Source organism: Pseudonocardia sp. DSM 110487, assembly GCF_019468565.1.
In the GTDB taxonomy this organism is placed as follows: Bacteria; Actinomycetota; Actinomycetes; order Mycobacteriales; family Pseudonocardiaceae; genus Pseudonocardia.
Map to the genome: position 1 here is coordinate 8,793,447 of NZ_CP080521.1, position 56,521 is coordinate 8,849,967.

General features: G+C 71.9%; 55 protein-coding genes and 1 pseudogene (2 of these 56 only partly in view). 29 read left to right on the plus strand and 27 right to left on the minus strand.

The features are described from left to right. Positions 1–580 carry the 5' portion of an NAD(P)-dependent oxidoreductase gene (locus K1T35_RS41185; RefSeq protein WP_220257094.1) on the minus strand. It extends 332 nt beyond the left edge of the window, so the window shows 580 of its 912 coding nt (coding positions 1–580); the start codon lies at positions 578–580; its stop codon lies off the left edge, out of view. A gap of 175 nt (positions 581–755) precedes the next feature. On the opposite strand from K1T35_RS41185, the gene K1T35_RS41190 reads away from it, so the two are divergent. Beyond that, on the plus strand, positions 756–1,361 hold the full coding sequence (locus K1T35_RS41190) for a dihydrofolate reductase family protein (protein WP_220257095.1): 606 nt from the start codon (positions 756–758) through the stop codon (positions 1,359–1,361). Continuing rightward, positions 1,358–1,759, plus strand: coding sequence for a VOC family protein (locus K1T35_RS41195; protein WP_220257096.1), 402 nt, complete (start codon positions 1,358–1,360; stop codon positions 1,757–1,759). The genes K1T35_RS41190 and K1T35_RS41195 overlap by 4 nt, the downstream gene beginning before the upstream one ends. On the opposite strand, the gene K1T35_RS41200 is transcribed toward K1T35_RS41195, so the two are convergent. Next, the gene (locus K1T35_RS41200; protein ID WP_220257097.1) at positions 1,748–2,377 is read right to left on the minus strand and encodes a GTP cyclohydrolase II; all 630 of its coding nucleotides are present in this window, start codon (positions 2,375–2,377) and stop codon (positions 1,748–1,750) included. The two genes, K1T35_RS41195 and K1T35_RS41200, sit on opposite strands and share 12 nt — an antisense overlap. Positions 2,378–2,426: 49 nt before the next feature. Here K1T35_RS41200 and K1T35_RS41205 point away from each other — a divergent pair, with 49 nt between their 5' ends. Beyond that, a complete protein-coding gene (locus tag K1T35_RS41205) occupies positions 2,427–3,119 on the plus strand; it encodes a creatininase family protein (protein WP_220257098.1) in 693 nt (230 codons plus the stop codon). Positions 3,120–3,192: 73 nt separating this feature from the next. Here K1T35_RS41205 and K1T35_RS41210 read toward each other — a convergent pair. From K1T35_RS41210 to K1T35_RS41225, 4 genes and pseudogenes are all read right to left on the minus strand, one after another. Beyond that, positions 3,193–4,008: pseudogene (locus tag K1T35_RS41210) on the minus strand (YbhN family protein); the annotation flags it as partial. Beyond that, on the minus strand, positions 4,005–4,826 hold the full coding sequence (locus tag K1T35_RS41215; RefSeq protein WP_220257099.1) for a class I SAM-dependent methyltransferase: 822 nt from the start codon (positions 4,824–4,826) through the stop codon (positions 4,005–4,007). The pseudogene K1T35_RS41210 and the gene K1T35_RS41215, both read right to left, overlap by 4 nt. After that, on the minus strand, positions 4,823–5,977 hold the full coding sequence (locus K1T35_RS41220; protein WP_255621264.1) for a glycosyltransferase family 4 protein: 1,155 nt from the start codon (positions 5,975–5,977) through the stop codon (positions 4,823–4,825). Before K1T35_RS41220 ends, K1T35_RS41215 begins: the two co-directional genes overlap by 4 nt. Continuing rightward, the gene (locus K1T35_RS41225; protein WP_220257100.1) at positions 5,974–6,372 is read right to left on the minus strand and encodes a 6-carboxytetrahydropterin synthase; all 399 of its coding nucleotides are present in this window, start codon (positions 6,370–6,372) and stop codon (positions 5,974–5,976) included. The genes K1T35_RS41220 and K1T35_RS41225 overlap by 4 nt, the downstream gene beginning before the upstream one ends. Positions 6,373–6,501: 129 nt before the next feature. Here K1T35_RS41225 and K1T35_RS41230 point away from each other — a divergent pair, with 129 nt between their 5' ends. Beyond that, positions 6,502–7,287, plus strand: a complete 786-nt coding sequence (locus tag K1T35_RS41230) for a sporulation protein (RefSeq protein WP_220257101.1) — start codon at positions 6,502–6,504, stop codon at positions 7,285–7,287. A gap of 35 nt (positions 7,288–7,322) precedes the next feature. Here K1T35_RS41230 and K1T35_RS41235 read toward each other — a convergent pair whose 3' ends face one another. Beyond that, positions 7,323–8,294: a zinc-binding alcohol dehydrogenase gene (locus tag K1T35_RS41235; protein ID WP_220257102.1), complete on the minus strand. Its 972-nt coding sequence runs from the start codon at positions 8,292–8,294 to the stop codon at positions 7,323–7,325. A gap of 90 nt (positions 8,295–8,384) precedes the next feature. On the opposite strand from K1T35_RS41235, the gene K1T35_RS41240 reads away from it, so the two are divergent. Then, positions 8,385–9,086, plus strand: a complete 702-nt coding sequence (locus tag K1T35_RS41240; RefSeq protein WP_220257103.1) for a CDP-alcohol phosphatidyltransferase family protein — start codon at positions 8,385–8,387, stop codon at positions 9,084–9,086. A gap of 7 nt (positions 9,087–9,093) precedes the next feature. Here K1T35_RS41240 and K1T35_RS41245 read toward each other — a convergent pair whose 3' ends face one another. Then, the gene (locus K1T35_RS41245) at positions 9,094–9,417 is read right to left on the minus strand and encodes a helix-turn-helix domain-containing protein (RefSeq protein WP_220257104.1); all 324 of its coding nucleotides are present in this window, start codon (positions 9,415–9,417) and stop codon (positions 9,094–9,096) included. An 86-nt stretch (positions 9,418–9,503) separates the two neighbouring features. Here K1T35_RS41245 and K1T35_RS41250 point away from each other — a divergent pair, with 86 nt between their 5' ends. Next, entirely contained in the window at positions 9,504–10,367 is an 864-nt protein-coding gene (locus K1T35_RS41250) for an NAD(P)-dependent oxidoreductase (protein ID WP_255621266.1), read from the plus strand. A 78-nt stretch (positions 10,368–10,445) separates the two neighbouring features. Next, the gene (locus tag K1T35_RS41255) at positions 10,446–11,900 is read left to right on the plus strand and encodes a DHA2 family efflux MFS transporter permease subunit (protein WP_220257105.1); all 1,455 of its coding nucleotides are present in this window, start codon (positions 10,446–10,448) and stop codon (positions 11,898–11,900) included. 10 nt (positions 11,901–11,910) lie between these two features. Here the strand turns inward: K1T35_RS41255 and K1T35_RS41260 are convergent, their stop codons facing one another. The 4 genes from K1T35_RS41260 to K1T35_RS41275 all read right to left on the minus strand — a co-directional run bounded on the left by K1T35_RS41260 (position 11,911) and on the right by K1T35_RS41275 (position 15,476). Beyond that, positions 11,911–12,771, minus strand: a complete 861-nt coding sequence (locus K1T35_RS41260) for a spermidine synthase (protein WP_255621267.1) — start codon at positions 12,769–12,771, stop codon at positions 11,911–11,913. Between the two features lie 63 nt (positions 12,772–12,834). Then, complete coding sequence (locus K1T35_RS41265; RefSeq protein WP_220257106.1) at positions 12,835–13,863, minus strand: methyltransferase domain-containing protein; 1,029 nt, start codon at positions 13,861–13,863, stop codon at positions 12,835–12,837. 252 nt (positions 13,864–14,115) lie between these two features. After that, positions 14,116–14,595: a DUF1772 domain-containing protein gene (locus K1T35_RS41270; RefSeq protein WP_220257107.1), complete on the minus strand. Its 480-nt coding sequence runs from the start codon at positions 14,593–14,595 to the stop codon at positions 14,116–14,118. Continuing rightward, positions 14,592–15,476 (minus strand): NAD(P)H-binding protein, encoded by an 885-nt coding sequence (locus K1T35_RS41275; protein ID WP_220257108.1) that lies wholly within the window; start codon positions 15,474–15,476, stop codon positions 14,592–14,594. Before K1T35_RS41275 ends, K1T35_RS41270 begins: the two co-directional genes overlap by 4 nt. Before the next feature lie 131 nt (positions 15,477–15,607). On the opposite strand from K1T35_RS41275, the gene K1T35_RS41280 reads away from it, so the two are divergent. The 4 genes from K1T35_RS41280 to K1T35_RS41295 all read left to right on the plus strand — a co-directional run bounded on the left by K1T35_RS41280 (position 15,608) and on the right by K1T35_RS41295 (position 19,478). Beyond that, on the plus strand, positions 15,608–16,546 hold the full coding sequence (locus tag K1T35_RS41280; RefSeq protein ID WP_220257109.1) for an AraC family transcriptional regulator: 939 nt from the start codon (positions 15,608–15,610) through the stop codon (positions 16,544–16,546). Between the two features lie 79 nt (positions 16,547–16,625). Further along, positions 16,626–17,378: a carbonic anhydrase family protein gene (locus K1T35_RS41285; RefSeq protein ID WP_220257110.1), complete on the plus strand. Its 753-nt coding sequence runs from the start codon at positions 16,626–16,628 to the stop codon at positions 17,376–17,378. A 435-nt stretch (positions 17,379–17,813) separates the two neighbouring features. Continuing rightward, positions 17,814–18,566: a hypothetical protein gene (locus K1T35_RS41290; RefSeq protein ID WP_220257111.1), complete on the plus strand. Its 753-nt coding sequence runs from the start codon at positions 17,814–17,816 to the stop codon at positions 18,564–18,566. A 135-nt stretch (positions 18,567–18,701) separates the two neighbouring features. Further along, positions 18,702–19,478, plus strand: a complete 777-nt coding sequence (locus tag K1T35_RS41295) for a hypothetical protein (protein ID WP_220257112.1) — start codon at positions 18,702–18,704, stop codon at positions 19,476–19,478. Positions 19,479–19,537: 59 nt separating this feature from the next. On the opposite strand, the gene K1T35_RS41300 is transcribed toward K1T35_RS41295, so the two are convergent. Beyond that, the gene (locus K1T35_RS41300) at positions 19,538–21,634 is read right to left on the minus strand and encodes a PhoX family phosphatase (RefSeq protein ID WP_220257113.1); all 2,097 of its coding nucleotides are present in this window, start codon (positions 21,632–21,634) and stop codon (positions 19,538–19,540) included. Between the two features lie 344 nt (positions 21,635–21,978). On the opposite strand from K1T35_RS41300, the gene K1T35_RS41305 reads away from it, so the two are divergent. Further along, positions 21,979–22,536 (plus strand): ATP-dependent Clp protease proteolytic subunit, encoded by a 558-nt coding sequence (locus tag K1T35_RS41305; protein WP_370645537.1) that lies wholly within the window; start codon positions 21,979–21,981, stop codon positions 22,534–22,536. A gap of 27 nt (positions 22,537–22,563) precedes the next feature. On the opposite strand, the gene K1T35_RS41310 is transcribed toward K1T35_RS41305, so the two are convergent. Continuing rightward, the gene (locus tag K1T35_RS41310) at positions 22,564–24,735 is read right to left on the minus strand and encodes a GAF domain-containing sensor histidine kinase (protein WP_220257115.1); all 2,172 of its coding nucleotides are present in this window, start codon (positions 24,733–24,735) and stop codon (positions 22,564–22,566) included. Between the two features lies 1 nt (position 24,736). Further along, a complete protein-coding gene (locus K1T35_RS41315; RefSeq protein WP_220257116.1) occupies positions 24,737–25,897 on the minus strand; it encodes an FIST signal transduction protein in 1,161 nt (386 codons plus the stop codon). 176 nt (positions 25,898–26,073) lie between these two features. On the opposite strand from K1T35_RS41315, the gene K1T35_RS41320 reads away from it, so the two are divergent. Beyond that, positions 26,074–27,099 (plus strand): 6-phosphofructokinase, encoded by a 1,026-nt coding sequence (locus K1T35_RS41320; RefSeq protein ID WP_220263176.1) that lies wholly within the window; start codon positions 26,074–26,076, stop codon positions 27,097–27,099. A gap of 6 nt (positions 27,100–27,105) precedes the next feature. Here the strand turns inward: K1T35_RS41320 and K1T35_RS41325 are convergent, their stop codons facing one another. Together K1T35_RS41325 and K1T35_RS41330 are read right to left on the minus strand one after the other, a co-directional pair. Continuing rightward, complete coding sequence (locus tag K1T35_RS41325) at positions 27,106–27,795, minus strand: DedA family protein (RefSeq protein ID WP_220257117.1); 690 nt, start codon at positions 27,793–27,795, stop codon at positions 27,106–27,108. An 82-nt stretch (positions 27,796–27,877) separates the two neighbouring features. Then, positions 27,878–28,609: a response regulator transcription factor gene (locus tag K1T35_RS41330; RefSeq protein ID WP_220257118.1), complete on the minus strand. Its 732-nt coding sequence runs from the start codon at positions 28,607–28,609 to the stop codon at positions 27,878–27,880. Positions 28,610–28,754: 145 nt separating this feature from the next. On the opposite strand from K1T35_RS41330, the gene K1T35_RS41335 reads away from it, so the two are divergent. Further along, a complete protein-coding gene (locus K1T35_RS41335; RefSeq protein ID WP_220257119.1) occupies positions 28,755–30,227 on the plus strand; it encodes a GAF domain-containing protein in 1,473 nt (490 codons plus the stop codon). 765 nt (positions 30,228–30,992) lie between these two features. Here K1T35_RS41335 and K1T35_RS41340 read toward each other — a convergent pair. Further along, positions 30,993–32,252: an erythromycin esterase family protein gene (locus K1T35_RS41340; RefSeq protein ID WP_220257120.1), complete on the minus strand. Its 1,260-nt coding sequence runs from the start codon at positions 32,250–32,252 to the stop codon at positions 30,993–30,995. Positions 32,253–32,306: 54 nt separating this feature from the next. Between K1T35_RS41340 and K1T35_RS41345 the strand changes: the two genes are divergently transcribed. Further along, positions 32,307–32,837 carry a helix-turn-helix domain-containing protein gene (locus K1T35_RS41345; protein WP_220257121.1) on the plus strand — a complete coding sequence of 177 codons (531 nt, stop codon included), beginning with the start codon at positions 32,307–32,309 and terminating at the stop codon, positions 32,835–32,837. On the opposite strand, the gene glmS is transcribed toward K1T35_RS41345, so the two are convergent. The 3 genes from glmS to K1T35_RS41360 all read right to left on the minus strand — a co-directional run bounded on the left by glmS (position 32,824) and on the right by K1T35_RS41360 (position 38,734). Continuing rightward, positions 32,824–34,650: a glutamine--fructose-6-phosphate transaminase (isomerizing) gene (gene glmS / locus K1T35_RS41350; RefSeq protein WP_220257122.1), complete on the minus strand. Its 1,827-nt coding sequence runs from the start codon at positions 34,648–34,650 to the stop codon at positions 32,824–32,826. The two genes, K1T35_RS41345 and glmS, sit on opposite strands and share 14 nt — an antisense overlap. A 16-nt stretch (positions 34,651–34,666) precedes the next feature. After that, the gene (locus K1T35_RS41355) at positions 34,667–34,936 is read right to left on the minus strand and encodes a hypothetical protein (protein ID WP_220257123.1); all 270 of its coding nucleotides are present in this window, start codon (positions 34,934–34,936) and stop codon (positions 34,667–34,669) included. A gap of 72 nt (positions 34,937–35,008) precedes the next feature. Then, positions 35,009–38,734 carry an ABC transporter ATP-binding protein gene (locus K1T35_RS41360; RefSeq protein WP_220257124.1) on the minus strand — a complete coding sequence of 1,242 codons (3,726 nt, stop codon included), beginning with the start codon at positions 38,732–38,734 and terminating at the stop codon, positions 35,009–35,011. 153 nt (positions 38,735–38,887) lie between these two features. Here K1T35_RS41360 and K1T35_RS41365 point away from each other — a divergent pair, with 153 nt between their 5' ends. The 3 genes from K1T35_RS41365 to K1T35_RS41375 are packed head-to-tail and all read left to right on the plus strand — an operon-like array spanning position 38,888 to position 41,065. Next, entirely contained in the window at positions 38,888–39,643 is a 756-nt protein-coding gene (locus K1T35_RS41365) for an amino acid ABC transporter substrate-binding protein (RefSeq protein WP_255621268.1), read from the plus strand. 4 nt (positions 39,644–39,647) lie between these two features. Continuing rightward, positions 39,648–40,316, plus strand: a complete 669-nt coding sequence (locus K1T35_RS41370; RefSeq protein ID WP_255621269.1) for an amino acid ABC transporter permease — start codon at positions 39,648–39,650, stop codon at positions 40,314–40,316. Further along, on the plus strand, positions 40,313–41,065 hold the full coding sequence (locus tag K1T35_RS41375) for an amino acid ABC transporter ATP-binding protein (protein WP_304940837.1): 753 nt from the start codon (positions 40,313–40,315) through the stop codon (positions 41,063–41,065). Before K1T35_RS41370 ends, K1T35_RS41375 begins: the two co-directional genes overlap by 4 nt. Positions 41,066–41,674: 609 nt before the next feature. Here K1T35_RS41375 and K1T35_RS41380 read toward each other — a convergent pair. The 4 genes from K1T35_RS41380 to K1T35_RS41395 all read right to left on the minus strand — a co-directional run bounded on the left by K1T35_RS41380 (position 41,675) and on the right by K1T35_RS41395 (position 44,830). Then, positions 41,675–42,517 (minus strand): hypothetical protein, encoded by an 843-nt coding sequence (locus K1T35_RS41380; protein ID WP_220257126.1) that lies wholly within the window; start codon positions 42,515–42,517, stop codon positions 41,675–41,677. Then, complete coding sequence (locus tag K1T35_RS41385) at positions 42,502–43,419, minus strand: ABC transporter ATP-binding protein (protein WP_220257127.1); 918 nt, start codon at positions 43,417–43,419, stop codon at positions 42,502–42,504. The genes K1T35_RS41380 and K1T35_RS41385 overlap by 16 nt, the downstream gene beginning before the upstream one ends. A gap of 19 nt (positions 43,420–43,438) precedes the next feature. After that, positions 43,439–44,260, minus strand: a complete 822-nt coding sequence (locus K1T35_RS41390; protein WP_220257128.1) for an SGNH/GDSL hydrolase family protein — start codon at positions 44,258–44,260, stop codon at positions 43,439–43,441. Between the two features lie 108 nt (positions 44,261–44,368). Continuing rightward, positions 44,369–44,830 (minus strand): NUDIX domain-containing protein, encoded by a 462-nt coding sequence (locus K1T35_RS41395; protein WP_220257129.1) that lies wholly within the window; start codon positions 44,828–44,830, stop codon positions 44,369–44,371. A 22-nt stretch (positions 44,831–44,852) separates the two neighbouring features. Between K1T35_RS41395 and K1T35_RS41400 the strand changes: the two genes are divergently transcribed. The 5 genes from K1T35_RS41400 to K1T35_RS41420 all read left to right on the plus strand — a co-directional run bounded on the left by K1T35_RS41400 (position 44,853) and on the right by K1T35_RS41420 (position 51,812). After that, on the plus strand, positions 44,853–45,563 hold the full coding sequence (locus K1T35_RS41400) for a dienelactone hydrolase family protein (protein ID WP_220257130.1): 711 nt from the start codon (positions 44,853–44,855) through the stop codon (positions 45,561–45,563). Positions 45,564–45,764: 201 nt separating this feature from the next. Next, entirely contained in the window at positions 45,765–46,796 is a 1,032-nt protein-coding gene (locus K1T35_RS41405; protein WP_220257131.1) for an LLM class F420-dependent oxidoreductase, read from the plus strand. A 71-nt stretch (positions 46,797–46,867) separates the two neighbouring features. Beyond that, positions 46,868–47,668 (plus strand): hypothetical protein, encoded by an 801-nt coding sequence (locus tag K1T35_RS41410; RefSeq protein WP_220257132.1) that lies wholly within the window; start codon positions 46,868–46,870, stop codon positions 47,666–47,668. Between the two features lie 211 nt (positions 47,669–47,879). Beyond that, positions 47,880–51,626, plus strand: coding sequence for a multifunctional oxoglutarate decarboxylase/oxoglutarate dehydrogenase thiamine pyrophosphate-binding subunit/dihydrolipoyllysine-residue succinyltransferase subunit (locus tag K1T35_RS41415; RefSeq protein ID WP_370645237.1), 3,747 nt, complete (start codon positions 47,880–47,882; stop codon positions 51,624–51,626). A 3-nt stretch (positions 51,627–51,629) separates the two neighbouring features. Next, entirely contained in the window at positions 51,630–51,812 is a 183-nt protein-coding gene (locus tag K1T35_RS41420; protein WP_220257134.1) for a DUF6104 family protein, read from the plus strand. Positions 51,813–51,816: 4 nt separating this feature from the next. On the opposite strand, the gene K1T35_RS41425 is transcribed toward K1T35_RS41420, so the two are convergent. Next, positions 51,817–52,215 (minus strand): nuclear transport factor 2 family protein, encoded by a 399-nt coding sequence (locus tag K1T35_RS41425; protein WP_220257135.1) that lies wholly within the window; start codon positions 52,213–52,215, stop codon positions 51,817–51,819. Between the two features lie 60 nt (positions 52,216–52,275). Here K1T35_RS41425 and K1T35_RS41430 point away from each other — a divergent pair, with 60 nt between their 5' ends. From K1T35_RS41430 to K1T35_RS41450, 5 genes are all read left to right on the plus strand, one after another. Beyond that, the gene (locus K1T35_RS41430) at positions 52,276–52,731 is read left to right on the plus strand and encodes a MarR family winged helix-turn-helix transcriptional regulator (protein WP_220257136.1); all 456 of its coding nucleotides are present in this window, start codon (positions 52,276–52,278) and stop codon (positions 52,729–52,731) included. A gap of 257 nt (positions 52,732–52,988) precedes the next feature. Further along, positions 52,989–54,011: a right-handed parallel beta-helix repeat-containing protein gene (locus K1T35_RS41435; protein ID WP_220257137.1), complete on the plus strand. Its 1,023-nt coding sequence runs from the start codon at positions 52,989–52,991 to the stop codon at positions 54,009–54,011. A gap of 104 nt (positions 54,012–54,115) precedes the next feature. Next, positions 54,116–54,664: a universal stress protein gene (locus tag K1T35_RS41440; RefSeq protein WP_220257138.1), complete on the plus strand. Its 549-nt coding sequence runs from the start codon at positions 54,116–54,118 to the stop codon at positions 54,662–54,664. 25 nt (positions 54,665–54,689) lie between these two features. Then, positions 54,690–54,947, plus strand: coding sequence for a hypothetical protein (locus K1T35_RS41445; RefSeq protein ID WP_220257139.1), 258 nt, complete (start codon positions 54,690–54,692; stop codon positions 54,945–54,947). A 104-nt stretch (positions 54,948–55,051) separates the two neighbouring features. Next, positions 55,052–55,321 carry a PASTA domain-containing protein gene (locus K1T35_RS41450; protein ID WP_220257140.1) on the plus strand — a complete coding sequence of 90 codons (270 nt, stop codon included), beginning with the start codon at positions 55,052–55,054 and terminating at the stop codon, positions 55,319–55,321. A gap of 107 nt (positions 55,322–55,428) precedes the next feature. Here K1T35_RS41450 and K1T35_RS41455 read toward each other — a convergent pair whose 3' ends face one another. Continuing rightward, positions 55,429–56,091 (minus strand): phosphoribosyltransferase, encoded by a 663-nt coding sequence (locus tag K1T35_RS41455; protein WP_220257141.1) that lies wholly within the window; start codon positions 56,089–56,091, stop codon positions 55,429–55,431. Positions 56,092–56,230: 139 nt separating this feature from the next. Between K1T35_RS41455 and K1T35_RS41460 the strand changes: the two genes are divergently transcribed. Then, positions 56,231–56,521, plus strand: the 5' end (the start) of a protein-coding gene (locus K1T35_RS41460) for an aconitate hydratase (protein WP_370645238.1). Its footprint extends 1,701 nt past the window's final position; only the first 291 of its 1,992 coding nucleotides appear in the window; it begins with the start codon at positions 56,231–56,233; the stop codon falls past the right edge of the window.

A 56,521-nucleotide genomic window follows, 5' to 3' on the forward strand; every position in this document is an offset into this window, starting at 1 on the left:
CCAGCACCAGCGGGAACCCGAGGCGCGCCTGGCGGAGCATCTCCTCGGTCTGGGTGGAACCGGGACCGTAGAACCAGCCGAAACGCAGCACGGTGCCGGTCCCGCCTGCCGTGGTGAACCGCCGAGCACTCGCCTCGGCCGCGAGGTTGGCCCGGTTGCGCGGGAGATCCTCGGGCGGCACGTCCTCGTCGATCCAGGCCGCGCCCCGGTCCGGGTAGATCATCACGACCGACTCCTGCACGAGCCGTCCGACCCCCGCGGCGAGCACGGCGTCGACGACGGCGGCGGAGCCCTCAGTCCGGATCCGGTCGTTCTCCCGCCACCCGCTGCTCCAGAGCGCGCGCATGGTCGACGGGATCGCCGTGGCCAGGTTGACCACCGCGCCGTGATCGGCGAAGGCCGCCGTCAGCGCCGCCCGGTCGAAGAGCGAGACGGCGACCGGGCGCGCCCCGAGCTCCTCCAGCAGCGCGGCCCGCTCGGCACTTCGCGCGAGCGCGGAAACCTCATGGCCCGCTGCCGCCAGCTCGGCAACCGCGAGACGGCCGACGGCACCGGTGCCGCCCGTGACGAACACACGCATGATGCGAGCGTGGCAGAACAGGCGGGCCCCTCTTCGTGGAGGCGTCGGCGTCGGCGTTCGCGCACCCTGACAGCCGGCTCGCGTGCTGATCACGTGACGGCCAGGTGGTCACCACGGATGCCCCGGAGTGCCCTGCGGACACATGCTGTTCCACACGAACTCAGGGAGGGACGCCATGGGCAAGGTCGTCGTGCAGGCCACGATGTCGCTGGACGGATTCATCGCCGACCCGTCCGGTCGGGTCGGGCCGCTGTTCGACTGGTACGGCAACGGCGATGTCGAGGTCAGAGGCAACGACCCGGATCGGGTCTTCAAGGTCTCCGCAGCGAGCGCCGAGTACCTGCGGACGGCGTGGAGTGACGTGGGGCCGGGCGTGATCGGGCGGCGCCTGTTCGACATCACCGACGGCTGGGGTGGCGTTCCCCCGGTCGGCGACGCCGTGTTCGTCGTGACGCATCGCGTGCCGACCGAATGGATCGAGGCCCACACGGACGCCCCGTACACGTTCGTCACCGACGGGGTCGCGAGCGCGATCGCCGAGGCGCAGGAGGTGGCTGGTGACCGCGTCGTGTCGGTCACCGCGGGCGACATGGCCGGCCAGGCCCTCGCGGCAGGGCTGGTCGACGAGCTCCGCGTGGACCTGGTGCCGGTGCTGCTGGGCACGGGCGTGCGCTACTTCGGCGACTTCACGGGCGCCGAACAGCTGCTGGACGATCCCGCCGTCATCCAGGGCGACCGCGTGACCCACCTGCACTACCGCGTGCGCAAGGAGGCGCCATGAAGATGCTGCTCGAGCTCGTGCCCGTGCCGGTCACCGACGTCGAACGCGCCAAGGAGTTCTACGTCGGGGCGGGGTTCGTCGTGGACGTCGACGTGCAGCCGGCCGATGGCGTGCGGATATGCCAGCTCACCCCGCCCGGCTCGGCCTGCTCGATCGTGCTGTCCAGCGGCCTGCCCGCACTGGCCGACGCGGCGGCAGGTTCGGTGCGGGGGCTGCACCTCGTCGTCGCCGACGCCGCGGCCGCGCGCGACGAGCTCGCCCGCCGCGGCGTTCCGGTCGGGGAGATCGACGAGCACGACCAGGGCGTCAGGTACGTCCCGTTCAGCGATCCGGACGGCAACACGTGGGTGCTGCAGGAGATGCCGTGGCGGGCCGGCGACTTCGCGTCAGCCGAGTGACCCCAGGTGAGGGAGGTCGTGGCCGAGGCGGTCGCGCTTCGCCATGAGGTAGCGGACGTTGTACTCGTCCACGGGCTCCAACAGCGGGACCCGCCCGGTGACCTTGATCCCGTGGTCGGTGAGCGCGAGCACCTTGTCCTCGTTGTTCGACAGCAGCCGGACCGACTCCACACCGAGGTAGTGCAGCACCCGTGCGGCCGGGCCGAAGTCGCGCACGTCAACCGGCAGGCCGAGCGCGGTGGCCGAGTCGACCGTGTCGAGCCCCTGCTCGTCCTGCAACACGTGGGTGCGGACCTTCGCGACGAGGCCGATCCCGCGGCCCTCGTGCCCGCGCAGGTACACGAGCACGCCGCACCCCTCGTCGGCGATCGCATCGACCGCCGACCGGAGCTGCGCACCGCACTCGCACCGCAGCGCGCCGAAGACGTCACCGGTGAGGCACTCCGAGTGCACCCGGACCAGCACGTCCTTCTGACCGCGCGGCTCGCCGCGCACGAGGGCGAGGTGCTCGTTCCCGTCGTAGGGGTCCCGGAACGCGACGGCGCGGAACCGGCCGCCACGCGTCACGAGGTCCGATTCCGCGACCTCGGCCAGTTCACCGTCTCGCGTCTCCTGCATGAGCTGCCCCTCTCGTCCCCTCTCGCGAACCGTGAGAAGGTCCATCACGATGGATCTCCTCCCGGCCGATACCACGCTCGACGCGCACGACCGCTCCACGGCGGTCGCGCTGCTGCCGATCGGCAGCTTCGAGCAGCACGGCCCCTTCCTGCCGCTCACGACGGACACCCTCGTCGCCAGCACGATCGCGGCCGAGCTCGCGACCGTGTACCCCGTTTTCAGGCTGCCACCGATCACCATCTCCTGCTCCCACGAGCACGCCGCATGGGCGGGCACCGTCAGCATCTCCGCCACGACGCTCGCCGCGATCGTGCGCGACGTGGCCGCGTCGGTCCAGCACGCGGGCGCGAGCACGCTCGTGCTCGTGAACGGGCACGGCGGCAACTACGTGCTCGGCAACGTGGTGCAGGAGGCGAGCATCAGCCAGCAGCGGATGGTCCTCTTCCCCACCGAGCTGGACTGGGAGGACGCGCGCGCCGACGCCGGCCTGACCACCACGGGCCCGTCCGACATGCACGCCGGTGAGCTGGAGACCTCGATCCTCCTGCATGCGCTTCCGGATCTCGTCAGGCCGGGGTACGAACGGGCCGACCACCTGGCAGACGACCGCCGGTACCTGCTGGCTCGAGGAATGCAGGCGTACACGGAATCTGGAGTGGTGGGCCGTCCGTCAGCGGCATCCGCTGAGAAGGGACGCGCGGTGCTCGCGAGCCTCGTGCGGTCGTTCGCCGGGCACCTGTGAGGCGGGTGTTCATCAGGCGCAGCAGGAGCACTGCCCCGCCGGGCAGGCAGGCCACCATGCAGAGCACCCCATAGGCGACGGCGGCCGCGAAGCCCTGAGCCGCTCCGAGCCCCACCGCACCGAACCCGACGGCGGCGACGGCCTCGCGCGGGCCCCAGCCACCGACGTTGAACGGCAGCGCCATGACCAGCAGCGCGAGGATGAGCAGCGGGAGCAGCTCGGTGACGGGGGCGGTCGCACCGACGGCGCGGGCGGCCACCACGAACGTGGCGAGGTAGCCGGCGAGCGCCACCACGGAGAGGCCGATGATCCCCGGACCTCCGCCGGAGCGCAGCACCGTCCGCACGTCGTCCGCCATCGGACGCAGGCGCTCGCGCAGCAGCCAGCCGAGCACCGGCAGCGCCACGAGGCCGACGACAACCCCGATCCACCAGCCACCGTGCACGAGCTCACCGAGCACACCGAGCAGAGCGGGCTCCGCCGCAAGCACGACCGCGGCCACGCCGACCAGCACCACGAGGCCCACCAACCGTTCGAGCACGAACGCCCGCACGCCACCCGCGATGTCCCCGGCCCGCCTGCCGTGCCCGACAGCCCGGTGCAGGTCGCCGAGCATCCCGGCGGGCAGCACGGCGTTGAGGAAGAGGGCCTGGTAGCAGTCGGCGACGGCCCTCGGGAGCGAGAGGCGCATGCCGAAGCCGCGCGCCAGTAGGCACCAGCGCCACGCGCTGCACACCGTGGTGACGACGCCGAGCCCGAGCGCGGCGAGCACCGGCCCCGCGTCCAGCGCGGCGAGCGCGTCGACGATGGCCTGCGGTCCCGACCACCACACGAGCGCGCCGACGATCGCGGCGACGGCCAGCGGCCGCGCCACCTGCGCGGGCCTCACGACGGGTTCCCCGGCAGAGCGAGCAGGTCGGCGTGCCCGACAACGACCCGCAGGTCACCGCGGTTCGCCGCCGCCAGCCTGCGACGCAGGTAGGCCTCCGCCTCCGCGACGAGCGCAGGCCGGTGCTCGCACGCCGCGGCGAGCCAGCCGCGCAGCCACTGCTCGATCAGCGGGCCGTCGGCCGGACCGAGGCGCCACGGGCTCGGTGCCCGCACCACCGACACACCGTGCCGGCCGAACGCCGCCGCGACCGCGGGCGCGGCATCCGGACCGAGCAGCCTGCGGCCGTCCACCGTGCGGCGCTGGTGGGCGTCGAACGCGGCGGCGAAGAGGGCGTCGAGCGGGTCGCCGGGTGTGAGCAGCACGCTGCCGGTGACCGAGAGGGCCAGCAGCGTGGCGCAGCCCGCGGTTGCGCACGCCGCGGCGAGGCGCTCCACCTCGTCGGCGGTGAGCAGGTCCAGCAGCGCCGACGCCGTGACCACCGAGGTGCCGGCGAGCTGCGCGGCGTCAAGGGAGGTGAGGTCGCCGGGCCGCGGCTCGGCCGTGACGCCGGCCGGCATGTCGACAACGGCCTGCACGAGTAGCCCGGGGTCACGATCATGCAGGATCCAGTGTTGGGGGCCGGGCAGCCGGCGCGCGAGCCAACGCGCCATCGAACCGGTTCCGCAACCGAGGTCGCGCACAACCAGGGGGCCGCCGTACCGGTCCTCCAGCCACTTGTAGAGCCGGTCGACCAGGTCCGTCGCCCGAGCCGCCGCGTCGGCGGACTCGCGCAGCGCCAGCCACTCCGGCGTGACCTGAGCTCCAGGGGCGCTCATCGCTCGCCCTCGCTGCGCTCGGGCGGCGCTTCGCGCAGGCGCTGTGACATTGATTCGCTCGCAAGCTCGCTCATGTTCAAGGCGTCGGCCAAGCACCGCGCGGTCACCTCCCATCCGGTGAGAGCATCGCGGCGCTGCCGAGCCGCCTCGCGCACCTCACGTCGCAGCTGTGGTTCGTCGAGCCAGCGGTGCAGGGCTTCTGCCAGCGCGGCCACGTCACCCGGCGGCACGAGGATGCCGGGGACCGCGCCGTCCGGCGCGCGACCAAGGGTCTCCGGCACACCGTCGACGGCCATCCCGAGCACCGGGATCCCCCTGGCGAGCGCCTCCGTCACGACCATGCCGTACGACTCGGCGCGCGAGGACAACACGAGCACGTCGGTGGCGGCGTACACCGCGTCGAGCGCCGATCCGGTCACCGGCCCGGCGAGAGCCACCCGGTCGCCCAGCCCGTACCGCTGCACCAGCTCCCGGACGAGCGTGACATAGCCGGGAGCGCGGGTGACCGGGCCGACGAGGAGGCAGCCCCAGTCACGGTCGGGGATCCGGGCGAGGGCCTTCACGAGAAGGTCCTGGCCCTTCGTCGGCGTGATCGAGCCGACGCACAGCAGCCGCGTACCCGCTTCCTCGGCGCCGCCGAGCGGAGCCGGCTCGACACCGGGCGGCACGACGCGCACCCGATCGGCAGGCAACCCGTGCACCGTGACGAGCCGGCGAGCCGCCCACGCGCTGGTGGCCACGACGACAGCCGCGGCGTGCAGGGTCATGCGTTCGCGGGCCGTGCGGTCGGCCGCCACCTGGGGTGGCAGCCCGGCCTCGTCACCGAGCGGGAGGTGGACCAGCACGACGAGGCGCAGCCTGCGGGCGTGCGGGGCGAGCACGTCGGGCACCGCGCACGCGACGAGCCCGTCGAGGAGCACGTCAGCGCCGTCCGGCACGGCTGCAAGGCGCCGACCCAGCTCAGCGCGCGCCATCGCGTCGGGCTCCGGCCACGCGCCGCGCACGGCGATCTCGCACACGGCCCGGCCCGCGGCGGGCAGGGCCTGGCAGACCCGCCGGTCGTAGGCGTTCCCACCGCTGGGGCGCGCCGGGTCGTCGATGTCGCCAGGCACGACGACGTACACCGTCCGGGCGATCACGGGGATCGTCACAGGGACCGCTCGTAGCTCGCCCACGCGACGTGCGACTCGTGCAGGGTCACGACGATCGCGGAGATCCCGCGGGCGTTCTCGCCGAGCGCTCCCTCGTACAGCCGTTCGGCGAGGCGGTCGGCGATCAACCGGGCCAGGAACTCGGTGGAGGTGTTGACGCCTTCGAACGCGGGCTCGTCGTCGAGGTTGCGGTAGTTGAGCTCGCCGAGTACCTCGCCGAGCTGCTGGGTGGCCAGCCCGATGTCGACCACGATGCCGTCGTCGTCGAGCACGGGACGGCGGAACGTCGCGTCCACCACGAAGGTGGCGCCGTGCAGGCGCTGAGCCGGACCGAACACGGCGCCCCGGAAGCTGTGGGCGACCATCATGTGGTCCCGGACGGTAATGCTGAACACTCTCGCTCCCTCGCCACGCGGCTCGATCCCGTTCCTACCCCCACACGTCCCGGTGCCCCGGGAAGTTCACCGCCATCCGTGAAACGCCGCTGAAGCCGGGGCGAAAGGTCCACACCGGAGGGTGACGCCATGGTGTTCAAGAGGCTGATGCAGGCGATGGGGGTCGGTGGCCCCGAGGTCGAGACCGTGTTGCACGATCCCAACACGGTGCCCGGCGGCATGATCACCGGGGAGGTCTCCCTCCGCGGAGGCACGCACGATTCCTACCTCAGTGGCGTGTACCTCGCGCTGCGGACCCGCGTCGAGGTCGAGTCCCGCGACCACGAGTACAACAGCGATCTCGAGTACGCGAAGCTGCCCATCACCAGCGCCTTCGCGCTGGACAGCGGCACGCGGCGCTCGTTCCCGTTCCGCTTCCGCATCCCGTGGGAGGCGCCGCTCACCCACTTCTACGGACAGCGGCTGTACGGCACGACCGTGGGGCTCGCCACCGAGGTGGAGGTCACAGGGGCCGTCGACGCCACCGACCTGGACCCCCTAGCTGTGCACCCGTTGCCCGCGCAGGACCGCATACTGGCCGCACTCGCCGGACTGGGATTCAGGTTCCGCAACGCGGACTGTGAGAAGGGCCGCATCCGCGGCATGTACCAGGAGCTGCCGTTCTACCAGGAGATCGAGTTCCTGCCGCCGCCGCGATTCGCGCAGGGCATCACGCAGCTCGAGGTGACGTTCGTGTCGTCCCCGCGGTCGATGGAGGTCGTGTTCGAACTGGACCGGCGCGGCGGCTTCCTCACCGAGGGCCACGACTCGTTCAGCCGGTTCACGGTCGACTACGCCACGGCGGATCGAACGGACTGGCAGCGGGAGCTCGAGGGCTACCTGCAGCACGCCTGCAGGCGCCGCGGCTTCTTCTGAGCAGGAACGGTCGCCGACCAGCGGGGATGCGCTGCTCACGGGTACCACAGGCGCACGCAGAGCGCGGGCAGCGTGCCGTCGGCGAGGCGGGGCATCAGGGCGGGTAGCTCCTCGAACGGGTGCTCCTCCGTGACCAGCGCGTCGAAGCGCGGGTCGGCGAGCAGGCGAAGCGCGGTCGCCATGCGCCCTGCGTAGCCGCGGCGGGCCCGGCGCGGCGAGACGGTGCCGACCTGGCTGCTGCGGATCGTCAGGCGCTTGGCGTGGAACGCCTCGCCGAGCGGCAGCCGGACCGGTCGGTCGCCGTACCAGGACAGCTCGACGACCTCCCCCTCCGCGGCCAGCAGCTCCAGCGAGCGACCGAGGCCCGCTTCGGTGGCGCTGGCATGCACGACGAGGTCGCAGTCGCCCGCTGCGTCCTCCGGCGTCGCGAATCCCACGCCCAGCGCGTCGGCGATCACGGCGCGGGCCGGGTCGGCGTCGACCAGCTCGACCCGCGCTCCCGGGATACCCGCGAGCAGGGCGGCGACACCGCACCCCACCATGCCGCCGCCGACGACGGCGATCCGGTCGCCGACGAGCGGCGCGGCGTCCCACAGCGCGTTCACCGCCGTCTCGACGGTGCCGGCGAGCACGGCGCGGGCCGGGGGCACGTCGTCGGGCACCGGCGTCACGGCCGTGGCCGGCACGACGAAGCGCGTCTGGTGCGGGTACAGGCAGAAGACCGTCCGGCCGATGAGATCGGGGGACCCGTGTTCGACCACCCCCACCGCGAGGTACCCGTACTTCACGGGCGCGGGGAACTCGCCCTCCTGGAACGGCGCACGCATCGCCGCGTGCTGGCTCTGCGGCACGCCGCCGCGGAAGACGAGGGTCTCGGTGCCGCGACTCACCCCGGAGTACAAGGTGCGGACGACGACGTCGGCAGGGCCGGGTTCGGGCAGCTCGACGGCCCGGATCTCACCCTCGCCGGGGGAACGGAGCCAGAACGCCCGGGCTGTGTGACCCATCTCATTCCTTCCCGAGGTGAACCCACCCGCCCGCGTGGACGTGATGCAGAGGTGGAACGCGGAGTGGTCACCAGCACCTGCACATTAGTGATGGTGGGACCGGGACAGGCGGCAGCAGCCAGCGGGCAGCTGCTCCTCCTGGCCGGGCTCGTCGCCGCGTTCGGGCTCGGACCGCTCGGCGTGCTGGTCGCAGTGGTGTACGCGGTGGGCCTGCTGGGGCTGCTGTCCGCCGCGCTGCACCGAGCCGGGCGGTCCGTGCTCGGGCCCGCCGACGTCGTCACGCTCGCCAGGGCGCTGCTCGTCGGCGGTGTCACCGCGATCGTTGCCGAGAGTCTGCTCACCGGGTGGACGGCGCAGGCCGCGCTGATCACCCTCGCCTCGGTGGCGCTGGCGCTCGACGCCGTCGACGGGAAGGTGGCGCGACGCACCGGCACCGTGTCGCCGGTGGGCGCCCGGTTCGACATGGAGGTCGACGCGTTCCTCGTCCTCGTCCTCAGCGTGCACGTCGCCGGGATCGTCGGGCCGTGGGCGCTCGCGATCGGCGGGATGCGGTACGCGTTCGTCGTCGCCGGCTGGCTGCTGCCGTGGCTGCGCGGGCCGGTGCCGCCGAGCTACGTCGCGAAGACGGTGGCTGCCGTGCAGGGCGTGGTGCTGGTGGTGGCGGCCTCCCAGCTGCTCCCGCACGCGATCACCGTCGTGCTGGTGGCCGTCGCGCTCGCGCTGCTGGTCTGGTCGTTCGGGCGCTCGGTACACCTGCTGTGGCGGGCCGAGCGAGCGCCATCCGTCGGCTGACCAGGCCTCAGGGGAGCGCCTCGAGCCGCTCCATGTGCTCCTCGCCCCACTCGCCGAGCGGTGCCATCGCCGTGTTGAGCGAGTGGCCGAAGTCGGTGAGCGAGTACTCCACCTTCGGCGGAACCTGGTGGTAGACCTCGCGGTGCACGAGGCCGCTCGCCTCCATCTCGCGCAGCTGCAGGATCAGCATCCGTTCGCTGATGCCGGGCACGGCGCGACGCAGCTCCCCGAAGCGCACCGGCCCGTCCTGCAGCGCGAACAGGATCAGCCCCTTCCACTTCCCGCCCATCACGGCGATGGCGGCGTCGAACCCGCACGTGTACTTCCCCATCGGCCACCCCATACGAACAAGAATGTCGGTACCCAACAGAATTGTAGGTACTTGATCGAATGTAAGTGAAGGCCCAGCATGGGTTCGTGATCGAAGACGTGACCGTGATCGGGCTGGGCTCGATGGGCAATGCACTCGCCGGGGCGTTCCTGCGCGCCGGGCACCGCACCACCGTCTGGAACCGCACCCCGGAGAAGGCGGCCCCGTTGCTGGCCGATGGCGCGACGCTCGCGCCGACCGTGCAGGCCGCCGTGGCCGCGAGCCCACTGGTGATCACCTGCCTCACCGGCTTCGACGAGACCCGCCATGCACTCGACCCGGCCACCGGCGACCTGGCGGGACGCACGCTCGTGACGCTCAACAGCGGAGCGCCGGCGCAGGCCCGCGAGACGGCGGAGTGGGCAACCGCGCACGGCGCCCGGTTCCTCGGTGGCGCGATCAAGAACGTTCCGTCGGCCGTGGGGGCACCGGACACGCTCCTGTACTACGGCGGCGACCGCGCCGCGTTCGACGAGCACGAGGCCGCGCTGCGGGTGCTGGGCGGCGACACCGTCCACCTCGGCGTCGAGCCCGATCTGGCCGCGCTCTACGAGATGGCCGTCGGCTCCACGCTGCTGCCCGCGCTCGTCGGTTTCTTCCAGGGCGCGGCGGCCGTCCAGGCCCGCGGGCTCGCGGCGAGCACGCTCGTGCCGTTCACCGTCAAGTGGCTGGAGATGATCGGTTCGCTCCTGCCGACGTTCGCCCGCGAGATCGACACCCGCGACTACACCGACGGCCAGTCCTCTGTTGGCCTCTTCCTCGCCTCGGAACCGTGGGACCTCGAGTTCGGCCGGGAAGCGGGCGTCGACGTCTCGTGGGCGGCCCCGCTGTACGAGCTGGTGCGGCGGGCCGCCGACGCCGGGCACGCCGACCACAGCATCTCCGCGCTCACCGAGGTGCTCCGCCGTTAGCTTCCCCAGAGCGAACCGCGTGGCCATCGGAGAGGTCCGATCGGTAGCGTCGAGGGCCCGAACGACAGGAGTTCCTCGATGACCGGCCCCGCCACCGGCCACTCCGAATCCGAATCGACCGCACCGCAGACCACCCCGCCGGCGGGCGCATCCCTGGTGATCTGGCTGCTGGTCGGCTCCGCGTTCGTCATGATCCTCAACGAGACGATCATGAGCGTCGCGCTGCCGGCGCTGATCGCCGACCTGGGCATCACCGTCAGCACCGCCCAGTGGCTGACCAGCGGATTCCTGCTCACGATGGCCGTGGTCATCCCGATCACCGGGTTCCTGCTCCAGCGGTTCCCGCCGCGGCGGGTCTACCTCACGTCGATGCTGCTGTTCAGTACCGGCACGCTCGTCAGCGCGCTCGCGCCCGGCTTCCCGATGCTGCTCGCCGGCCGGATCGTGCAGGCCGCGGGCACGGCGGTGATGGTCCCGCTGCTCATGACCACCGTGATGCGCCTGGTACCCGCCGAGCGCAGGGGCGCCACGATGGGCACGATCACGATCGTGATCGCCGTCGCGCCCGCCGTCGGGCCGACGCTCTCCGGGATCATCCTCAGCGCGCTCGACTGGCGGTGGATGTTCTGGATCGTGCTGCCGATCGCCCTGATCGCGTTCGCGGCCGGAGCCCGGTGGCTCCAGGTGGCGGCCGAGGTGCGCCCGGTCCCCCTCGACCTCGGCTCGGTGGCGCTCTCGGCACTCGGGTTCGGCGGCCTCGTGTTCGGACTCAGCAGCGTCGGCGATGCCGCCCGCGGGCACGCGCTGGTCACGCCGTGGGCCCCCACCGTGGTCGGGCTGGTGGCACTCGCGTTGTTCGTGGCCCGCCAGCTGCGGCTGCAGGGCGACGGAAACGCGCTGCTGGACCTGCGACCGTTCGCGCACCGGCCGTTCGTCCTCGCGATGGTGCTCGTCGTGCTGAGCATGATGTCGCTCTTCGGCGTGCTGATCCTGCTGCCTCTGTACCTGCAGGACGTGCTGCACGTCAGCGCGTTCGTCACCGGCCTCGCGGTGCTGCCCGGCGGGCTGGCGATGGGCCTGCTGGGTCCGGTGGTCGGCCGCCTCTACGACCGGCTCGGCCCGCGCAGGCTCGTCATCCCGGGAGCGGTGGTGCTCACCGTCGCCCTCTGGGCGTTCACCACGCTCGGTGCGGGCTCCCCACTGTGGATGATCATCGCGTTCCACGTCGTGCTGGTGCTCGGGATCTCGCTGATGCTCACCCCGCTCATGACCGACGCCCTCGGCCGGCTGCCCCGGCACCTCGACTCGCACGGCAGCGCGATCATGGCGACGCTCCAGCAGGTGGCGGGCGCCGCAGGCACGGCGCTGTTCATCACCGTGATGGCGGTGGCTTCCACGGAGATCACCATGGGCACGGACGTGGCAGGCGCGCGGGCCGCGTTCATGGTGGCGGCGATCATCGCGACGGTCGCACTCCCGCTCACCTTCCTCATCGGGGCCCGCAAGGAGGCGGCGGCCTCGGGCGGGTCCTGAACTAGTGTCGCTACTCCCCGGCGAACGTTCCGTCCGGTGGCAGCGGCGAGGCGGCCGCGCCGGCGTCGTGAACGGGACGAGCCCCGGCCCGGAAGCGCTCGAGATCGGGCCCGTGCAGCAGGCGGCCCGATGACCGGTCGGCCGCGGCCCGCGCTGTCAGGAGATCAACCGGCAGCGGGTGACGGCTCCCGACGAGGAGCAGGTTCCCGAACCGCCGTCCACGCAGCACAGCCGGGTCGGCGACGACGCACGAGTGCGGGAACACCTCTTGCAGCGTGGCGACCTGGCCGTGAGCGAAGGCCAGCGCACCGCCGTCGGTGACGTTGGCCGCGTACGTCGCCGCCGGGGCCATCACGTCCGCGACCTCCGCCAGGAACTCGGTGGAGGCGAGGTGCGCAGGCGTGCGTGCGCCTGCGAACACGTCCAGGACGACGAGGTCGAACGCGCCGTCGCGGAGCCGGCCCACGACCTCCCGCGCGTCGCCGGTGCGCACCCGCACCCGCCAGGTGCGGTCGAGGGGCAGCTCCCGGCGCACGAGCTCCACCAGTGCCGCGTCCAGTTCCACGACCTGCTGGCTCGACCGCGGACGGGTCGCGGCCACGTAGCGGGCGAGCGTGAACGCCCCGCCGCCGAGGTGCAGCACGCGCATCGGCCTGCGGGGCGGGGCGGCGAGGTCGACGACGTGGCCCAGCCTGCGGACGTAGTCGAACTCCAGGTGCGTCGGGTCGTCCAGGTCCACGTGCGACTGCGGCGTGCCGTCCACGAGCAACGTCCACGCGCGCCTGCGATCGCGGTCCGGGCGGAGCTCGGCGGTGCCGGACGCGACCTGCGCGTTGATCCCGTCCCGCCCGCTCCCCCGCCGCCCCGCCACGGGTCCAGTATCGGCCGCCCTCACCGCGACTCATGTACACGGAAACCCCGACTCGCGGAAGCGCTACCCGGGCCTCAGCACCGTGATCACCGGGTGCGAGCCGAAGAGGCTGACCGGAATCGTGCGCTCGGCCAGCAGTCCCGCAGGCGGATGCCGATCCGGCAGCAACGCCACGATCCGGCCGCTCGGTGCCAGCACCCGGCTCACCTCCCGCCAGAGCCGGTGCGGGTGTGCCGCGAGCCGCCCTCGTGGGACCACTTGCCGCGCCCATGGCGGGTTCACCACGACCCTGTCGACCGTGTCGTCCCGCAGCGGTAGCGCACCGGCGTCGGCCACGGACCATGTCACGGGGAGATCCGCGCCGTTCGCGACCGCCGCCGCGACCGCGGCTGGGTCGACGTCCGAGCCGACCACCCGCGCCCCAGTGCCCGCGGCCTCGATCGGGAGGGTGCCCGCGCCGCAGCACGGGTCGAGCACCACGTGCCCCGCGCCGATCTCCGCGACTCGCAGAATCGCAGCGGCCAGCGGCGGGTGCAGCGTTCCCGGCACCGACGCGGCCTTGTACGACCTGCGGTGCAACGGCCGACCCGGGATGCGCAGCGCCACCGTCACACGGTCGTCCACCACGGTGAGCCGCCAGCTCAGGCCGCCTGCGGGCGGTCGCGCATCCGCTCGCCGCGAGCGGTACGGCAGGCCGAGCCTGCGGGCCAGCACCGTGCCTGCGGCATCCTCCAGGTCGTAGCGGTTGAAGGCACGCCTGCCCAGCACGGACGCCGACACGTCCAGCGTCGGCACGCCGGGCATGCCCCCGCACCGCTCCCGATCCCGGAGGGCGCGCTCCAGGTCGGCGGCGGCCACAGCGCACCGGAGCCGGTTCAGGTCGGCCCGCGCCCGGCCGATCCCACCGGCCTCAGCGGCGATCACGAACACGTCATCGGCCGTGGTGAGGCCCAGCACGGCCGGATCGGCACGGGCGGTGAACCGCACCTCGCGGTGCCCCACCGCCTGCACCGTGCCCAGCCCACAGACCTCTTCGGCCAGCACTTCCTCGATACCCCGAACGCACCGCGCCACCAGGCGCGCCGCCGTCATCGAACGGCGGCACGACCGGGACGCGCAGCGGCGGGGCCGACGCACAGAGTTGCGCGCGGCATCGATCCACCATCCCCACGTCGCGACCCGGGACGGCGCGACGCCGTCCCGCATCACCGGCGGCGGGAAGCCCGGAGGCCGCCGGCGGGTCAGCGACGTCGGAAGAATGTGAACACGGGGCGAAGCTAGATCACACGAGGCCAGCGCGCACCCGATTTCGGACGACGGGGATCGAGGCCGCCCGACGTGCCGCTACGACCAGAGGCCGACCGTCAGCGCGGCCGTGGCCGCGGTGCAGGCGAGGGCGCGGACGTGGTTCCACGCCGTCCAGCGGTTCAGGAAATCGGCCCAGATCGCCGCACCCTGGTCGGTGAGGGGGTTGGCGGCGTCGAGCCGGTTGTTCATCGGGACGTTCACCACCATCGTCAGCCCGATGTTGCCCACGAGGTAGAGCAGCCCGCCGATCACGATCCACGCCGTGCCGGGGCGGCCGCTGAACGGCGCCCCGATCACGAGCAACAGGCAGACCAGCCCGGTACCCATGAGCACGAGGAGGAATAACGGGTTCAGGATCACGCGGTTCACCTGCTGCATCGCCTCTGCACCCGCGGCGGGGGTCACCCGGCGCAGTGCCGGCATCACCGCCGTGGAGAAGGCGAAGTACAGCCCGGCCATGAGGCCCGAGCCGATGACGCCGAGCAGCGCGACGATCGGCAGGGCGGTGGCGATCACGATGCGTCCTCCAGGAGCTCGGACACGACGTCCTCGAACCGGATGGGCGTCGTGGTCTGCGGCGTGCGTCCCTCGCGTGGTGTGATCGTGCCAGCCGACATCGCGTTTCCCATCTCGACGTGCAGCGCGGCGGCGTCCGGCGTGAACCCCGCCTCCACCAGCGCGGCGGTCATCTCGTCGCCCGGAAGCTGCACGTACGGCAGCTCGGGGCGGCCCATCGCGACGCCGAGGATCCTGGTGGCCTCGGTGTAGGTGAGGTCGCACGGGCCCAGCAGCGTGCGGACGTCGCCGCCGCTCCAGTCCCGGGAGCGCAGGGCCGCCGCGGCGGCCTCGGCGACGTCGCGGGTGGAGACCATCGGCAGCGGGACGTCCGGGTCGATCACGTCGGCGTTGACGCCCGTCGCCTCGATGATGTCCACGGCGGCGACGATGCTCTCGAAGAACAGCGTGGGCCGCAGGAACAGCACGTCGACACCCTCGAGCGCGCGCAGCCGCTGCTCCTGCGGGTACAGGCTCGCGGCGATGAAGCCGGTGCCGGCCGGCAGCTGGGCGCCGAGGCTGCTCTGCGCCACCACCCTGCGCACACCGGAGTCCCGGATCGCGGTCACGATCGCCTCGCCCAGCCGCGCCTGCTCCGCACGGAAGTCCGGCACGGTCGGGCTGTACGGCAGCATGGTGTGCACGGCGTCGGCGCCGCGGAAGGCGTCGGTCAGGAACGCGGCGTCGGCGGCGTCGCCGGCACGGGGCTCGGCCCCGGCTGCGGCCAGCTCGGCCAGCGCCTTCTGGTTGCGACCGATGGCGCGGACGGGTTCGCCCGCCGCCAGCAGTCGGTGCACGATCTTGCGTCCGACGTTGCCGGTCGCGCCCATCACAGTGATCATCTCGTCCTCCTCGGCTCGACATCCAGCCTGTCGGGCCGATCCGGGACCATCCATGCCAGCAGATCCCGGCTTCTTGCTCGTTCGTCCAGAACCTGTGGACGCACGGTGGTGCGCGGCGCACACTCGCCGCCGTGATAGCGGAGCCGATGCAGGCCGACGACCCCCTCGGCGAGGCACTGCACTTCCTGCGCGTGACGGGCACCTTCTACTGCCGCTCGGAGCTGACGGCGCCGTGGGGAGTGGCGGCGCCAGGCTGGCCGGACTGCATGTGGTTCCACATCGTCATCGCCGGCCGGTTCCACCTGGAGGTGGCCGGTGCCCAACCGCGGATGCTGCAGGCGGGGGACCTCGCCCTCGTCCCACACGGTCAGGGGCACATCCTGCGCAGCGATCCGGGCACGATCACCCCGGACGTCACGAGCCTCGAGCACGAGTACCGCGGCCGGTACGCGATCCTGCGCCACGGCGGCGGCGGGGCGTGCACCACGCTCATCTGCGGCGCCGTCCGGCTCGACCACCCGGCAGCGCACCACATCGTCCCGCTGCTGCCCGAGGTGATCCACGTCGAGCCCGGCGGCGGGACACAAGCCGAGTGGATCCAGAGCACGCTGCGACTGATCGCCGCGGAGGCAGCGTCACTGCGCCCGGGTGGGGAGGCCGTCATCACGCGCCTCTCGGACATCCTCGTCATCCAGACCCTGCGTGGCTGGATCGAGCACGACCCGGCCGCGCAGCGCGGCTGGCTCGGCGCCCTGCGGGACCGCCAGATCGGCCGGGCGATCTCGCTGATCCACCGCGATCCGGCACGGGACTGGACCGTCGCCTCCCTCGCAGGCGAGCTCGCCATGTCGCGCTCGGCGTTCTCCGCGCGGTTCACCGAGCTCGTCGACGAACCCGCGATGCGCTACGTCACGCGCTGGCGCATGCACGTGGCCCGCGGCTGGCTCGCCGAGGACGGCGCCACCGTCGGCGAGGTGGCCGGACGGCTCGGTTACCACTCCGAAGCCGCGTTCAGCCGGGCGTTCAAGCGGACGGTCGGAGTGTCGCCCGGCGCCGTCACGCGCGGTTGATCAACCCGCCGGACGGCGGCCCGTTCACCCATACTAGTGTCACGCGCCCGAGTGATGCATACAGTATGGAAACGGGCAAATGGACCTTTCACGGCGAACCTTCCTTCTCGGCGTCCCGACCCTCGCGGCCACGGCGCTGATCACACCCACGGCAGCCGCCGCGCCGCCGCTGCAGGGGCCGCACCAGAGCCCGATCCACATCCGCTCCCGCGACGCCGTCACCGCGCGCGACCTGCCCGCACTCGAGGTCGACTACCCGCGCCATGTCGACCTGCGAGTGCGCTACGTGCGCAAGGACGAGAGCGACCCGGCGGGATGTTCCGTCCGCGGCCGGGAGGAGGTGGTCGAAGCCGAAGTGCCGGAGGGCGCGGCGAGCGTCCGCATCGGCGGCGCGCGCTACGAGCTACTGCAGTTCCACTTCCACACCCCGGCCGAACACCAGCTCGACTGGAACCGGTTCCCCATCGAGCAGCACTTCGTGCACCGCGGGCCGAACGGGGAGACGCTCGTGGTCGGCCTGTTCCTGGCGCCCGGCGGGAGCGGCGGCACGGTGCAGGACGCCGTGCTCGGCGGCCTCCCCGAGGAATGCGGCCCCGAGCACGAGGGGGCGGGTGACCTGTCCGCCGCGCTGCCGCGCGAGCTCTCGACGTACCGCTACGAGGGCTCGCTGACGACTGCCCCGTACAGCGAGCCCGTGTCATGGCTCGTGCTGGCGAAGCGCCGGCTGGTGACGGCAACGAACGTCAGTGCCTACCGGAAGCTGTTCCCCGAGGGCGACGCGCGCGAGCCGCAGCCCCTCAACGGCAGGGTGGTGCAGTACCGGCCCCAGTAACCCGGCACGCTCGGGCGCCGACGATGGGCCGATACGTACCCGCCGCCATCCAGGTCGCCCGCACACCGACATCTGCGCCCACACACCAACTTCAGTCGGTGTGCGGCACCCACAGCGGGCGTGCGGGCCACTTCTGAGCGGCACCGACCGATCACCGGCGCCGATCCCCCGAACGGGGCAAAAGGAACACCGCTCGTCGCTCGGGGCCGCACTCTCGTCCGATCGGGCAGGTCTCTGACGTGCGACGATCTCGAAGGTTGCTTACGTTCCCTCTCGGATCAATGACGGCACGGTCACGAAAAGGACACGGGACTCCCCACCCGCCGGCACCCCCGAAGCCGGACGTCCTTACCGGGCCGTCGATCCGGAAGGCAGGTCGTGGCTCGGCATCGCTCCCCCCGGGGCCGAGGCGCGCACCAGCACCCGTTGGTCACGGTGGCCCCCCGCCGCCGTCGACGAGCGAGTGCGAGCGCGCTGCGGTCCGTACCGACCCCGCTACGGCGGGGTGCCGCCGCCGTCGCCGTAACCGGCAGCGCGTTCTCGCTGGTCGGCGGCGCGGCACCCGATCCGGAGACGCGTCCGGACGCTGCGGTCGTACCGGTCGCGCAGGCGAGTCCGGACGACGATCCGGTGACCGACGTCTTCGAGACGGCCCTCCAGCCCATCGATCCGGAGCCGGAGATCGCCGACGCCGCCGGGCTCGTGAAGGCCGCACAGCTCGCTGAGCAGGAGATCGCGCGCGCAGCCGAGCAGGCCGCCGCAGAGGCCAAGGCCGCCGCGGAACGCGCCGCCGCAGAGGCCGCGCGCGGGCCGGTGGACTGCGGCATCAGCCTGTCCGGCCTCGGCGCCGTCAAGTCGAACGTGCGCACGGCCGCGGAGCAGCTCGGATGCACCTTCGGCGAGCCCACGATGTTCGGTGTGGCCGGGCGGGCAGGCACGTCCGACCACCCGGGCGGCCTCGCCGTCGACTTCATGGTCGATCGGGCCACCGGTGACCGGCTCGCGGCGTGCGCGCTGGAGAACATGAACACCCTCGGCGTCAAGTACGTGATCTGGCGGCAGCGCATCAACCACGGCAACGGCTGGAAGCCCATGGAAGACCGCGGCGGCGCGACCGCGAACCACTTCGACCACGTGCACATCTCGTTCAACCGCGGGTCGGGCGGCGACACCCTGCGCGGCTGCTGACACACGCAGGGTGATAGATGGTTTCATTCCGTGACTGATCCGCTATCGTGTGCGCCGGACCGAGGCGCGACTCGACTCCCCTGTGGGCAGATCCCCCGGTAGCCCGCACGGGTCGCGCGGTCCGGAAGGCAGGTCGTGTCTCGGCACCGCTCCCCCGGCGGCCGGAACGCGCACCCGCGGCCCGTCCTGAACGCGGCCGCGGTCCCCGGTGCGCAGGCCCCTCGACCGGCGCGCCACCGCGCCGCGCGCGAGTCGGCCGTGCGCAACGGGATGGCCGCGGCCGCCGCGGCCGGTGGCGCCCTCGTCGTGACGGTCCCGATGGCCAACGCCCCGGTCAGCCCGGCCGCGGCCGACACGTACCTGCGGTCGACGGCCGCCGAGACGGACGACCTGCGGATGATCGCGAGCGTCGTCCCGGTGACGGCCTCGCGGGAGGTGGAGCCGCCCGAGCTCGACGTCTCCGACCTGGTGAAAGCCGCAGGCCTGTTCGAGGAGGCGCGCGCGCTCGCTGAGCGGCAGGCTGCGGCGAACTGCGACGCCGACCTCAGCGACATCGGCCGCGTCAAGCCGTGGGTGCGATCGGCCGCCCGTTTCCTCTCCTGCCTGTACGACGAGCCCGACCTGATCGGCGTCGCCCAGCGAGCCCGCGCATCCGACCACCCGAAAGGCCTCGCGCTCGACCTGATGGTCCGCGGCGACAAAGGCGACCGGATCGCCAAGTGCGCCCTTGCCAACCAGGAGGAGCTCGGCGTCGACTACGTGATCTGGCGGCAGCGGGTCAACTACGGCGACGGCTGGGAGCGCATGGCCGACCGCGGCGGGATCACCGAGAACCACTACGATCACGTGCACATCTCGTTCAAGCGAGGAGCAGGCGGCGGGGGCGCTCCGCTGGTCGCACGTTGCAGCTAGTTCAGGAAAGCCACATCCAGGGCCTTGAAGGCCCTGGATGTGGCTTTCCTGAACTACGGCTACGCCCCGATCCGCCCGGGCTGGCCGGCGCGGCCCGTCCGCCAGATGTTCACCACCGATGGGCGGGGCTGGGTGCCCGGGCCGTCCGGCCACACGCTCTTCGGGGTGGCGGGGCTCGCCTCGTCGAGGTCGCCCGGGTGCTGCGGCGAGATCAGCACGAAGTTCTCCGTGACGACAGGGCCGCAGCACTCGGCACCCACCGGCACGCTCGCGAAGAGCGTGGTCCGTCCCCGCGTCTCCCCCTCCAGCGACACGGCGTAGAGGCCGTCGTTGATCTGCAGGGCCTGGCCGGAGTCGGTGGAGATCCAGAGGTTGCCGTACGGGTCGAAGGCGAGGTTGTCCGGCGAGGTGATCGGGCTGACCTGGGTCTTGTCGAACCCGCCGAAGTAGGTGTTCGGGTCGTTCGGGTCGCCGCACACCAGCAGGATCGACCAGCCGAACGCCGTGGCCGTCGGGTCGTTCCCCTCCTCGGCCAGCTCGATGACGTGCCCGTGCTTGTTGTCCACGCGCGGGTTCGCCTCGTCAGGGCCCGCGGTGCGGTTGGCGTCGGCCTTGCCGCGGTCGGAGTTGTTGGTGAGCGCGATGTAGACGTTGCCGGTGCGCGGGTTGGCCTCGATGTCCTCGGGCCGGTCCATCTTGGTGGCGCCCGCCTTGTCGGCCGCCTCGCGGGTGAAAACGTAGACCTCGGCGGCGGTCATGCCTTCGACGAACGACCGGTCGCCGGCCGCGAGAGGGATCCACTCGCCGCTACCGTCGAACTTGCCGTCGGCGGGGAGTGCGCCGGTTCCGGTGATCTCCGCTGCCGGGCTGTTGCCGGTGAACCGGGCGACGTAGAGCGTGCCGCGGGTCAGCAGCGTGCGGTTGTGCTCGCGCGCAGCGCGGGTCTCCCCCTCCATCATCGGTTCGTCGGAGACGTACTTGTAGACGTAGTCGTACCGCTCGTCGTCGCCCAGGTACGCGACCACCCGCCGGTCGGAGGCGAGCCGGATCGTGGCGCCCTCGTGCTTGAAGCGGCCGAGCGCCGTGTGCTTCACGGGCGGGGCCGCCGGGTCGAGCGGGTCGACCTCGACGATCCAGCCGAAGCGGTTGACCTCGTTCGGCTCCTGCGTGACGTCGAAGCGGGAGTCGAACCGCTCCCACAGCCGCTCGGTGGCCGCTTCCTCGACGCCGTAGCGCGCGAGGCGCGCCGCCGCGACCGGCTCCGTCACACTGGCCGCGTTGGCGAAGTACCCGTTGAAGTTCTCTTCGCCGGACAGGAACGTGCCCCACGGCGTGACGCCGCCCGAGCAGTTGTTGAACGTGCCGAGCACGCGGGTGCCGGTGGGGTCGGCGGTCGTGCGCAGCCAGTCCGAGCCTGCCGCCGGGCCGTCGAGCACGAACTCCGACGTGCCGGTGTAGCGCCGGTTGTACTGGGGGTCGAGCACCGGCGTGATCCGGCCGGTGCCGCGGTCGCGCTCCACCACGACGACGGACAGGCCGTGCGCCGCCAGCCCGATGCGGTACTGCTCCTCGGTCGGGTTGGCCGGGTCGTAGCCCCGGAACATCAGCGGCTCGGTCGTGTACTCGTGGTTCGAGAACATCACGTACCGCTCGCCGGGACCGCGCAGCGGCTGCAGTCCGCAGAAGTCGTTGTTGTAGCCGAACTGGCCGGCCTGTGCCTCCGCGGTCTGGTTGTCGAAGTCGAAAGCGGGGGCGCCGGGCACCACCGGGTCGCCCCACCGGATCACGACGTTGCTCTCGTAGCCGGGCGGCAGGGTGACCGCGTCGGCCGTGTTGGGGGCGACCGGCTCGAAGTCGAGGCCGCGCGGGCCACTCGGCGCCGCCTCGGCCTCCGTGTTCTCGGCTCCGGGAGAGCACGCCGCGAGGGCCGTGGTGGTGCCGGCGGCCAGGGTCAGGACGGCGCCGGCGCGCAGCACACCGCGACGACTGACGGCGTGCGCCAGCATGTCGCCGAAGTACTCGTTGTCCGACGTGTTGGGCTCGTCGTGGGCACACGCGTTGGCGCAGCGGTACCGGCAGGCGAGACCCTGCCGGCCACCGTGGCTCTTGGTCAGCAGCGGGAGCGCGATGCGGCCGGACGGGCGCGGCTGGGCCACGTCATCCTCCAGTCAGGTTCGGGAAACGCGCTGACCTTAGGCCGATCCGGCGAGTGCCCGATGGCCCTCAGGTTGAGCCGAGGTGAACGAGCATCGCAGGGCGGCGAGGCGTTGCTCACCCACAGCGAACGGAGGCGCCGACAGCGAACACGGCCTCCACGGACGACATCGCGGACCTAGCGTCGGGTCTTCGCCTACGACAGGAGTGCACGATGCCGAACGCCACGCACCACCCGCGGCCGCCGTTCCGCCCGCCCGCCCCCCTGCCCTACCCACCGGAGCCGCCGCGTCGCCCCGAGCCACCGCCGGCGCAGCCACTTCCGCCGCTGATCGGCGGCGCCGTCCTGCACGCCGCCGCGCCGTCGATCGGAACCGACCCGGTGCTCGACAAGCTGCTCGAGGAGCGAATCGTCTTCCTGGGCCGTGAGGTCGACGACGAGATCGCCAACCGGATCAGCGCGCAGCTGCTCCTACTCGCGGCGCAGGACCCGGACCGCGACATCACGATGTACATCAACTCGCCCGGCGGCTCGGTCACAGCGGGCATGGCCATCTACGACACGATGCGGCTGGTCCGTCCGAACGTCGCCACTTGGGCAGTCGGCTTCGCCGCCTCGATGGGGCAGTTCCTGCTGACGGCGGGCGCCCCCGGCAAGCGGTACGCGCTGCCGCACGCGCGGATCCTGATGCACCAGCCCTCGGCCGGCATCGGCGGAGTGGCCTCCGACATCGCCATCCGGGCCGGGGTCTACGGGCAGATGAAGCGGGAGATCGCCGAGATCACCGCACGGCACACCGGCCAGACCGTCGAGACGATCACCGCCGACTCCGACCGGGACCGCTGGTTCACCGCCACGGAGGCGCAGGCGTACGGGCTGGTGGACCACGTCGTCACGGAATGAGTGGTCGGGCTGGTGGCCGGTCGGTCGTCACTGCTGGGCGAGGGGGAAGGTGGCGAGCAGTGACGTGCCCTCCCCCGGCGGGCTGGTGATCGTGAACTCCCCGCCTGCCGCCTCCACGCGGTCGACGAGACCGATCAACCCCGATCCCTGCCCGATCTCCGCCCCGCCGATGCCGTCGTCCCGCACGACGATCCGCGCGATCCCGTTGGTCGCGTCCACGTCGATGTCCACGACGGACGCCTGCGCGTGTTTCGCGGCGTTCGTGAGCGCCTCCGACACGACGTAGTAGGCCGGCACCTCGACCCGTTCCGGCAGCCGGCCCGGGACGCGCACGTTGAGCGTGGTGGGCACCGCGGAGCGGCGGGCGAGCGACCGCAGCGCGTACGCGAGACCGCCCTCCGAGAGGATCGCCGGGTGCAGGCCACGGGAGATCTCGCGGAGCTCCTCGAGCACCCCGTTCAGGCCGTCCACGACCCGCCCGATCGCCGCGTGCAGCTCTGGCGTGTCGGGAGGCGCCATCGACTCAGCCTCGCGGAGCGTGAGCGCCAGCGACACGAGCCCCTGCTGGACCCCGTCGTGCAGGTTCCGTTCGAACCGCCGCCTCGCCTCGTCCGACGCCGCCACCACCCGCGCCCTCGACGCGGTGAGCTGCTCGCGGGCGTCCGCGTTGGAGATCGCGATCGCGACCAGGTCCGCGAACTTGGCGATGCGGTCCTCGGCCTCGACGGGTAGGCCTGCCGGGCGAATCGCCTCGGGCTCGGTCGGCGTGTCGGGCGACGGTGCGGTCATCGCTGTCGCGGCACCCCAGAGCCGGTCGCCGATGACGATCGGCGCGCCGACGGCCGCGAAGTCGGCGCTCGGAATGGCGTCCGCGATCGGCCCTGATGCGCCGTGATAGCTGTCCATCCGGGCGGGACGACCGGTGTGGAACACCCTCGCGGCGACGCTGTCACCATCGAGCGGCCAGTTCGAGCCCACCTGCATCGGGACCTCGACGCGGCCGGAGCTCGCCACGACCGTCAGTGTGTCGTCGGGTTCGAAACGCAGCACGAACCCGTTGTCGACGTGCGAGATCCGGGCGATCTCCTCCGCGACGCGGGTGAAGATGACGGCGGGCTTCTCGCCCTTCGCGACGAGCGTCGCCACCCGGCGCAGCGCCGCCTGCTCGGCGGCCAACCGCACGACCTCGGCCCGTGCCTGGGCGTTCGAGATCGACGTGGCGACGAGCTGCGCGAACTCGGCGATCCGCGACTCCGCGTCGACCGGCGGCTCCGGCGCGGGCCAACCGGCGATCATCACGCCCCACAGCCTGCCCTCGACCTCGATCGGGCTCGCCGTCGCCGAGCGCAGTCCACACCCGCGGACGTGGTCGGCGATCGGTCCCCCGGTCAGGAGCGACGTGCTGTTCATGCGGGTCGAGGTGCGCTGCTGGAGGACGTGGCCGGCGAGGGCGCCGGTGGCCGGCAGCCGCGTTCCGACGGGGATCTCGCGGCCCCGCACGTCCGGATCGAGCCATCCGGCCACCGCCGTCGCCATTTCCCTGCCTTCGTACCGGAGCATCTGCGTGAATCCCGCGTTGAGGAGCCGTCCGACCTCCTCCGTGACGCTGGCGAGCACAGCGCTCGCCGCCGGCTGGCGCGCGACGAGCGTGGCCACCCTGCGCAGTGCCGCCTGCTCGTCCGCCAGCCGCTCGAGCAGGACCTGGTGGTCGGTCAGGGTCGCGAGCAGGTGGGCGTTCTCGGCGCTCTGCCGCTGGCTCTCCTTGCGCAGGGCGCGCTCGTCGTCGATGTAGCGGCGCATGCGCAGGGTCATCGAGGTCACGCGGGCCATGGCGTGCAGGAGCCCGAGCTCGTCGGTGCTCAATGGGTCCGGACCCGACCGTGCCACGACCAGACGTGCGCCCGGTGGGTGCTCGAGCGGCACGACGGCGGCCGGGCAGCTCCCGGAGCCGGGAACCGTGAGCTCGGCTCGCTGTCCGCCGGCCACCGCGGCGAGCTCGGCGACGGGGGTGGCTCCCTCCGGATAGCCGATGGCGGTGACGGACGCGCCCCGCGACACGATCGCGACGACCTCCGCATCCAGCGACTCCGCCACGCGCTCGACCGCGCCCGCCGCGGCCGCGGACTCGGTGGCGAACGACGACACCGCCGCGAGGAACTCGGCGAGTTTCTGGGCAGACCATCCCGGGGGAATCGACATCTCAGGACACCGACAGGACCACGAGCGTCTGGTTGTGGAAGCCGATCACCCCCTGTTTGCGGGCGATCTCCCCATACGTGTAGAAGCCGGCGACCGGCGCGCCGCCGGAACACTTCATGATCTCGTCGATCTCCACCCGGGCCCCCTCGTGGCCGAGCACAGGACGTCTGCCGACGCACTCGAACGCGAGCATGCCGAGCGGCGGGTTGCCCCCGAGCGCCTCGAGCGCATCGTTGCACGCGGCGCTGCCGGCCCAGCGGACCGACTCGGCGTCCCCTTCCATGAGCCAGACGAGCGCTGCCTGCGGCACTTCGGCGATGCACGCGAGCGATCGATCGGCGAAGTCACCGCCTGCGATGAACCGGATCTCCTCCTCCCCGTCGCGGCCGCCGAGCCCGAGCGGGTGCACGAGCGCGAGCTTGGCGAGTTCCTCCTGGCTGGTGCACGCCGCGGAAGGCGCTCCGAGACGCTCCATGTACACGTCGAGCGCCGGCCGCCCGTTGAGCGTGTGGACCCGGTTGCCACCGCTTGCCGTGACGAGCATCGGCTCGCCGACCCTGCGCCACCCGTGGCGCACGCCGATACCCAGCGGCGCGTCGGAGCCGATCCCGGCCGCGACGACCGAGTCGGTCAGCACCTGGTCGCCGTGCATCTGGAACGTCTGCGCCATCCGCTCGTCGCCCGCGCACCCGCCGACCAGCGGCACACCGGCCCCGAGCACCCGGTAGACGCCGCGCAGGATCTCCCGCTGGTCGCCCGAGAGGCCGTCGGTGAGGAGCATCATGACGCGGTGCGGTCGTTCCTCGGTGCCGGCGAGGCACCCGGCCACCGTGGCCCCCGCCGCACGGAGGTCGCGCGACGCGGGGCTGGCGGCCGCGGTGCCGATCGAGAAGCCGGCGCCGCCCAGCGCCGTGACGACGACACTGCCCTGCCCCGAACCGGTCGGCGCGATCTCACCCGACGTCGAGCAGCCGATCAGGGGCACGCCGCCGGACCGTTCGTTGACCTGCCGGAGGATGGCGGCCGGATCGAGCGCCTCGGAACAGAAGACGATCAGCAGTTTCGCGTCGGCGTGCACGAGCGCGCGGTCTGCCGCTCGTGTTCCCGCCTCCGGCTCGGAACCCTGCGCCTGTCCGACACCGAGCCACCGCTGCGCGCCCATAGCCACCCCGGTTCGAGGAATCCCACCACGCTACTCGCGCGCACAATGCGCCACTTGAGCGAGCTGTGGGTAACTCGTGGTGGGAGCCGGAGCGGGTGGCGCCGTCGCGGTGGACCAGCCCTGCCGATAGCGTGACGTACTCGCCACCTTCTGCATCGATGGAGAGGTCACGAGCCATGCGCGTCGGCGTGCTCACCGGGGGCGGGGACTGCCCCGGACTCAACGCGGTCATCCGGGCGATCGTCCGCAAGGGCGTGCCGGAGTACGGGTACTCGTTTCTCGGATTCCGCGACGGCTGGCGCGGCCCGCTCGAGGCGCTCACCCGGCCGCTCGACATCCCCAGCGTCCGCGGCATCCTGCCCCGCGGCGGCACCATCCTCGGCTCGTCGCGCACCAACCCGTTCGCGGTGGAGGGCGGCGTCGAGAAGATCCGCCGCAACCTGCAGAACCTCGGTGTCGACGCCCTCATCGCGATCGGCGGCGAGGACACCCTGGGCGTCGCCACCAAGCTGCACGAGATGGGCGTCAACGTTGTCGGCGTCCCGAAGACGATCGACAACGATCTGTCGGGAACCGACTACACCTTCGGCTTCGACACCGCCGTCAACATCGCGACCGAGGCCATCGACCGGCTGCACACGACCGCCGAGTCGCACCACCGCGCCCTGATCGTCGAGGTGATGGGCCGGCATGCCGGCTGGATCGCCCTGCACTCGGGCATGGCGGGCGGCGCCAACGCGATCCTCATCCCCGAGATCCGGTTCGACGTCGACCAGGTCTGCCAGTGGGTGGAGTCACGGTTCCAGCTCGACTACGCGCCGATCATCGTCGTGTCCGAGGGCGCGAAGCCCAAGGACGGCGAGGAGGTGCTGCAGAGCGGCGAGAAGGACGCGTTCGGCCACGTCCGCCTCGGCGGCATCGGCGACTGGCTGGCCCGCCAGATCGAGGAGCGCACCGGCAAGGAGGCCCGCACCACGGTGCTGGGGCACGTCCAGCGCGGTGGCACGCCCACCGCCCGCGACCGCTGGCTCGCAACCCGGTTCGGCCTGCATGCGATCGACGCCGTGCACGAGGGCAAGTGGGGCCAGATGACAGCGCTGCGCGGCACCGACATCGTCACCGTTCCGCTGTCGGAGGCCACCAAGGAGCTCAAGGTCGTCGACCCGGCTCTGTACGCCGAGGCCGAGGTCTTCTTCGGCTAGCGGCACTCACGCCGCGTGCGCGAGTGGCGGGATGGATGCGCGCGAGTCGCGGTCTGCGTGCACGCGAGTCGCGGCTACCGGCGACGATTCCGTGACCTGCGCGGTGGCCGAACGCAGGCGCCGCGCCAGGCCCGCCACGGACCCGATCACCGTGCCGATGCCGAGGCTCACCGCGAGGGCGACGAGCGGGTCGCTGGCGAACGTCGCGCCGCCGATGAACCCCAGCATCGCGACGTACGCGGCCGACATCGTGGCGCCGATGGCGCTGTAGCCCACGTACCGGCGGCCCGGGAAGCTGCTCGCTCCCGCCGCGAGCGCCGCCACCGTGCGACCGGCCGGGATGTAGCGAGCGGTGAGCAGGATGAGGCCGCCCCGCGTCGTCAAGGTGCGCTCGGTGCGGGTGAACAGCTCGGCCCGCTGCGTGCCGGGCGTCAACCTGGCGCGCACCGCGGTTCCGAACCCGCGGCCGATGAGGAATGCCGTGCACTCGCCGACGAACGAGCCGATCGACGCCGCCGCGATCACGGCAATCAGGCTCTGGTCACCCGCGGCAGCACCCACGCCTGCCGCAATGATCAGCGCCTCGCTCGGCACCATGGGCAGCAACGCGTCGACGACGGCGAGCCCGACGATCACGAGCAGCAACCACTGAGATGCCAGTGCACCCTCGAGCAACAGCCGCAGTCCGTCGATCACACAGACCAGGCTATGGACGGCGGGGCGGTCACCACATCGGTCGAAAGGTCCCCGCCTCCCGGATTTCGTCTCAGGGTTACCCCTAGACGATGCCCTGACGAGTGGCTGTGTAGACGATCTCGGTGCGCCGCCGCACGTCGAGCTTGTCGCGCAGGTTCCGCACGTGGAACTTGACGGTGGCCTCGCTGATCACGAGCCGCATTCCGATCTCGCGGTTGGACATGCCTACCGCCAGCAGCCGCAGCACCTGGTTCTCGCGCTCGGTCAGCATCGCGCCGCCGAGACCGCGCACGGGTGGGCGGTCCTCGTCGCGCAACACGTCCACGACGGCGGAGCCGGTCGGGCCGCCGGTGTCGAACACGCTCTCGCCGCGCAAGAGCGTGTGCACGGCGCGCACGATGTCAGCGGTGTCGGCCCCCTTGCGCACGTAGCCGTGTACGCCGAGACGCACGGTGCGCAGCATGACGTCCCGGTCGCGGCAGCCGGTGAGCACGAGGACCCGCACCCCGCGGTGGCGCTCGAGCAGCATCCGGGCGAGCTCGACGCCCGCGGCGTCGCCGCGGCCGAGCGCCACGTCGAGGATCACCAGATCGGGTGGACAGCGGTCGGCGATCATCAGCGCGTCGCGCGGCGCGGCGGCCTCCCCGATCACGGTGACGTGCGGATCGGGCGCGAACAGCTGGCGCAGGCCGAAACGGACGATGGCCTCGTCGTCCACGACGAGGATGCGGGCCGTGCGCCGGGCGGTGGTGGTGGGGGAATTGCTCACCGTGTCGAGCACGGCGTGGCGGTCGAGCAGTGCGTCAGCGGTCATCGGGTTCCCTCCCTTGTGCTGGTCGGGTGGGATGGAGGCTATGCAGCGCGACGTTGCCTGTACGTTGCACGCGCAACGTCTGACGCGCTTGCTGCCCGCGCCGCCCCTGGGTGATGATGGCCCGGTCCTGACGCTCGGAGTGCTGATGACCACCGATGGAGTGTTCGACCCCACGGCCCATGCGCGCCTGATGCACCAGGTGTTCGAGGCCGTGCTCGGCGGTGACCAGGCTCCCGTCGCACCGCGCACGCTCGTATCGGAGTCGTGGCAGCGCAGCCTCGCCGCCCACGTCGACCCGGACCGGCGCACACCCCCGGTCGTCGTCGGGGAGTCGGATATCCCGCACCTGCGCGCGGCCCACCCGCTGAACGCCGTGATGCCGCTGCTGCGCAGCACGCTCGTGAGCATCGCCGACGAGGCCATGCACGTCATGCTCGTCACCGACGCCGACGGCACCATCCTGTGGCGCGAGGGCGCGGCCGCGGTGCTCAACTCGGCCGACGAGGTGGGCCTCATGCCTGGCACCCGGTGGTCCGAGGACGCCATCGGCACCAACGCGATGGGCACCACGCTCGCCGTGGACGCACCGGTGACGATCCACTCCGCTGAGCACCTGGTGCGCACTTACCACGCGTGGACCTGCGCGGCGGCGCCCGTGCACGATCCGGACACCGGCGCGATCCTCGGCGCCATCGACATCAGCGGCCCCCTGCACACGGTGCACCCCGCGATGAAGCAGCTCGTGTCGGCCACCGCCCAGCTCGCCGAGCACCAGCTGCGGGTCCGTCTCGCCATCGAGGATGAGCGGTTGCGCCTACGCAACATGCCCCACCTCGCCAACCTCCGCGGACAGGCCGGCGCGCTCGTCACGGCCACCGGCCGGATCGTCGCGAGCGAACCGTACGGCGCGTGGCCGGAACGGGTGGCCCTGCACCCCGGCGTCGACCGGGTGAGGCTCGACGACGGCCGCGAGATGGTGGTGGAGCAGCTGGCAGAGGGCTACCTGCTGCGCGCGCCGCAGCGCAGCGCCCCCGCCGCCCCGCGCTCCGCGCTGTCGCTGCGCTTCACCGGCGAGGGTGCGCCGACGGCCGTCCTCGACGGGCGGTCGATCCCGCTGACGCTGCGGCCCGCCGAGCTGCTCACCGCGCTCGCCCTGCACCCCGACGGGCTCACCGCAGAGCAGCTCGCGCTCCTGCTCTACGGCGAGGAGGGCAATCCCACCACCGTGCGCGGCGAGGTGCTGCGGTTGCGCGGCCTCATCGGCTCGGACGTGCTGCGCACCCGCCCGTACCGGCTCGCGGCCGTCGTCGACACCGACTTCCAGGCCGCGCGCCGCGCGATCCGCACCCACCGTCCCGCCGCCGCGCTTCTCGCCTGCGCGGGGCCGCTGCTGCCGCGCTCCGACGCGCCCGCGATCCGGGAGCTGCGCGCCGAGCTGGAGGCCGGGCTGCGCGGCATCGTGCTGGAGAGCGACGACGTGGACCTGCTCATCGAGTTCGCCGCCCACCCCGTCGGCCGCGACGACCTCGAGGTGCACGACCGCCTCATGGCGCTGCTGCCCCCGTCCGACCCCCGGCGCGCACCGATCTCGGCCCGTCGGGTGCACCTGCTCTTCTGAGCCGCGCGCCTGATACTCCGGCCGGAATCGCAGGGCTTGGGCTTCATCTCGGCAGCGTAGGGCCGTCGGCGCCGGCGCAACCCGTCTCGGCCGACGCAGCCCGGCGCAGGTCAGACACCCCGTCGTCCGGGCGCGCCGGCCGAGAACGAGCGCGCCAGGCGACACCGGGACGGGTCGGGCCGGCCGGCGGGCCTGTGATCGTCAGGTCGGCGCCTTTCCCGACGCGAGGCGTCGGCTTTCGCCGAGCCGCTGATCACCGTCTGGGGTGTTCCGCGGAACACACCCCCTGGGGTGCGGCCGGGTGCGGGACGCTTTCGTGGGCGCGCCGTTCCCGGCCCCCGGTAGCCCGGGGCCTCACCCACCAGCGCCCGGCCGCCGCCGTGTTCTCACCGGTTCACCTCGCCCACGTCGCGGTGAACCGGCGGGAACACACGCGAGACCCGGATCACGGGGCGGGCGCCGGGCGACCCGGGCCGGGAACAGCGCGCCCACTGGCAGGCAACTGACCAGACCGACCCGATGGATCGACACGATCGCGCCGCGACCGTCCGGGCACTCGACCGGCGGCGGGCATGATCCGAACTATCGGTTGTCTATGGCTGCCCCCACGACCATGAGCACCCGAAACCTCGGATCATAGAAGCGAAGATCGCGAATAGCGGTTGCTCATGGTTGTCGCCACAGCCATGGACAACCGATACTTCGGATCATGGCTGCGGGAACCACCGAACTGGCCCGGCCACAGCGCCAAAACACCCATACTCACTAACCGGCCAAGGCCTTCTGGACGTCCGCGGGCGATGCGGCGATCGCGGCCGCGTCCGGCTCGGCCGCCGTCACGCGCGGGACGTGGACCACCGCGTCGTAGGCATCGAGGGGGTCCTGTTCGGAGTAGACGCTGCCGAAGCGCTGGCGGGAGGCCGCACGTACCTGCTCGACATCGCCCGGTGAGAGCCGGCGCAGGTCGACCGCGAACGGACCGTCGTGGCTCGCGGCCATCAGCGCGTCGAGGCTGCCGGGCTCGGGTGGCCCCATCTCGGCGAACAGCGTGCCCGCGAAGAAGTCGGGCCCGTCGGCGAGCGTCACGCCCGACCCCGCGGTCGTGCCGATGACCACGTACTCCGCGCCGAGACTGTCGGCGAGGCACATGCCCATCGACATCGGAGCCACGCCGGGCATGGTGCAGGGGCAGCGCTGGACGTGGCCGTTGTGGGCGGGCAGGACGATCCGGCCTTCCCTGCCTGCGATCCACTCGACCGTGTCGGCGATCGCTGTCTCGCGGTGTGCCGCGAACCCGGCGCCGCGGACCATGTCGCGGAACAGCGCATCGATGGCGATCGTGAGGTGCATCGTGTGGAGCGCGCGCTCGTAGGCATCGGCCCCGGTCCGCCGCACGTGGTCGAGACGGCGGCTCGCCAAGCGTGCCCGCAGATCGGCGAGACCGGCCGTCAGTGCGTCCCTGCGCTCGCGGGCGAGGCCGGGGTAGCCGGCCATGGCCGCCGGGATGCCGAACGGTGACGCGGCCGAGAAGACAGCCGCGATCTCCCGGACCGCCGGATCGGGGCGGTACTCCGGATCGGCCTGCGCGAGGTAGGCGGTCACGGCGTCGAGGCCGGGGAGCAGCGACACGTTGGAGCCGCCGAGATCGATCCCGTAGAAGCGGACCGGCTGATCCCGCATCCACTCCAGCAGGGCGCGGATCTCGGTCCACAGGCCCATCAGCGACGTCAGCCCATCCGCCATGACGTGCCCGAGCTCGCCCTCGCCGCCACCGAGCCAGCCGTCGACCAGCCAACCCTCGACGAACCCTGTCTCCATCGCGACGGTGCCGAACCCGTGCCGCTCGACGAGGTAGCGCGTCAGCCGGTGCCGGAGCGCGAGGTACTCGTGCGTGTAGTGCTCGCTCTCGCCGATCGCCACGACTCGCGCATCCCCGATGATCCGGTCCAGCCAGCCCAGATCGTCCAGCGGCGCGTCCGGCTCCAGTGTGGACAGCGGAATCACCGCATCCTGGCTCAGACTCATCCTGTCCTCCGTTCCCAACTTTGAGAACGGTACCAGATATGGGATCGTCTGACCGTGGACACGCTCGACCTGCTCGTTCATCCGGTCCGACTGCGGATCGTCTTCGCCATGTCCGGTGGACAGACCCGCACCACGTCGGACCTGTGCGCCCAGCTGCCGGACGTCCCCAAGACCAGCGTGTACCGCCACGTCGGTCTGCTTGCCGAGGCCGGCGTCCTGGAGGTGGCCGACGAGCGGCGCGTCCACGGCGCGGTCGAACGGCACTACCGGCTGCGCGGGGACCGGGCGGCGATCGGCGACGACGTGGCAGCGGCGATGTCCCTCGACGACCACCGCCGCGCCTTTGCCGCGGGCATGGCCGCCGTGCTCGCGGAGTTCAACGCCTACCTCGACCGCCCGGGCGCCGACCCGATGGCCGACCAGGTCGGCTACCGGCAGGGCGTCCTGTGGCTCAGTCCCGCGGAGCTCACGAAGCTGATCGACCAGCTGCGCTCGGTGCTGCGGCCCGTTGTGGAGAACGAGCCCACGCCGGAGCGCAGCCCGCACCTCATGACCGCGATCTTCTTCCCGGCTACTCGACCGTGACGCTCTTGGCCAGGTTGCGCGGCTTGTCCACGTCCCGGTCCAGCGCGACCGCGGCGTGGTAGGCGAGGACCTGCAGCGGGATCGACAGCAGGATCGGGTCCAACTCCGGTTCGCCCTTGGGCACCACGATGGTGCGGTCGGCGAGGTCGGCCGGCAGCTCCCGGTGCGCCACCGCGATCACCGGGCCCTTGCGGGCCTTGATCTCCGACAGCGTCGAGGTGTTCTTGTCGAGCAGGTCGTCGTCGGGGACGACCGCGACGGTCGGCATCTCCGGGCTGATCAGCGCGAGCGGGCCGTGCTTGAGCTCGGCCGACGGGTAGGCCTCCGCGTGGACGTAGGAGATCTCCTTCAGCTTCTGCGCACCCTCGCGCGCCACCGGCCAGCCGCGGCGACGCCCGACGAACATCACGCTGTGGCTCTTCGCGACCTCCTTGGCGACCTCGGCGATCGCGTCGGACTGCTCGAGGATCTGCGCGATCTGCGCGGGCAGCGCGTTCAGGCCGGCGATGATGCGCCTGCCCTGCTCCGGTGAGAGGTCGCGGATGCGGCCGAGGTGCAGGGCGAGCAGCGCGAACGCCGTCACCGTCGACGTGAACGACTTCGTGGCGGCCACCGACATCTCCGGGCCCGCGTGCAGGTAGATGCCGCCGTCGACCTGGCGCGCGATCGTCGAACCCACGACGTTGACGATGCCGATCACCCGGCCGCCCTTGCGCTGCAGCTCCTGCACCGCGGCGAGGGTGTCGATCGTCTCGCCGGACTGGCTGACCGCGACGTAGAGCGTGTCCGGCTCGACAACCGGGTTGCGGTAGCGGAACTCCGAGGCGGGCTCGGCGCTCGCCGGGACGCGCGCGAGGTCCTCGATCATCTGCGCGCCGAGCTCACCGGCGTAGCAGGCCGAGCCACAGCCGAGGATCTTCACGCGTCGGAACTCCCGCGCCTCGCGGACGGACATGTTGAGCCCACCGAGGTGCGCGGTGGCGAAGCGCTCGTCGATGCGGCCCTTGAGCGCCCGCTCGACGGCCCGCGGCTGCTCCTGGATCTCCTTCGCCAGGAAGTGGGCGTGGTCGCCGATCTCGGCACCGACCACGTCCCAGTCGATCGTGGACGGGCTCTTGGCCACGGCGCGGTCGTCGAGCGTGTAGGTGCGGTAGCCGTTCGCGGTGATCGTGGCCAGCTCGCCGTCGTCGAGGTAGACGACCTGGCGGGTGTAGCCGATCAGCGCCGCGACGTCCGACGCCACGAACATCTCCTTCTCGCCGACGCCGAGCAGCACCGGGCTGCCGTTGCGGGCCACGACGATCCGGTCCGGGTGCTCCGCGTCGAGGATGGCGAGGCCGTACGCACCGACCACCTGCCGCAGTGCCTGGCGGACCGCCTGCTCCAGGTCCTCGGCGCCTGCGGTGAAGGCGGCCGCCACGAGGTGCGCCACCGTCTCGGTGTCGGTCTGCGATGCGAACTCGACGCCGTCGGCCATGAGCTTCGCGCGCAGCTCGTCGGCGTTCTCGATGATGCCGTTGTGGACCACGGCGATCCGCCCAGCCGTGTCGGTCTGCGGGTGGGCGTTCGCCTCGCTCGGCTCACCGTGCGTGGCCCAGCGGGTGTGCCCGATGCCCGGGGCCCCCTTGAACCGCGGCGGCAGGTCGGCGGCCAGCTCGGCGACCCGCCCGCTCACCTTGCGGATCTTGAGCCCGCTCCGGCCGCGCAACGCCACACCGGCGCTGTCGTACCCGCGGTACTCCAGGCGGCCCAGACCCTCCAGGAGGATCGGGGCGGCGTCCTGGGGTCCGACGTATCCGACGATGCCGCACATAGAAGTCCCTTCACGTTCACCCGTAGACGATGCGCCGCAGCTGCCGGGCCGACAGCGGCGGCGGGGCCACCCGCCGCGCCGCCAGCTCCGCGCTCAGCGCCGCGAATATCTGCTCGTTCGTGAGCCCACGACGTTTCAGCTCCGCGTGCCTTCGCCGGACGAACTCCGGTAGCTGCTCGGAGAAGTAGCCCAGAACCTCGGCCACCACACGTGCCGCCTCCCCTGCGTCGAGCGGGGTACTGCGGACCAGGTGCGCGATGAGGTCGTCGTACGGTCCGGCGGGCACGAGGGGAGATACTGCCCTGCGGGCGTCCACAACTTCAAACTTCCTGCCCGATATCGGGCAGGACCCACCCATTCAGGCTGCGGGCTCCATCTCCCCGGCCTCCCAGAGTCGCGCATAGTGACCGCCCGCAGCGAGCAGCTCGGCGTGCGAGCCCACCTCGACGATCCGGCCGCCGTCGAGTACCACGATCCGGTCGGCCCGCGAAGCGGTGCCGAGCCGGTGTGCCACGACGAACGCCGTGCGGCGGGCGGTGACCCGGTCGCCCGCGGCGTGGACCGCGGCCTCGGTGGCCGGGTCGAGGGCCGCCGTGGCCTCGTCGAGGAGCAACAGGTCGGGGTCGGCGAGCTCGGCACGGGCGAGTGCGATGAGCTGCCGCTGCCCTGCTGACAGGCCTTGCCCCCGCTCCCCGACCGGATGCCGGAACCCACCGGGCAGCGCGCGCACCAGGTCCAATGCGCCAACGGCACGGGCGGCGGCCTCGATCTCGGCCGGGCGCGCGTCGGGGCGGGCGTAGGCGATGTTGGCGGCGACGTCGCCGGTGAAGAGGTGCGGTTCCTGCGGCACGATCCCCAGCCGCTGCCGGTACGCGGCCAGCGGGTAGCGCCGGACGTCCACACCGTCGACGAGCACGGCGCCCGAGCCGGCGTCGTAGAACCGGGCGAGCAGCTTGACCACCGTGGACTTGCCCGCACCCGTGGCACCGACCAGCGCGATCGTCTCGCCGGGCGCGACCAGCAGCGAGACGCCGTCGAGCGCGGGCGACCCGGCGCCTGCGTAGGCGAAGCCGACGTCGCGCAGCTCGACCTCCCCGCGCAACCGCTCGGGCACCACGACGGGATCGCCCGCCGGCTCCGGCGGCACCGACGTGGGCGTGCGCAGCAGGTCGCCGATGCGCAAGAGCCCGATACGGGCCTGCTGGTAGCCGTCGAACACCTGCGACAGCTGCTGGATGGGCGCGAAGAACAGCCCGAGGTAGAGCAGGAACGCGGTGAGCACGCCTGGCGTGAGGTCGCCCGCGGCAACGCGCGCGGCGCCGACGCCCAGCACCGCGGCCGTCGCGACGTCCGACAGCAGCGCGACGCCCGGGAAGTACGTGGCGATGTAGCGCTGCGCGCGCAGCCGGGAGCTCCGGTATGCCGCGCTGCGCTCGCTGAACGTGCTGGCGCTGCGCTCCTCACGGACGTAGGCCTGCGCCACCCGCACCCCGGTGACGTTCTCCTGGAAGTCGGCGTTGACGACGCTCACCCGCTCGCGGGCCTCCGCGTACGCCGCGGAGGACACCCGGCGGAACACGACCGTTGCGATGGCGAGCACCGGCACCACGGCGAGCGCGACGAGCGCCAGCTGCGGGTCGGTGACCAGCAGCGCGCCCGCGACGCCGCCGATCGTGAGCACGCTGACCACGGCCTGGGCGAGCCCGGTCTGCAGGAACGTCGACAGCGCGTCGACGTCGGTCGTCATCCGGGTCATGATCCGGCCCGACAGCTCGCGCTCGAAGTAGTCCAGCCCCAGCCGCTGCAGGTGGGCGTAGCTGCGCACGCGCAGCATGTAGAGCAGGGTCTCCCCGGCCCGCGCGGTGACGACCGTCTGCGCGGCCACCACGAGCCAGCCCACCACGACCAGCCCGAGCCCCAGCATCGACGCCGTGACGAGCACGGCAGGCGCCGCCGCGGTGATGCCGCCGTCGATCGCCAGCCGGGTGACGGCCGGGAGCGCGAGGCTGCCGAGCGCGTCGAGCGCCACCAGCGAGATCCCGAGCAGGAGTGGGCCGCGCACCGGACGGACAAGCCGCGCGAGCCGGAACGCGGGATCGGGGGCCGCGGCGTCCTCGCCGCGCACCCGAGGCTCCTCGGTGGCCGGTGGCAGCGCCTCGACCGCCGCCAGCAGCTCCGGGGTGGGCGCCATGTCGCCCGCGGCACCCATCCCACCGCCGCCGCGGGCGGCCATCCCGCTCGACCCGTTCGACGTCCGCGGTACCGCCGCCGTGCCCTCGCTGCCGGGCTCCGGCCACAGCTCCGCCGTGGCTCCCTCCGGCGAGTCCGACGTTCTGCCACGGTGAGTGCCGCGTTCTGGCGCGTCGAGCAGCTCCCGGAACAGCGCGCAGCGTTCGACCAGCTCCGCCTCGGTGCCGACGTCGACGACGCGGCCACCGTCGAGCACCGCGATCCGGTCGGCGAGGGCGAGGCTGGAGCGGCGGTGCGCGACGAGCAGGGTGGTGCGCCCGGCGGTGAGCGCGCGCAGCGTCTGGTGGATGGCGGCCTCGGTGGATGTGTCGACGGCCGACGTGGCGTCGTCGAGCACCAGCACGCGCGGGTCGGTGAGCACCGCCCTGGCCAGTGCGATCCGCTGGCGCTGCCCGCCCGACAGCGTGAGCCCGCGCTCGCCGACGACCGTGTCGTAGCCCTCGGGGAGCGTCTCGACGAACGCGTCGACCTGGGCCGCACGCGCCGCCGCCCGCACCTGCTCGTCGCTCGCGTCCGGGCAGCCGTAGGCGATGTTGGCGCGGATGGTGTCGGAGAACAGGAACGCCTCCTCGAACACCACCCCGAGCTCGCGACGCAGGTCGGCAAGGCGCAGCCGCGGCAGCGGCACCCCGCCCAGCCGCAGCTCGCCCCGCTGCGGGTCGTAGAAGCGCGGCAGCAGTAGCGCGATGGTGGACTTGCCGGAACCCGCGGTGCCGACCACGGCGACCGTCTCCCCCGGCTCGACGCGCAGCGTGACGCCGTCGAGCACGGGTTCGCGGCGCGAGTAGCCGAACGTGACGTCGCGCAGCTCAACCGACAGCGGACCCTTCGGGAGCGTCGCCGGGGATTCCGGGTCGACGACGTCGGGCTGCGAGTCGATCAAGTCGTGCACGCGCTCCACGCCTGCGCGCGCGAGCTGGGCGGTCACCACCACCGACCCGAGCAGGCGCGCGGGCCCGACCAGCTGCGCGACGTACGTGGAGAACGCCAGGAACGTGCCGAGGGTGATCGAGCCCTGCAGCGCGAGCCAGCCGCCGAGCGCGATCACGCCGACCTGCCCGAGCGTGGGCAGGGCGAGCAGCGTGGGGTAGAGCCGGGCCGTCAGCCGCGCGGCGCGCATCCGCTCGGCGAAGAGCCGGGAGGCCCCACGCTCGAGCGATGCGGTCTCGCGGGCCTCCTGGCCGAAGCCCTTGACCACCCGCACGCCGGTGACGGTCTCCTCCACGTGCTGGGCGATGTCGGCCGCCCGCTGCTGCGCCGACCACGTGGCCGGGAACAGCTTCGCCCTCGTGCGCAGCGCGATCCAGCCGACGGCCGGCACCACCAACGCCACGAGCGCGAGCGGCGGCGAGAGCCACACCATGGCCGCGACCGACGCGACGACCAGCACCACGGCACCGAGCGCGAGCGGCGCCATCGACAGCAGCGACTGCACCAGCTGCAGGTCGGTGATCGCGCGCGACACGACCTGGCCGGTGCGCAGCGCGTCCTGCCGCTCGCCATCGAGGCGCTGCATCGCGGCGAACACCTGCCGCCGCAGGTCGTGCTGCACGTCGAGGGCGAGCCGACCGGCGAGGTAGCGCCGCAGGAACGCCGCGCCGAAGCGCACGAGCGCGAGCGCGAGCACGGCCACGACGATGGGGGCGAGCACAGCCGTGGACCCCGCGACGGCGTCGTCGACGGCCACGCGCGTGAGCAATGGTCCGATCGCCTCGAGGCTGACCCCGAACACCGACGCCACGAGCGCACCCGCCGCCACCCCGCGGTGGCGGAGGCAGGCGTGGACGAGGCGGCGGATCCAGCCGGGGGAGCGAACGTCGGGCACATCTGACACGTTAAGCCGCCGCACCGACGCTCGGGGATGATCACGAATCGATGTCCGGTCGGATCGACCGGAACATCGCGTCGATCGTCCGCGCTGCACCGGGCACCTCGTACGATGCTGGCCGCCCGGTCGACGCGTCCGGAAACCGACAGGAGACTCCCGGTGCACTCCAAGATCATCGCAGTGACGGCCGCGCTGCTGGCCGCCCTCAGCATCGCCGGGTGCGGCGGTGGATCCGACGCCGACACCCTTCGGGTCGGCACCGAGGGCACCTACAGCCCGTTCAGCTTCCAGGGCACGAACGGCGAGCTCACCGGCTACGACGTCGAGGTCGTGCAGGCCGTCGGAGCGAAGCTCGGCAAGCAGGTCGAGTTCGTGCAGACGCCGTGGGACGCGATCTTCGCCGGGTTGGAGGCGAAGCGCTTCGACCTCGTCGCCAACCAGGTGACGATCAATGACGAGCGCAAGGCCAAGTACGACATGTCGGAGCCGTACACGGTCTCCGAGGGCGTGATCGTCACCCGCGCCGACAACACCGACATCACCAGCCTTGCCGACCTCAGGGGCAAGACCACCGCCCAGTCGGCGACCAGCAACTGGGCCACCGTCGCGCGGGATGCCGGCGCCAACGTGGAGGCGGTGGAGGGCTTCGTGCAGGCCGTCCAGCTGCTGAAGGACGGCAGGGTGGACGCCACCGTCAACGACACGCTCGCGGTCGCCGAGTACCAGAAGGTGCGGGGCGACGCGAGCGTGAAGATCGCCGGGACCACGGGCGACACCAGCCAGCAGGCGTTCGCTGCCCGCAAGGACAGCGGGCTGATCGCCGACGTGAACCGGGCGCTGGGCGAGCTGCGCGCGGACGGCACGCTGAAGCAGATCTCGGAGAAGTACTTCGGCACCGACGTCAGCGGTCCCTGATCCGGTGGATGCAAGCACCTGGGATCTGATCTGGCGCAACCTGTGGCCGATGCTGCAGGCCACCGTCACGCAGACCCTGCCGCTGACGGCCATCAGCTTCGTGATCGGCCTGGTGCTCGCACTGTTCGTCGCGTTGGCCCGGATCTCCAAGATCCGTCCACTCTCACTGCTGGCGCGCGGGTACATCTCGGTCATCCGTGGCACGCCGCTGCTGGTCCAGCTGTTCATCGTGTTCTACGCGTTGCCGCAGCTGAACGTCGTGATCGACCCGTTCCCGGCCGCCGTGATCGCCTTCAGCCTCAACGTCGGCGGCTACGCGGCCGAGGTGGTCCGGGCGGCCATCCTGAGCATCCCGAAGGGGCAGTGGGAGGCGGCGCAGACGATCGGCATGGGCTACTCGACCACCCTGCAACGGATCATCCTGCCGCAGGCGGCCCGCACCGCGGTGCCGCCGCTGTCCAACACGCTGATCTCGCTGGTCAAGGACACGTCGCTGGCCTCGACCATCCTGGTGACCGAGCTGCTGCGGGTCGCCCAGCTGGCCGCGGCGCCGACCTTCGACTTCTTCGCCCTGTACGGGGTGGCCGCGGTGTACTACTGGGTGATCTGCGTGGTCCTGTCGTTCGGGCAGATCCGGCTGGAGACGAGGCTGGAGAGGTACGTGGCCAGGTGACCGACCTGCTGACAGTCCGTGGTGTGGAGAAGGCGTTCGGCGAGCACCAGGTGTTGCGCGACATCTCGTTCGACGTGCCCGCCGGCACGGTGACCGCGGTGATCGGGCCCTCCGGGTCGGGCAAGACCACGGTACTGCGCACGTTGAACGCCCTGGACCAGGCCGACGCCGGAGTGATCACGATCGGCGACCTCTCGGTGGACTTCGCCGCCGAGGTCGATCGCGCCACGCTGAGACGCTTCCGGTTGCAGAGCGGCATGGTGTTCCAGAGCCACAACCTGTTCCCGCACAAGACGGTCCTGCAGAACGTGATCGAGGGCCCGGTCGTCGTGCAGAAGCGGCCGAGGGAGGAAGCCACCGCGGACGCCCGGCGGCTGCTGGAGCAGGTGGGGCTGGCCGAGAAGGCCGACCAGTACCCGTTCCAGCTGTCCGGCGGGCAACAGCAACGGGTCGGCATCGCCCGGGCGCTCGCCCTGGCGCCCAAACTCATGCTGTTCGACGAGCCCACCTCGGCGCTGGACCCCGAGCTGGTCGGCGAGGTGTTGCGGGTGATCAAGGATCTGGCGGCCGAGGGCTGGACGATGGTCGTCGTCACGCACGAGATCCGGTTCGCCCAGCAGGTGGCCGATCAGGTGCTGTTCATCGACGGCGGCGTCGTGCTGGAGTCCGGGCCGCCGGAGCAGGTGCTCACCGAACCCACCGAGGCCCGCACCCGGCAGTTCCTGGAGCGGATCCTCAATCCGATCTAGTTCGGGACACTAGCTTGCTGGCCGGAGTTCGTGATCGTTCCTCTCGTCGCCGGGCTCGGGCCGCCACGCGGCGCGATAGGGCCCCCGGCGCTGCGTTCCGCGGAACGCACCCCGGGGTGCGGCCCGGTGCCCGGTCTCTCGTGGACGCGCCGTTCCCGGCCCGGGCCGCTCGGCCTCACCCACCAGCCCTCGGCTGCCGGCGTGTCGACGCCCCGACCAAGCGGCGGGCGCCGGGTGGTCCGGGCCGGGAACGGCACGCCCACCGGCAGGTGCCCGACCAGACCGAACCCGATGGATCGACAGGCTTGCGCCCCGACCGGCGGCGGGCATGATCCGAACTACCGGTTCTCCACGGCTGTCGCCACGACCATGAGCACCCGAAACTTCGGATCATGGAAGCGAAGGTCGCAAGTAGCCGTTGCACAGGGCTGCCGGCACAGCCATGAGCAACCGGTACTTCGGATCATGGCCCGGCCACGACCGAACCGACCCGGCAACAGCGCCCAACACCATGATCATCCGGCAGCAGGACCAGGGGCCTCAGGAGCAGATGCGGTCTCGACTTGCCTCGGCGGCACGGCGCCTCCACCGCTCGACCAGCGGGCGGAGTCAGGTGATGTCGCGGCGGGCGGCCACCAGCCAGCCGGCGGCTCCGACGGCGGCCGTCCAGAACGCGACGACCAGCAGGGCGACGCCCCAGCCCGGCGGGTCGGTGACCCCGGCGAGTAGCTCGACGACCTGGGGAGCGGTGACCGGACCCGCGATCTCGTTCGCCGGGATGCCGTAGATCGCCACCTCGCCCGCGTTGCCCGGCAGGTAGGACGACAGGGCACGGAGGGTGCCGGACTCTGCCGCCTCGAGCAGCGCCCCGATCAGCAGCTCGCCGACCATCAGGTACAGCAGCAGGGCCACGAGGGCGCTGACCTGGTTGCTCACCGCGGTGCCGAACGCGGCGCCGAGCGCGCCCCACAGCGCCGACACCGCGACGCCGATCAGGGCGGTGGCCGCGAGCGGGCCGACGCCGGGGAACGCGGCACCCCCGTCCGCCGCGGCGCCGGCGAGCATCCCCGTCACCACGGTCACCGCGGCGTAGCAGGCCCCGACCCCCGCGCTGACGAGCATCTTCGCCGCCAGCACCGGTGCCCGGCCCCTTGTCGTGAGGTAGGTCGTGGTGATGGTGCGGTGTCGGTACTCCCCCGCGGCGGCGACGACGCCGTGCACCGCGGCGAACACGCTGGTCAGGCCGAGCGAGTACGCGACGGAACCGAGCAGCAGCGGCAGCCGCTCCGACTCGGGGAAGGCCGCGGTGAAGACCCCGCCGAACATGTTGATCATGCTCGACAGCAGCGCGACGGGGATCAGCAGGCCCCACCACAGCTTCGTCGACGCGACCTTGCGGAACTCCGCACGGACCGGTGCCCCGATCGCGGCCAGCCTCATTCCGACCGCCACGGCTCCGCCGTGAGCTGGAAGAACAGCTGCTCCAGCTCCACCCGCTCGTGCACCATCCCGTAGATCGCCACGCCGGCTCCGAGCGCCACGTCCCCGACGTGGACGGGGTCGGTGCCCGCCACGCCGAGCCAGCCGTCGGCGAGGGTGTCGATCTCCAGCACACCGGTGGCGGCCAGCGCGTCGGCGAGCCGTGCTGGATCGGCGCAGCGCACCAGCACCCGAGCGGTGCGCGAGCCCTGCAGCTGCTCGAGCGATCCCTGGTAGACGCAGCGGCCGCGGCTGATCACCACGAGGTGGTCGGCGGTCTGCTCCACCTCGGCGAGCAGGTGGCTGGAGATCAGCACGGCGCGGCCCCGCGCGGCGAACGCCCGCAGGAACGCCCTCAGCCATGCGATTCCCTCCGGGTCGAGCCCGTTACCCGGCTCGTCGAGCACCAGCACGTGCGGATCGCCGAGCAGCGCGACGGCCAGCGCGAGCCGCTGCCGCATGCCGAGCGAGTACTCGCCCACCGGTCGCTCGCCCGCGTCGCCGAGCCCGACGGTGCCGAGCACGCGCTCCACCGCCTCGTCGGGCACCTCGATCGCCGCCGCGCATGCGAGTAGGTGCGCGCGAGCCGTACGAGCGGGGTGGAAGCCCTGTGCCTCCAACACGGCGCCCACCACCCGCGCGGGCTGCCGCAGCTCGGCGAACGGCAGGCCGTTGATCCGCGCCTCACCCGCCGTGGGGGTGACCAGCCCGAGGATCATCCGCAGCGTCGTTGTCTTCCCGGAGCCGTTCGGGCCGAGGAACCCCGTCACGGCACCCGGTTCCACCGAGAAGGTCAGCCCGTCGACGGCCTGCACCGCACCGAACCGCTTGCTCAGCTCGCGGACGGTGATGCGGCCGCTCGGGTCGTCGTGCACCACTAGGTGCTGGGTCTGCCTAGTCGTCGGCCGGCTCGGCGTCGCTCGCCTGCTTGCGGTCGTCGGTCGACTTCGCATCGGACTTGTCGTCCTCGACGGCCGGAACCACGGGCAGCTCGGGGTCGGTGGACGGACCGATCTCGGCGGGCGGGCCGTCGATCGCGGCGAGAACGGCGTCGGCCCAGCCCGCGTGCTCGACGTCGCCGAGCGGGTTCCGCTCCCGCCCGCGGCTGCCGGGACCGAACCGCGGCGGGAGCTCGGCCACCCGCAGCCGGTGGCGCTCGGCCTCCTCGCGGGTGATCGCGTCGAGCTCGGCGGCGAGCCCGCCACGCGCGCCGCGGGCGAAGGTGCCGACCACCGCGCCCGACGGCAGCGAGGCGAGGAGCTGCCGCAGCGACGCGTCGAGGCCGGGGGCCCGGCGGGCGATGTCCTCGGCGCCGATGATGCAGCTCACGAGCGCCGCGGACTCGTCCCTGGTGAGGTCGATGAGCTCGGGGAGCTGGCGGGAGAGCACGTCGACGATGCCCGCGCCTGCGCGCGACAGGTTGACCACCCGCCACGCGTCGCGGTGGCGGAGCCGCTCGTGCACGACGCTGACGTAGCCGGTCTCACGCCGGGTGGCCCCGATGCCCTGGCTGGCCGAGTCGCCGAGCACGATCCACAGCGGGCCGGTTCCCCGCCTGGCCTCGAGGTTGGAAGCGGCCCAGTCGTCGGCGAAGGCCTTGATCTGCAGCCTGCGGGCGGACGCGCCAGGCAGCACGCCACCGAGGAAGCGCTCGCCACCCGCCTTCATCCGCCGCGCCGCGGCGCGCATCCGAGGGACCTGCAATGGAGAGCTCATACGGAACTCCGAGTGGTCGTGACTGCCCGCCGGCACGGGGGTTGCACGCGGGTGGGAATCTTCACCGTATCCAGTGGGTATCGCAGGCGGCCAGCGGGGGCGCCACTGTCAGAAGCCGAAGGTCGTGATCGTCGCCAAGCGGTTCTCGCGCACGCCGTCGAGCACGTACCGCTCGTGGGGCACCACGGGCTCTGGCAGCGCGGCCAGCGGGAACCACCCCAGGTCGGCCGCCTTCGCCGTCTCCACCAGGTGCGGATCACCGGCCCAGCGGTGGCAGCCGAAGAAGAAGTCGACGCGCTCGTCGATGGGGTCGTGGTTGCCGTGGGTGCGGTGCATCGTTGTGAGCGGTTCGAGGTCGGCCGGGTCGATCTTCACGCCGACCTCCTCCTCCGCCTCGCGGCACGCGGCGGCGAGGACCGACTCGTCGGCCTCGACGTGCCCGGCGGCCGCGGCCGCCCAGTGCCCGTCCCGGTAGCCCGTGTTCTGACGCAGCTGCAGCAACACCTCGGCACCGGCGCCCGTGCCACGGAGCAGGAGGACGTATGCGGCCGGGACGACGCGGAACCTCACACCGGCACCCTAAGGTGCGCCCGTGCCCCACTCCCACTACGAGACGATCACGACGCCCGACGGCGACTTCGACGCGTTCTGCGCCCTTCCCGAGACCACCCCCGCACCGGCGGTGCTGATCCTCCAGGAGGTCTTCGGGATCAACGACAACATCCGCGGCCTCGCCGAGCGGCTCGCCGACGCCGGGTACATCGCGCTCGCCCCGGACGTGTTCTGGCGGATCGAGCGGCGGTTCGAGCGCAAGGACGAGTCCGGTCTCGCGGACGGCTTTGCCCGCCTCCAGCAACTGGACTTCGACCTGGTGCCAGGCGACCTCACCGCCACCATGGCGCGCGCGCTGGCGATGCCGGAGTGCAACGGCCGGATAGGCGCGGTCGGCTTCTGCCTCGGCGGCACCCTCGCCTACCTGTTCGCGGCGACGGCCCGGGTTGACGGGCGCGGCCCGGACGCGGTCGTTTCCTACTACGGCTCCGCGGTGAACCAGATGCTCGACCTCGCCCCGCGCGTCGAGTGCCCGGTGCTGTTCCACTACGGCGCCAACGACCCGTACATCCCGACTGAGAAGATCGACGAGGTCGAGCGCGCGTTCGCGGGCCGCCCCGACGTCGTCCTGCACCGCTACGACGCAGGCCACGCGTTCTCCAACTGGGACGCCCCATCGATGTACGACGAGCAGGCCGCGAGCACCGCGTGGCCCCGAACGCTGAGCTTCCTGGAGAAGCACCTGCGCTGAGCCGAAGCAGGGCGACTTCACACACCCAGTGCCCACTTCACACAGGGCCGGCCGTGTGTGAAGTGCAGGTTGGATGTGTGAAGTCGCCTGGTCAGGCCGAGTGCGGGCCGAACAGTCCCGGTGTCCAGGCCGCCGCCCTCGGGCGGGAGGCCCACCAGAGACAATGAACCTTAACTTGACTCGTCGGTAACATCTCCGCCCATGCTGCTCTCGACCCAGCTCCAGTACGGCGACGACCCCGTCCGCAACGCCGAGGCGGCCGTCGCGATGGAGCAGGCGGGCCTCGACGTCGTGTGGGTCGCGGAGGCCTACAGCTTCGATGCCGTGTCCCTGATGGGTTACCTCGCCGCGCGCACCGAGCGCGTGCAGATCGGCGCGGGGATCCTGCCGATCTACAGCCGGACGCCCACGCTCACCGCGATGTCCGCCGCGGGCGTCGACGCACTGTCGGAGGGCCGCGCGATCCTCGGGCTCGGCGCGTCCGGGCCACAGGTGATCGAGGGCTTCCACGGCGTGCCCTACGACAAGCCGATCGCGCGCACCCGCGAGACCATCGAGATCTGCCGGAAGGTCTGGCGGCGGGAGCGGCTCACCAACGAGGGGCTTTACCCGATCCCGCTGCCGGAGGGCCAGGGCACGGGTCTCGGCAAGCCGCTGAAGCTCATCAACCACCCGCGCCGGGCGGACATCCCGATCTGGGTCGCCGCGCTGGGCGACAAGAACGTCGAGATGACGGCCGAGCTCGCGAACGGGTGGCTCCCGCACCTGCTGATGCCGGAGAAGCTCCGGGAGGTCTTCGGGCCCGCCCTCGACGCCGGTCTCGCGAAGCGCGCGCCGGAGCTCGGCCCGTTGCAGATCACCGGTGGCGGGATCCTCGCGATCGAGGAGGAGATGTTCGAGCCCGCCCGCCAGCTGGCCCGCGCGATGTACGCCCTGTACGTCGGCGGGATGGGAGCGCGGGGGCGCAACTTCTACAACACCGTCTTCGCCCGCCAGGGCTACGGCGACGCGGCACGGCTGGTGCAGGACCTCTACCTCGACGGGCGCAAGGACGAGGCCGCCGCCGCGCTCCCCGACGACTTCATCGACAAGGTCACGCTGATCGGCCCGCCGTCGTACGTGAAGGAGCGGATCGCGGCGCTGCGCGAAGCGGGCGTCACCCACCTGCACGTCAACCCGGTGACGACGGACGCGCCAAAGCTCCTCAGCCAGGTGAAGGAGTGGATCGCCTAGGTCGGCTCCCATCACGCTCGGTCATTGGGTCACACTCTGTGGCGACCGTCGCCGACCGCAGGGAGCGTGCGTTGACCGATCCCGCCATCGCCGTGTCCGACAGCCCGGTGGCGCCGCACCAGTACCGATTCGTGGAGACCCACGCGTGGTGGCTCGGCACGTTCGGCCCGCACCAGCACCTCACCGAGCACCGGCTGCGGCAGTGGATCCCGGCGCACCCGGACCGGGAGTGGCTGCTGGAGCGGGAGCTGACGGGGGCGCAGACCTGGCTCACCGGCTCGGCGGATGAGGCCCGCGAGGACGGGTTCGACCTGCACGACGTGGCGCCCGTCGGCCGCTTCCGCGCCCGCTACGGCGACTTCGACACCGCGCCGGACGACGATCTCGGGATCGATCTCGACACCGCGTTCTGCGCGCAGCCGCGCCCACCGCGGAGGGGCAGCTGGCAGTCGCCCACGCCGGAGTTCCTGCAACGCCTGCCACGCGACCCGGCCGCGCTGCTCGCCCGGCTCCGCGAGGACAACCCGGGCAGCTGGTTCGGACCGTTCGCGGCCGCCGTCACGACGCTGCGCACTGCGCTCGTGCCCGCGGAACTGCGCGCGGCGTTCTTCCGCGCGCTCTCGGCGCTCCCCGGCGTGAGCTTCACCGACGGGGCGCTGAACGTCGACGGGCACGCGTGCATCGCCCTCGTCCACGACGCCGGGCGCACCCGCACCGAGCTGCTCCTCGACCCCGCCGACGGCCAGTTCGCCGGCGAGCGCGACACGCTGCGCACCGACTCCCGGTGCGGGCTGCGGGCGGGCACCGTGATCAGCGCCACCGCGGTACGGACCGCGGTTGTCGACACCGAGGGCGAGCTTCCTGCGGCGTAGGGGCACGTCACTTTCACTGAACCGACCCCTTGACCGGTGCAGCCGATCACGTCCCGTGTGCGGTACCCGCCTCCCGAGCGCGGGGACTAACCTGGCGTGCAGTCCTCGGCGATGTCGACGCGATCCGATCAAGGCGGTCATCAGCGTGTCCAGCAGCAGTACGTCCAGTCCAGCAGGTGAGTTCGGGCCGAACGAATGGCTCGTAGAGGAGATGTACCAGCGTTTCCTCGACGACCCGAACACCGTCGACCCGGCATGGCACGAGTTCTTCGCGGACTACCGCCCCACCGACGCACCCCCGGCCACCGCTGCCGCCGACCACGCCGACGACTCGGCCGGCACCGGTTCCGTCCAGCAGGCCGCGCAGCGTCCCGGCAAGCCGTCCCCGCCGTCCGACGCGCCCAGCGCGCCCGCCCCCGCTCCCGTCGCCGAGCCGGCCGAGCCGAGCGAGCGCACGCGGGCCGCCGACCGCAGGGCACTCACCCCCACCAACGGCAGCGCGATCACGCAGAAGCGCACGCAGCCCGCCGGGGCCAAGCCACCCGCCGGCAGCACCTCGCAGGCGGCCCGCCCCGCCACGCAGGGTGCCACCGACTCCGGCGCCGGCACCACGATCCCGTTGCGCGGCGCCGCGAACGCCGTCGTCAAGAACATGAACGCCTCGCTGTCCGTGCCGACGGCCACGAGTGTGCGCGCGGTGCCTGCCAAGCTGCTGGCCGACAACCGCGTCGTCATCAACAACCAGCTCAAGCGCACCCGCGGCGGGAAGGTCTCCTTCACTCACCTCATCGGGTACGCGCTGGTCAAGGCGCTCGCCGACTTCCCGACGATGAACCGGCACTTCGCCGAGCACGACGGCAAGCCGGTCGTCGTGCAGCCCGACCACGTCAACCTCGGACTCGCGATCGACCTGCCCGGCAAGGACGGGCAGCGCTCGCTCGTCGTCGTCTCGATCAAGGGCTGCGAGACGATGAACTTCGCGCAGTTCTGGTCGGCCTACGAGGCCATCGTGCACAAGGCGCGCGCCGGTGCACTGCAGGCCGAGGACTTCGCGGGCACCACCCTCACGCTCACCAACCCGGGCACGCTGGGCACCAACCACTCCGTGCCGCGGCTGATGCAGGGCCAGGGCGCGATCATCGGCGTCGGCGCGATGGAGTACCCCGCCCAGTTCCAGGGCGCGAGCGCCGAGAAGCTGGCCGAGATCGGCGTCAGCAAGATCATCACGCTGACCTCCACCTACGACCACCGGATCATCCAGGGCGCCGAGTCCGGCGACTTCCTGCGCCGTGTCCACGCCCTGCTGCTGGGCGAGGACGAGTTCTACGACGAGATCTTCCGCTCGGTGCGGGTGCCGTACGAGCCCGTGCGCTGGGTGCAGGACATCCCAGAGGGGGCGATCGACAAGACCGCCCGCGTCATCGAGGTGATCGACGCGCACCGCACGCGCGGCCACCTCATGGCCGACACCGACCCGCTGAACTACCGCCAGCGCCGCCACCCCGACCTGGACATCCTGTCGCACGGGCTCACGCTGTGGGATCTCGACAGGGAGTTCGCCGTCGGCGGGTTCGCCGGCAAGCAGCACATGAAGCTGCGCGACGTGCTCGGCGTGCTGCGCGACGCGTACTGCCGCACCATCGGCACCGAGTACATGCACATCGCCGACCCCGAGCAGCGCGCGTGGCTGCAGGAGCGCATCGAGGTCCCGCACCAGAAGCCGAACCAGGCCGAGCAGAAGTACATCCTGTCGAAGCTCAACGCGGCCGAGGCGTTCGAGACGTTCCTGCAGACCAAGTACGTCGGGCAGAAGCGGTTCTCCCTCGAGGGCGGCGAGACCGTCATCCCGCTGCTCGACGCGGTGCTGGACAAGGCCGCGGAGCAAGAGCTCGACGAGGTCGTCATCGGCATGCCGCACCGCGGGCGGCTGAACGTGCTGGCCAACATCGTCGGCAAGCCGATCAGCCAGATCTTCCGCGAGTTCGAGGGCAACCTCGACCCGGGCCAGGCCCACGGCTCCGGCGACGTGAAGTACCACCTCGGCGCCGAGGGCAAGTACTTCCGGATGTTCGGCGACGGCGAGACGGTCGTGTCACTCGCGTCCAACCCGTCGCACCTGGAGGCCGTCGACCCGGTGCTCGAGGGCATCGTCCGCGCCAAGCAGGACCTCCTCGACAAGGGCGAGGGCGGGTTCACGGTGCTGCCGCTCATGCTGCACGGCGACGCCGCGTTCGCGGGCCAGGGCGTGGTCGCCGAGACGCTCAACCTCGCGAAGCTGCGCGGGTACCGCACCGGCGGCACCGTGCACGTGGTGATCAACAACCAGGTCGGGTTCACCACCGCGCCGGAGCACTCGCGCTCGTCGCAGTACTCCACCGACGTCGCGAAGATGATCGACGCTCCGGTCTTCCACGTGAACGGCGACGACCCCGAGGCCTGCGTCTGGGTGGCCAAGCTCGCGGTCGACTACCGCGAGCGCTGGCACAACGACGTCGTGATCGACATGATCTGCTACCGCCGCCGCGGCCACAACGAGGGCGACGACCCCTCGATGACCCAGCCGGCGATGTACGACATCATCGACGCGAAGCGCAGCGTTCGGAAGATCTACACGGAGTCGCTGATCGGCCGCGGGGACATCACCGTGGAGGAGGCGGAGCACGCGCTCAAGGACTTCTCCAACCAGCTCGAACACGTCTTCAACGAGGTCCGCGAGCTGGAGAAGACCCCGCCCGCGCCGAGCCCTTCCGTCGAGAAGGAACAGTCGGTCCCCATCGACCTCGACACGTCGGTCTCGCTGGAGGTCGTCCACCGCATCGGCGACGCGCACCAGGAGCTCCCCGAGGGCTTCTCGGTGCACCAGCGCGTCAAGCCGGTGCTGCAGCGCCGCTACCAGATGTCGCGCGAGGGCAACATCGACTGGGCGTTCGGTGAGCTGCTCGCCTTCGGCGCACTCGCCATGGACGGCAAGCTGGTGCGGATCTCCGGCCAGGACACCCGCCGCGGCACGTTCGTCCAACGCCACTCGGTGATCATCGACCGGCACAACGGGGCCGAGTACTACCCGCTGCGCAACCTGTCGCAGGACCAGGAGCGGTTCCTGCCCTACGACTCGGCCCTCTCGGAGTTCGCCGCCGTCGGCTTCGAGTACGGCTACTCGGTGGCCAACCCCGAGGCGTTCGTGGCGTGGGAGGCCCAGTTCGGCGACTTCGTCAACGGGGCACAGTCGGTCATCGACGAGTTCATCTCGTCCGGTGAGGCCAAGTGGGGCCAGATGTCCGACGTCGTGCTACTGCTGCCCCACGGCCTCGAGGGGCAGGGGCCCGACCACTCCTCCGGCCGCATCGAGCGGTTCCTGCAGCTGTGCGCGGAGGGCTCGATGACGGTGGCGCTGCCCACTGAGCCCGCCAACTACTTCCACCTGCTGCGCAGGCACGCGATGGACGGCGTGCGCCGCCCGCTCGTGGTGTTCACGCCGAAGTGGATGCTGCGGGCCAAGCAGGCCGTCAGCCCGCTCACCGACTTCACCGGCGGCCGGTTCCGCCCGGTCATCGACGACCCGCGCTACCGGGGCGGCGACGGGCCCGCGGCCGACGTGCACCGCGTGCTGCTGTGCAGCGGCAAGATCTACTACGAGCTGGCCGCCGCGCGGGACAAGCGGAACGTCGAGGGCATCGCACTCGTCCGCGTCGAGCAGCTGTACCCGGTGCCGGACCGCCAGCTCGCCTCCGTGCTCGACCGGTACCCGAACGCCGAGGACGTCCGCTGGGTGCAGGAGGAGCCTGCCAACCAGGGCGCATGGCCGTTCCTCGGGCTGGAGCTGCCCGAGAAGCTGCCGCGGCTGGTCGGCATCCGGCGCGTGTCGCGCCGGCGGATGGCGGCTCCGGCCGCCGGATCGTCGAAGGTGCACGAGGTCGAGCAGACGGCGATCCTCAACGAGGCGCTCGCGGCGGAGTAACCGGTGTACGCCACGGATCGGGGCATCGAGGAGCTCGTCGAGCGGCGCGGTGACGAGCAGGTCAGCGTGGAGTGGCTGGCCGAGCGGCTGCGCGTGTTCGTCGACCTCAACCCCAGCTTCGAGGATGCCGTCGAACGAATCGCGAGCTTCCTGGCCCGCGACGATGCCGACGACCTGGAGGACTGAGCAATCACTGTCCGCGGCTCGGCAGCACCTGCCGGGCGGTGATCCGCCAGCCGGCCGGTGTGCGGGTGACGCGGTCGTCGTAGATCACGCTTCCCGTGCGGCCGTCGCGCAGGACGCCGATGCCCTTCGACCGGACGGTGGCGCCACTGCCGGCGCCCTCGGTGACCACGATGTTGGTCACGTGGTGGCCGATCGGGTTCCGCGCGTCGTCGGCGAACGACTCCGACAACGCGCGGAACTCCTCGATGCCGCGCACGACGCCCTGCCCCATCGCCGTCACGTCGTATACGGCGTCCGGGGTGAACAGCTCGTCGAGACGGTGCAGCTCGCGGTCGTCGACGAGGTGCCCGTGCAGGGCGAGGAGCTGGTGGATCGCCATGATGTCGTGCGCGGTCAGAGCCATGCCGGCAAGCTAGAGAGTTGACAACATGTTGTCAATTTCTGCCGATGGGAGAATGCGCCGATGGAGGGCCGGGCGGCGACCGAGGCGCAGGAGTTCCTCGCCTTCATGCAAGCGGTGGGCGCGCTGCACCGGTCATTGCTCGCCGTCGGCGACGCGGTCGCCGCCACGGCGGGTCAGAGCCGAGCGCGCAGCACCTGTTTGCAACAGCTCGCCGACGGCCCACTGACCGTGGCGGATGTCGCCGATCGGCTCGGCCTCGCTCGGCAGGGCGTGCAGCGGATGGCCGACCTGCTCGTCGCCGACGGGCTGGCCAGGTACGCCGACAACCCACGGCACCGGCGCGCCAAGCTGCTGACCCTGACCGACGCGGGCGAGCGGGCGCTCGCCGCGATGGACGCCGCGCACCGCAGCTGGGTCGCCGACACCGCGCCGAGCCTCGCGCCGCTCCGCCTGCCCGAGCTCACCGATCGACTCTCGGCCGTCCGCGGGGCCGTCGACGATGCCCGGGATCCGTGATCACGAAGCCAGGTTGCCGGCACACGGCGTTCTGATCACCGCCGATCGGGTGAAGATCGACCGGCAGCGAGTCCACTTATCCCCGTCTGTACGATTCCGGCGCCCCGGTCGGGTGAACCGTCCGCCGGGCGCACGCACATCACCTTGGGGGGACGATGGCCGGATTGACGACCCTGTCCGTAGCGCTGGCGACCGCGATCGCCACACTCGGCCCGGTTCAGCCAGCTGCACCCGCACCACCGCCCGAGATCAGGATCATGGCGGAGCGGGTGATCAACTGCCGGAACAACGCGAACATCGACTCTCGGCTGATCGCCGCCACCCTGGCCCGCAGCGCCGAGGGCGACGCGATCGTGTTCGACGGCACCTGCCTGGTCACCGAGACCATCCCGCTGCTGGGCAACCGCTCCTACCAAGGGCGCTCCCGCACCGGAACCGTCATCCAGCAGGCCGACGGCGCCAACCTGCCGGCGATCTTCGCCAGCGACAGCTACCTCGACAACTCCCCGACCACCGGCCGCGGCGTCGCACTGCGCACCATGACGATCAAGGCCAACAGCGCAACCAACCCGAACGCGGGTGACGCCGTGGTGCTGCGCTCGTGGCAGACGTTCCTCGAGGACGTGCAGATCTCCGACGCGGCCCGCCACGCCATCCGGCTGACCAACCTGTCGGCCAACGGCACCCCGCTGACCAACACCCAGGTCAACGGGCGCATCGCGGAGAACCAGATCAACCGCTCCGGTGGCAGCGGCCTGTTCGTCGAGGACACCGGCAACTCCGTCACCGACTGGCAGCTCGAGGACAACTACATCGCCGGCACCGGCGGCGACGGCATCCACCTGGAGAACGCCGCGGGCTGGATGATCAACGGTAACCACATCTACGACGTCGACGGCGACAACGCCCTCTACGCCCACCGCCTGTACGGCTCCTCGATCAACGACAACTACATCGAGGACTTCGGCACGGTCGGCGTCGTCGCGCGGGTCCAGGGCGGGGCCGCGAGCACGATCACGGGCAACCGGATCTTCCAGAACGCCGGCCGCGGAGGCACCTTCCTGCAGGTGCTGGGCAACTACGGCAACGCCAAAGCCGCCGTCAACAGCAACACCATCCGCGGCCGCGGCACGGGCATCGGGCTTGACTACCAGCGCGGCAGCGCAACCAGCCTGGAAGTCACCTCCAGCGGCAACCTGGTGTCCGACGTCGAGGTCGACCGCCAGGTCGGGGAGGGTGTCACCATCAACCCGGGTGTGCTCTCGCTCGGTCAGCCCTGACCGGGCTTCCCGCATGGCAAGATCGCTGACCGCGCGGCCGTAGCCTTGTCCGGGCCCGGCGGGAACCCCGCGTGTACGGGCGATCCGAGGGGTACCCGGACCACATGGCTGATCCGGAGAACGGGGGCCCGCGGCGGTTCCCGGGGTCCCCGGTGCGTCCCGGGGACCCGGTCAACGACATGCACCCGGAAGGTGCGGGGCGTGGGCCGCGGCGCGTGGTGGTCGGGATCGACGGTTCTACCGAGTCCCGCGCGGCCCTGCACTGGGCGGTCGGCTACGCGCAGCAGGCGGATGCCGAGGTGCACGCCGTCGCGGTCTGGCACCAGCCGCTCCAGTTCGGGGCCAACGCGATGTCGCGAGTTCCCGACCAGCAGTTCGAGGACGAGGCACGCGCCTGGCTCGCCGAGGCGATGCCCTCCGGCACGAACGCATCCTCCGTCAAGGTGGAGACCCACGTTCGTCGAGGGGATCCGGCCACGGTGCTGCTCGACCACGCGTTGCGCGCCGACCTGCTGGCCGTGGGGAACCGCGGACGCAGCGGGTTGGCCGGCGCGATGGTCGGTTCGGTCGCCCTGCGGGTCGCACACCACGCGCGCTGCCCGGTCGTCCTGATCCCGACGCCACCGGACATCGATGAGCAACCGCCACGATGAGCCGCGGCAACCCGAGGTCAGCATGATGCTCGAACCGATCCGGAAGCTGCTCGAACATCGGCGGGCCTCCGCCACGACGGGCGAGTCCGATGTTGCCCTCGACCCGCAGGTCGCCCACAGCCGCGTCACCGGCGGTCGCGAAACCGACCACGCCGACAGCGCAGCTACGACCGGAACCGGCGGGAACGGGTCGTTCGTGGGCCGGGTGACCGGCGAGACCCTCGGCTCCAGCGGGGAGACCGGAGCCGAGCGGCGTGCCAACGCGGCAATACGCCCGCGCTGAGCACTGCCCACCACGGCCGTCAGGCGGGCCGGACCAGCAGTTCCTCGTCGCCCGCACCGCTGTTGTGCGTACCCTGAAGTATGGGACGACGAGAGGTGCTCACCGTGGTCCCCGAGCTGGTGGGGCTACCGGTCAGGGTTGCACAGGACGTGGCGCTCGATGCCCGGCTGTTGGCGGTCGACCAGGCGCCGTCGCGAACGGCCGCCGGCGTCGTTACCGCGCAGAATCCGCCGCCGGGCGGTTATCTGCGGCCGGGCAGCCGGGTGAGAATCTGGGCGACGACGGAACCCGACGACGGCGATGGCAACGGCGGCAGGGGCGGATTGCGGCTGCCGACCGGGCCGATCACGGTGACCCCGTCCGGCTGCAAGTGACAGGAACTCGGCCGCTGCTCGGGCTCGGGACGCTCCCCCGGTGTGTCATTTCGAGCCGGCTGGTGGCCTTTCGCGGCGCCGTGCAACTGGTCGGCCATCAGGATGGGTCATGTCGGCGCCTTCTCCCGGAGCGCGGCGAGAACGTCCTCGTCGGAGGTCTGCCGGAAGTCGGCGTACCAGAGCCCGACCGCGCCGAACCGGGCCGGGGCGTTGAGGCACACGACGTCGTCGGCATCCGATTCGGCCTGTAGCGCGGCCTGGCTGTCGCGAGCGCAGACGGGTGCGGCGAACACGAGGCGGCGCGGGCCGGCCGCGCGGAGTCGGCCGAGCGCGGCGCGCGCGGTGACGCCGGTGGCCAGGCCGTCGTCGACGAGCAGGACGTCGCGCCCGGCAATCGGCAGCGGGTCGCGGCCCGTGCGGTACCGCTGCAGCCGGCGCTCGGCCTCGGCCCGTTCGCGTTCGCAGACCTCACGCAGGTCGTCCGGGGTGAGGCCCAGCGCCGCCAGGGTCGATTCGTCATAGCGGGCCGGGCCGTCGGCGGTCACCGCGCCCACTCCGAACTCCGGGTGTCCGGGAGCGCCGATCTTACGGGCAACGGCAACGTCGAGCGGTGCGTCGAGGGCCTCCGCCACCTTCAGCGCGACCGGTATCCCGCCGCGGGCGAGCCCGAACACCACCGGGTCCGACCACTGCCCGCCCCTCAACCGGGCGGCCAGGCGAGCCCCCGCGTCCCGGCGATCCGCGAACAGCGGGGCGTCGAGTTCCCTCACCTCGTCTCCCAGGTCGCATCGTCGGCTTTCGTAGTGAGGTGCTACCCGCTCCGGCCGGGTCCGACCCACGGATCCGATCGTCCGCGCGGTGTTGCCCGGGCCTGGGCGGGTAGCCAGTGGGCACCGCGGCGCAGCCGACGTGGAGCGATCGCGCGCGGAGGAGGTCGACGTGGCGGGCACGCTTGCCGAGAAGCTGATCGAGTCGCACCTGGTGCAGGGGACCGCCGTGCCCGGCGAGGAGGTCGCCCTGCGGATCGATCAGACGCTGACCCAGGACGCCACGGGCACCCTGGTCATGCAGGAACTGGAGGCGCTCGGGCTCGACCGGACCCGCGCCGAGGTCAGCGTGCAGTACGTGGACCACAACCTGCTGCAAGCCGACGAACGCAACGCCGAGGACCACGCGTTCCTGCGGTCGGCCGCGCGGCGG

Excerpts from the sequence above, each read along its gene's own strand:
- K1T35_RS41440 (WP_220257138.1), top strand. The coding sequence starts at position 54,116 with ATGGCTGATCCGGAGAACGGGGGCCCGCGGCGGTTCCCGGGGTCCCCG.
- K1T35_RS41340 (WP_220257120.1), bottom strand. The coding sequence starts at position 32,252 with ATGAGTCTGAGCCAGGATGCGGTGATTCCGCTGTCCACACTGGAGCCG.
- K1T35_RS41320 (WP_220263176.1), top strand. The coding sequence starts at position 26,074 with ATGCGCGTCGGCGTGCTCACCGGGGGCGGGGACTGCCCCGGACTCAAC.
- K1T35_RS41275 (WP_220257108.1), bottom strand. The coding sequence starts at position 15,476 with ATGATCACTGTGATGGGCGCGACCGGCAACGTCGGACGCAAGATCGTG.
- K1T35_RS41265 (WP_220257106.1), bottom strand. The coding sequence starts at position 13,863 with ATGACGGCGGCGCGCCTGGTGGCGCGGTGCGTTCGGGGTATCGAGGAA.
- K1T35_RS41390 (WP_220257128.1), bottom strand. The coding sequence starts at position 44,260 with ATGAGCTCTCCATTGCAGGTCCCTCGGATGCGCGCCGCGGCGCGGCGG.
- K1T35_RS41405 (WP_220257131.1), top strand. The coding sequence starts at position 45,765 with ATGCTGCTCTCGACCCAGCTCCAGTACGGCGACGACCCCGTCCGCAAC.
- K1T35_RS41285 (WP_220257110.1), top strand. The coding sequence starts at position 16,626 with ATGGACCTTTCACGGCGAACCTTCCTTCTCGGCGTCCCGACCCTCGCG.
- K1T35_RS41430 (WP_220257136.1), top strand. The coding sequence starts at position 52,276 with ATGGAGGGCCGGGCGGCGACCGAGGCGCAGGAGTTCCTCGCCTTCATG.
- glmS (WP_220257122.1), bottom strand. The coding sequence starts at position 34,650 with ATGTGCGGCATCGTCGGATACGTCGGACCCCAGGACGCCGCCCCGATC.
- K1T35_RS41235 (WP_220257102.1), bottom strand. The coding sequence starts at position 8,294 with ATGGGTCACACAGCCCGGGCGTTCTGGCTCCGTTCCCCCGGCGAGGGT.
- K1T35_RS41315 (WP_220257116.1), bottom strand. The coding sequence starts at position 25,897 with ATGGGCGCGCAGCGGTGGCTCGGTGTCGGACAGGCGCAGGGTTCCGAG.
- K1T35_RS41190 (WP_220257095.1), top strand. The coding sequence starts at position 756 with ATGGGCAAGGTCGTCGTGCAGGCCACGATGTCGCTGGACGGATTCATC.
- K1T35_RS41415 (WP_370645237.1), top strand. The coding sequence starts at position 47,880 with ATGTACCAGCGTTTCCTCGACGACCCGAACACCGTCGACCCGGCATGG.
- K1T35_RS41195 (WP_220257096.1), top strand. The coding sequence starts at position 1,358 with ATGAAGATGCTGCTCGAGCTCGTGCCCGTGCCGGTCACCGACGTCGAA.
- K1T35_RS41200 (WP_220257097.1), bottom strand. The coding sequence starts at position 2,377 with ATGCAGGAGACGCGAGACGGTGAACTGGCCGAGGTCGCGGAATCGGAC.
- K1T35_RS41425 (WP_220257135.1), bottom strand. The coding sequence starts at position 52,215 with ATGGCTCTGACCGCGCACGACATCATGGCGATCCACCAGCTCCTCGCC.
- K1T35_RS41245 (WP_220257104.1), bottom strand. The coding sequence starts at position 9,417 with ATGGGGAAGTACACGTGCGGGTTCGACGCCGCCATCGCCGTGATGGGC.
- K1T35_RS41255 (WP_220257105.1), top strand. The coding sequence starts at position 10,446 with ATGACCGGCCCCGCCACCGGCCACTCCGAATCCGAATCGACCGCACCG.
- K1T35_RS41335 (WP_220257119.1), top strand. The coding sequence starts at position 28,755 with ATGACCACCGATGGAGTGTTCGACCCCACGGCCCATGCGCGCCTGATG.
- K1T35_RS41230 (WP_220257101.1), top strand. The coding sequence starts at position 6,502 with ATGGTGTTCAAGAGGCTGATGCAGGCGATGGGGGTCGGTGGCCCCGAG.
- K1T35_RS41240 (WP_220257103.1), top strand. The coding sequence starts at position 8,385 with ATGGTGGGACCGGGACAGGCGGCAGCAGCCAGCGGGCAGCTGCTCCTC.
- K1T35_RS41330 (WP_220257118.1), bottom strand. The coding sequence starts at position 28,609 with ATGACCGCTGACGCACTGCTCGACCGCCACGCCGTGCTCGACACGGTG.
- K1T35_RS41445 (WP_220257139.1), top strand. The coding sequence starts at position 54,690 with ATGCTCGAACCGATCCGGAAGCTGCTCGAACATCGGCGGGCCTCCGCC.
- K1T35_RS41205 (WP_220257098.1), top strand. The coding sequence starts at position 2,427 with ATGGATCTCCTCCCGGCCGATACCACGCTCGACGCGCACGACCGCTCC.
- K1T35_RS41215 (WP_220257099.1), bottom strand. The coding sequence starts at position 4,826 with ATGAGCGCCCCTGGAGCTCAGGTCACGCCGGAGTGGCTGGCGCTGCGC.
- K1T35_RS41310 (WP_220257115.1), bottom strand. The coding sequence starts at position 24,735 with ATGTCGATTCCCCCGGGATGGTCTGCCCAGAAACTCGCCGAGTTCCTC.
- K1T35_RS41435 (WP_220257137.1), top strand. The coding sequence starts at position 52,989 with ATGGCGGAGCGGGTGATCAACTGCCGGAACAACGCGAACATCGACTCT.